This is a genomic window from Streptomyces sp. NRRL S-118 (assembly GCF_000716335.1).
Classification (GTDB): domain Bacteria; phylum Actinomycetota; class Actinomycetes; order Streptomycetales; family Streptomycetaceae; genus Streptomyces.
The window spans coordinates 279,182-327,316 of sequence record NZ_KL591006.1 but is presented as its reverse complement, the minus strand read 5'-3'; the positions used below and the strand labels follow the sequence as shown (position 1 = coordinate 327,316).

Sequence of the window (48,135 nt, the reverse complement as noted above, 5' to 3'; positions counted from 1 at the left end):
GGCCGAGTGCCGTGGGTAAATCCGTTGCCGGGACGCGGCCGGCGCGGCCAGGATCAGGGGGATGGAGCACCTGATACGTCCCGTACGTGCCGACGAGTGGCACAAGGCCCGCGAGATCCGGCTGGCCGCCCTGCAGGATCCTGTCGCGCACCTCGCCTTCCTCGACACCTACGAAGCGGCTGTCGCCCGCCCCGACGAGCACTGGCAGGAACGGACCGCCGGAGCGGCGGAGGACGGCGACAACATCCGGCAGTTCGTGGCCGAGGCCCCGGACGGGGCGTGGGACGGCACGGTCACCGTGCTCGTGGAACACCGCGGTGCGACGAGCCTCATCGGTGACGTGCCGACGGTCCAGCAGACGCAGGTGGTCGGGGTGTACGTACGGCCCGCGGCGCGGGGCGCCGGGCTGGCGGACGCGCTGTTCCGGGCCGCCCTGGAATGGTCGTGGTCGCTGGAGGGCGAGCCGGTCCAGCGCGTACGGCTCCATGTGCACGAGGAGAACACGCGGGCGCGAGCCTTCTACCGGAAGCTCGGATTCGTGCCCACCGGGGCGCACATGCCCGTGCAGGAGGGCCACGACGGGGCGCTGGAGCTGGAGTACGAGGTGCGCCGGCCCGTCACTCGGTGAGCTCGGTGAACGAGGCGAGGGAACGGTCCGGCCAGCGGGCGCGGCCCTGCTCGGCGGAGCGGAGCAGGGCGAGCGTCGGCATGCCGGTGTCCTGACCGGACGTCAGCAGCTCGGGCAGCAGCGGCAGAGGGGCCACGGCCGCCACGTCGTCGAGGACGAGCGTCATTGGTGGGTCGAGCCGACCGTCGGATGACCGTGCGGCCATGCGGCGGCCGTGCTCGACCACGTACGAGGCGAGCGCGGTGAGCAGCGGCATCGCGCCCGGGCGGGTGCGGGGGTCCTCGATGGCTTCCCCCACTACGTAAAGCGTGCCCCCTTCATCGATGAATGATTCCAAGGTCAGGGAATCAGTTCGATTCGGTGTGCAGGCCTCGCGGATGTGGACGGACGAGAGGGACGACAGCGCCCGGACGGTCAGCTCCTGGGCGATCTCGCGGCGTTCCGGGTAGGCGGTGAGCGCCGACTCCAGGAGACCGGCGTGGCTGTTGGTGGCCTTGGGGTGCGTACGGAGGATGCGTACGGGTTCGTGGCTGCCCTGGTTCTGTGCCCAGCGGTGGACCTGCTTGAAGGGGCGCCCGTCCACGGCCGCGGCGTGCAGCCAGCACCGCATGAGGGTTTCGGCGGTGTCCGCCACCGCCGCGTCGATGCGGCCCGGGGGCCGTACGGGCGCCAGGAGCGCGGCGGCGCGCGCGGCGGCGATGCCGGTGTCCTCGCACCCGGCGGTGGGCGACCAGTGGAGCCGCGCGGGGGTCTCGCACAGGTGGCCGGGATCGTAGACCAGGACGGGCCCGAGCTTGGCCCGGGCGTCCTTGGTGTCGGCCCACACGGTGGGGTCGGACGTGAGGACGAGGGCCGGGCCCGCGGCGTCGAGGACGGCCTGGACGGCGGTGGGCCGGCGGGCGGCGGGGTCCGCGCCGTAGAGGACGACGCCTGCGGTACGGGGGGCGGGGACGCGGGCTGTGGTCGCCACGGTCCCCGCGGGCGGGCCCGCCTCGTGGAGGGCCGGAGCGGTGCCGGGGGCGGCGGTGGACCGGCTGTTCGCGGCGGTGTCCGCGAGGGCGGTGGCCGGGCCCTGGGCCGTCGCGGGCGGCGTGTGGGGGTGTTCGGGGCGCGCGGGTGCCCCCAGGGGCGTGCGGCGGTGCGCGTCGGCGCTCTCGGAGTCGTGCGAAGGGTCGTGCGACGGGTCGTGCGAGGAGGGCCGCTGCGGCGCCGGTTCCTTCGCCGCAGCCCCACCGCCGCCTCCGTGACCGTACGCCCTGCCGTTCCGCCGGGCCGCGCGCACGGCGCGCCAGCGGGCGAGGGTGCCGAGGACGAAGACCGCGAGGACCACCAGCACCATCAGCTCGCCGATGAACAGGCCCCAGAACAGGCCGTAGCCGGAAAGCTGTGCCGGCGGGGTCGCCGGCCACGCACCCGCGAGGTCGTGCGGCTGGGAGACCAGGCCGCGCATCGCGGAGGGCGTGCCGCCGAACGTCACGCCTTCCGGCCACGAGCCGTGCGCGAGCAGGCCCGAGAGGCCGGTCGCCGTCCACACCAGGATCGTCACACCGAGCAGGAACCCCAGCAGCCCCACCAGCAGGCCGTCGGGGATACCCCGTTCCGCTCCGCGTTCCCGCTCCATGTCATGCCACCGTCGACTGCGAGGATTCGTTCATCTGCCGCTCGATGAGGGCCGCGCGCTGCTCCGCCTCCCACTCCGCGGCCTGGATGTCGTCCGGGACCGAGGATTCGGTCATCGCGCGGTCCGTGTAGACCAGGGGGCGCTCGGCTTCGGTGACGAGGTGTTTGACCACCTGCACGTTGCCGTTGACGTCCCACACGGCGATGCCGGGGGTGAGGGTCGGGATGATCTCGACCGCCCACCGGGGCAGGCCGAGGACCCGGCCGGTGGCCCGGGCCTCGTCGGCCTTCTGGGCGTAGATCGTGCGGGTGGACGCCATCTTGAGGATCGCGGCCGCCTCGCGCGCCGCCGCCCCGTCGACGACGTCGCTCAAGTGGTGCACCACGGCGACGAAGGACAGGCCGAGGCGCCGGCCGAACTTGAGCAGCCGCTGGAACAGCTGCGCCACGAACGGGCTGTTGATGATGTGCCACGCCTCTTCCACCAGGAAGATGCGCTTCTTGCGGTCCGGCCGGATCCAGGTGTGCTCCAGCCACACCCCGACGATCGCCATCAGGATGGGCATCGCGATGGAGTTGCGGTCGATGTGGGAGAGGTCGAAGACGATCAGGGGCGCGTCGAGGTCGATCCCGACGGTGGTCGGTCCGTCGAACATGCCGCGCAGGTCACCGTCGACGAGCCGGTCCAGGACGAGGGCGACGTCCAGGCCCCAGGCCCGTACGTCGTCGGTGGCGACGTTCATCGCCGCCGCCGACTCGGGCTCCGGATGCCGCAACTGCTCGACGATGTCGGACAGCACGGGCTGGCGGTCGGTGATGGTCTCGTTGACGTACGCGTGGGCGACCTTCAGGGCGAAGCCGGAACGCTCGTCCAGCCCGTGCCCCATCGCGACCTCGATGATCGTGCGGAGCAGGGCGAGCTGTCCGGTGGTGGTGATCGAGGGGTCGAGGGGGTTGAGGCGGATGCCGTCGTCCAGGGCCGCCATCGGGTCGAGCCGGATGGGCGTTATTCCCAGCTCCTGCGCGATCAGGTTCCACTCGCCGACGCCGTCCTCGCCCTGTGCGTCGAGGACGACGACCTGCCGGTCGCGGAAGCGGAGCTGGCGCAGCACGTACGTCTTCTCCAGCGCCGATTTGCCGTTGCCGGACTCGCCGAGGACGAGCCAGTGGGGGGCCGGGAGCTGCTGCCCGTACAGCTGGAAGGGGTCGTAGATGTAGCCCTTGCCGCTGTACACCTCGCGGCCGATGATCACGCCGGAGTCGCCGAGGCCGGGTGCGGCGGTCGGCAGGTAGACGGCCTGGGCCTGGCCCGTAGAGGTGCGGACGGGGAGGCGGGTCGTCTCCACCTTCCCGAAGAGGAAGGAGGTGAACGCCTCGGTGAGGGCTGACAGCGGATCACGCATGTGGATCAGGGCCCCTATCGGCGGATGCCGGTCGCGAACGGCAATGTGTTCACAAAGGCCCGGTGGTGTTCGCGGTCGCACCACTCCAGCTTCAGATACGACTTGCCGGCCGAGGCCCTGATCGTCCGCTTGTCCCTGGCCAGGGCTTCGGGCGTACGAGACGACACAGTGATGTACCCGACGAGGTTCACCCCTGCCGCCCCGCTGGCGAGATCTTCACCCCGCTGGTCGAGCCGGCCGTGGGCGGCGATGTCGCGCGGGTCGATCGTGCGGTTCATCTTGGCGGCGCGGCTGGCTTCGGCCTCGTCGTTCGTCTTCTCCGTCAGCATGCGCTCGATGGCGACCTCGGTCGGCTCGAGGTCCATGCAGACGGCGACGGTGCGGATGACGTCGGGCGTGTGGACCAGGAGCGGGGCGAGGAAGTTCACGCCGACGGGGGTCATCGGCCACTCCTTGACCCAGGCGGTGGCGTGGCACCAGGGCGCGCGGGTGGCCGACTCACGGGTCTTGGCCTGGAGGTACGTCGGCTCGACGGCGTCGAGCTCGGCGGGCCAAGCGTTTCGTTTCGTCATCGCCTGGATGTGGTCGATGGGGTGGTCCGGGTCGTACATGGAGTGCACGAGCGAGGCCAGGCGGGACTGGCCGAGGGGCTGGCGGACGCGGATGTCCGCCTCGGCGAGGCGGGCGCAGATGTCGGTGAGCTCGCGGGCCATGACGACGGCGAGGCCGGCGTCCTTGTCGAGCCTGCCCCGGGTGCCGGACGCCTGGCGGGCGGCACGGGCCATGGCGTGGGCCTCGGCGGCCAGTTCGCGGGTGTAGTGCATGCAGGCGACCAGGTACGCGCGGTGCTGCTCGCTGGAGGTGGAGACCATGGACTGGAGCTGGTCGTACGAGTCCTGGAGCCAGCGGGGTGCGGTGGGGTCGCCGCGCTGGGCGACGTCCTTGGCGTGGGCGTCGGGGTCGGCGGGGAGCGTACGGGCCAGCATCTGCAGGCGGGTGACGAAGCCGTCGCCGTTGGCGACGTGTTTCAGCAGCGTGCCGAAACGGTCCACCAGCGCCTCCTGGTCCTCGCTGTCGCGCAGGCCGACGCCGGGGCCCTCGATCTCGATGGCGGCGGTGACGGTGCGGCGGTCGGCGTGGAGGAGGACGGCGATCTCGTCGGGACCGAAGGGGGCGGCGAGCCAGTTGATGCGGCCGATGCCGGGCGGGGGACCGACCTCGACCTCGCGTCCGTCGAGTCTCGTGCCCGCTTCCATGGCGCGGGAGCGGTAGGTGGTGCCCTGGCGGAGGGTGCGCTTGTAGCTGCGGTTGATCTCGAACCACTTGTAGAACGTGCGGTTCTTGTACGGGACGTACACCGCGGCGAGCGCGAGCATCGGGAAGCCCATGAGCAGCACGATCCGCAGGGACAGGACGGGGACGAGGAGTCCGCTCATCATGCCGAGGAACGCACCGGCGATGATCAGCGCGATCTCGCCGGTCTCGCGGTTCTTGCCGATGATGGCGTTGGGGCGGGCCCTGCCGATGAGGTACGTGCGGCGGGGCGCGATCGCTGGGGACTGGGTCGTCAACGCCCTCCACCTCCTGAACTTCCTGTGCCGGTGCCTGAGCTGTTGCGGTGGCTGTGCGGGGTGCTCGTGGTGGGACTGCTGCTACTGGGGCTGCGGGGCGCGGGTGGCGGGGGCGCGGCGGAGGGGACGGCTCCGCCACCGCCCGCGGACCCGGCGGGCGCGGTGCGGGAGCTGTGGGCGGCCATGCCGCCGCTGACGGCGGCGGGCTGGGGCTGCTCGCCGCCACCGCTGCGCTGGTGGCTGCGGCTGCTGTGCGTCTTGATGCCCTGGGAGACGAGGGCGGCGGGGGAGGAGATGACCGCGGCGGCCTGGGCGCCGTCGGTGGCCTGCTTGCGGTTCGTACGGGCGGAGGCGATCTCGTCGCCGAAGCCGGGCACGAAGCGGTAGATCATCGCGGAGGCGAAGATGGCGAGCAGGATGATGGCGAGGCCCGAGACGACCGCGGAGAAGGCGTTGGGGCCGTCGTCGGCGGACAGGGCGCCGGCCAGGCCGAGGACGATCACGATGACCGGCTTGACCAGGATCACGGCGATCATGATCCCGGCCCAGCGGCGCACGTGGCCCCACATGTTCTTGTCGACGAGGCCGGCGTACACGACCGTGCCGAGGAGGGCTCCGACGTAGAGCAGGGCGGCGCGGATGACGAGCTCGAGCCAGAGGATGCCGGCGGCGAGGATCGACACGAGGGACACGACGATCAGCATGATCGGGCCGCCGCCGATGTCGTCGCCCTTCTTGAGGGCCTCGGAGAAGGACCCGAAGAACACGTCGGTCTGGCCGCCGGTGCCGCCGGCGATGACCTCGGTGACGCCGTCGGTCGCGGAGACGACCGTGTAGAGGATCAGCGGTGTGAAGGCGGAGGCCAGGACCGTCAGCCAGAGGAACCCGATCGCCTCGGAGAGCGCGGTGGCGAGGGGCACGCCGCGGATGGCGCGCTTGGCGACGGCCAGCAGCCACAGGACGAGGGTGAGGACGGTGGAGGCGGCGAAGACGACGGCGTACTGCTTGAGGAAGGTGGGGTTGGTGAAGTCCACCTCGGCGGTGTTCTTCACGGCATCGCTGAGCTTGGTGACGATCCAGGAGGCGGCGTCGGCGCAGCCGCGGGCGAGGGAGGCGAGGGGGTCGAGGGCGGAGGCGGGGTCGGTGGGCGCGGAGCGGCCTGTGCGGCCGGCACCGTCTCCGCTGACGCAGTACTCCTTGGCGGGGCCGATCAGCAGATCGCAAGGGTCATTGCTGGCACTGGGTGACGGTGACGGGGTGGGGACCGGAGTGGGCGCCGCCGCCGCGCGGCCCGCGAAGAGGAACAGGGCCGTCTGAGCGGCCGCCAGTGCGACGACGACCGATCCGGTCCGGCGCCGAGGACTACCGGGCATACGTGAAGCCTCCGTATTCCGCAACGGCCTTACTGATGTCGTCCGCGCTGGAGGCCGCGATGTCCCCAGGCACGGGTGCCGGTCCGTCCTTCTGGGAGTCCGCTGTGACCTTCCAGTCGTTGTCGGTCCACTGCAGATCGAAGGTCCACGTCTTCCAGGTGGTGCTCACGGGGTCGGTCGACTCCGGACCGGACATCCCGATCAGGCCCGTGTACCAGACCGACACCTTGGCGGTGTCCCCACTGAAACTCTCGACCTTGGTGCCGATGGGGATGGTCCGGGAGACGAAGGTGCTGCCCTGGGGAGGGTTGCCGTCGGCGTCCAGGCCCAGCTTCTGCAGGAAGTCGGGTGAGTACGCCTCGTCCTGCGGCCCCTTGAGCTTCGCTGCGGCGGTCGGCGCGTAGACAGTGTCGACGATCGCGTGCCGACTGTCCGTCTTGAACATGCCGTCGGATCCGAGGGCGACGGCGTAGTTGGACGCCGCGCTCTGCGCCCCCTGTTCGTCGTGGGCGTACCCCGTCGGGATCGTGCCGTTCCTGCCCGAGACCGGGCGGACGCCCGTCGCGGACGTGGGGGCCGCGGCGCCCGGGCCCTTCGCGCCGTCGCCGGTGTCGCCGTCGCCGTCGCCGCTCCGGTTCGCGAACGCGATGGCGGCGATCAGCAGCACCACCACACCCACCACGGTGATCAGCGAGCGCGAGTTGCGCGCCGGGCGGCGGGCGCCGCCGTAGACGTCGCCGGCACCGCCCTCGGGCAGGCGGGTACGGGTCTGGCCGCCGTCGTTCTCGTCGCCGAGGCTCATGACGGGTACGCCCCCTCAACCTTTCGCTGTGCTGTGCGGTGACTTGACATCAGGTGACGCAACCTCGGTGGAGCCGGGTTCCGGGCGGGCCCGGGCGGGCAGCTGGCGGAGGGTCAGACGGCCATGCCGTAGACGATGGTGAACAGCGTGCCCAGTGATCCGATGATGAAGACCCCGGTCAGGCCCGCCACGATCAGGCCTTTGCCCTGTTCGGCGCTGAACGTGTCGCGGAGGGCCGTCGCGCCGATGCGCTGCTTCGCCGCGCCCCAGATCGCGATGCCCAGGCACAGCAGGATGGCCACGGCCATCACCACTTCGATCATCACGCGGGCCTCGTTCCCGAGGCTGCCGAAAGGCCCCCAGTTCGGGGCGATTCCGCCGATGATGGTGGTGATGTCGCCTTTTTCAGCCGCCAGGTACATGTAACTCACCGCCCCTGTTGGGTAGTTCGACGCCCCTGCCCCTCGGCACGGGTCATCGCACTATCTTCGCTGATGAAACCGTCCACGTATGCCGACTTGGCTGGTCTCTTTACCCGATCCCCGCACGTTTGACCGACCCGGCCGCCGTGACCTGCGCCGAGCGGTGGACGTGGTCCGTACAAGTACGCGCACGGTCACTCTGTGTATCACGGGGGGTGACTCCGGGCAATGACTGTCGTTGTTGCACTCTTGGGGCAGTCGCGGCGGTGTGCGGGTGCGCCGGGGGCTCGGGTGCGCGCGGAGGAGGTGGGTGCGGCGGTGGGCGTCAGCCGGCGTACGCCGCGACGAGGCGCGCCAGGTGACGGCCCGCCACCAGCAGGGGCTCGGTGTCGCGGTTGATCTGGGCGGTGACCTCGGCGCCCTCGAGGGTGTTGATGACCGTCACGGCCAGCTCGCGGGCGTCGGCAGCCGGCAGGCCGGCCGCCAGCAGCTTGTCGGCGACGATGTCCTGCCAGCCGCGCAGGACGGCGGCGCAGGTCCGCTGGATCTCGGAGTCCGCGTCGCCGAGGGTCTCCAGGGCGGCGGCGGTGACGGGGCAGCCGTCCACCCAGCCGGACGCGCGCAGGGCCTCGGCCAGCAGGCGGGCGCAGGCGTCGACCGCCGCGGCGGGGTCGTCCTCGGCGGCGAGGGCGTCGCGCAGCAGGACGGCGAACTCCTCGCCGCTGTGGGTGAGGGCGGCGACGGCCACGGCTTCCTTGCCGCCGGGGAAGAAGTGGTAGACGGAGCCGAGGGTGGCCGGTGCCTCCTGGGCGATCTGCTTGATGCCGGTCCCGACGTACCCCTGGCGCTGGATGAGGCGGGCCGCGGCGACGACGATCCGTTCGCGGGTGCCGGCCGGAGAGGCGGCCGCGGTGCCGGGGCGGGGGAGGTCGGCGGGGGCCGGGGTCTTCATGGGGCGATCCTACCCGGCGGGTGAGTAGAGCGTTCGTTCCACTGGTCTGTGCTACGGTCCTGCCCATGCTCTGGATAGAGCGTTCGTTCTAGTACGTCGCGAAGGGATTCCCATGAGCAGCACGCGCAGCACGAGCAAGACCTCCGTCACCGTCATCGGCCTCGGCCCGATGGGCCGGGCCATGGCCACCGCGTTCCTCGACCGCGGACACGACGTCACGCTCTGGAACCGCACCGCCTCCCGCGCCGACGACCTCGTCGCGCGCGGGGCCGTGCGCGCCGCATCCGTGTCCGACGCCCTCGCCACCAACGAGCTGGTCGTGCTGAGCCTCACGGACTACGACGCCCTGTACGCGGTCCTGGGCGCCGCCGACCCCGCCGTCCTGTCCGGCCGCGTCCTGGTCAACCTCACCTCCGACACGCCCGCCAAGGCACGGGCCGCGGCCGCCTGGGCCGCCGAGCACGGCGCCACGCAGCTCACCGGCGGCGTGCTGACGCCGCCCTCGGGGATCGGCAGCCCCGCGTCCACCACCCTCTACAGCGGCCCGCGGGAGGTCTTCGACGCCCACCGCGCCACCCTGGAGGTTTTGACCGGCGCCGACCACCGGGGTGAGGACCCCGGCCTGGCCGCGTTCCTGTACCAGCTCAACATGGTCATGTTCTGGACCGCCCTGACCGGTTACTGGCAGGCGGTCGCCATGGCCGGCGCCCACGGCCTGACGGCCGCCGACATCCTGCCGCTCGCCACGGGGGCCCTGGACCTCACCCGGTTCCTCGAGTTCTACACGCCCCGCATCGACGCAGGCGACCACGGCGGTGACGTCGACCGGCTCACCATGGGTGCGGCCAGCGCCGAGCACGTCCTGCACACCGCCCTGGACGCGGGCGTCGACGGGGCCCTCCCGGCCGCGGTCCTCGAGATCTTCCGGCGCGGCGAGGCGGCCGGGCGCGGCGCGGACAGCGCGTCGAGCCTCGTCGAGGTCCTGAAGCGGCCCGCCGCCTGAGGCGTCCGCGGGGTGAGGGGTCCGGCCGACATCCGGCTCGTCCTCACCGTCAACCTCCTGAAGGCGTGGTCCGCCACCTACACTGACGCACGGTGGACGGCCATGTCGTGAGGGGTGGTTGACGGTGCGTAAGGGCTGGCTCGTCGCCGGGGGGGCCGTCGGCCTGTGCATGGGCTTCCTCGCGCTGCTCGTCGTCGGGACGTACTCCGCGGCAGCCGGCCTTCTCGGGGGTGCGGGGGCCGGGGTCAACGGTGCCGTCGGGCTGGCCAAGGGGGCCGTGCCGGCGGCGTACCAGGGGCTCGTGCAGAAGTGGGGGAACCTGTGCCCCGCCATCAACCCCGCGCTGCTCGCCGCGCAGCTGTACCAGGAGAGCGGCTGGAACCCGAAGGTGACCAGCCACGCCAATGCCATGGGCATCGCGCAGTTCATCCCCGGCACCTGGGCCACGCACGGCATCGACGGCGACAAGGACGGCGACCGCGACGTGTGGGACCCGGCGGATGCCATTCCGTCAGCCGCCTCCTACGACTGCGAGTTGGCCGGATACGTCAGGAACGTGCCCGGCGACCGGACGAACAACATGCTCGCCGCCTACAACGCGGGCGCGTACCGGGTGATAAAGGCCGGCGGCGTGCCGCGCATCAGCGAGACGCAGAACTACGTCCGGATCATCCGGTCCCTGGAGAAGAGCTTCGCCCGGCCCGTCGGGCGGGTGGAGCCGTCGCGCCAGGCCGCCGGGGCCATCTACTTCGCGCAGAAGAAGCTGGGGACGCCCTACCTGTGGGGTGGCAACGGCACGCCCGAGCAGCAGGGCCGGTTCGACTGCTCCGGGCTGACGCAGGCCGCCTACCGGACGGTGGGGATCGAGCTGCCGCGCGTGGCGAACGACCAGTACAACGCCGGGCCGCACCCCTCACGGGACGAACTGCTGCCCGGTGATCTGGTGTTCTTCTCCGACGACTTGACCAACTCGCGGGCCATCCGGCACGTGGGTCTCTACGTCGGCGGCGGGTACATGATCAACGCGCCGTACACCGGGGCCGTGATCCGTTTCGACAAGATCGACACCCCCGACTACTTCGGCGCCACCCGCGTCACCGAGGATGGCGCGAAAGCGCTGCCCAACAGAGCGGCCGGAGGGGCCTGAGCTGCGGCGACGCATCTCTCTTCGGTAACGTCATCGTGATCGTTCGGTGGAGAGTGGAACGTACGCTTCCCTCGTGTCGTTCCCTGGACTGACACAGTGACAAGGCAAGGGGCCGCAGCAGATGGCTGAACTCGCATCGGACGGTTCGAACCCCGATGTCAGCCTGCTCTACGACATCAACGGGCTGGCCAAGGACGCCCCGACGTGGCTCGACCGGGTCATGGAGTTCGTGGGCGAGTACGGAATCATGCTCGCGCTGGTCCTTGTCGTGCTCTGGTGCTGGTGGACCGTTCGCCGGCGCGGCACCGTGGAGGACTCCGTCGCGGCGGTCGCCGGGCTGGTCTGGGCGCCGCTCGCCGCGGGGATCGCCCTGCTCGTCAACATCCCCATCCGGGGGTTCGTGGAGAGGCCCAGACCCTTCCTCGAGCATCAGGGCCTGGAGGTCCTGGTCGACGGGAAGACGGACTTCTCGTTCGTGAGCGACCACGCCACCATGGCCATGGGTATCGGCGTCGCGCTCTTCCTCGCCCACCGCTGGTTCGGTCTCGCGGCCATCGGACTCGCCCTCGCCGAGGGCTTCTGCCGCGTCTACATGGGCGTCCACTACCCCACGGACGTGGTCGGCGGGTTCGCCCTCGGCACGGCCGTCGCGCTGCTCCTCGCCCCCGTCGCCCTCGCGCTGCTGACGCCGGTCTTCTCCGCGGTGGCCCGCTCCCGGCGCGCCGGCCGGCTCGTACGGTCGCGCAGGGCGCCCGTGTGGGCCGACCGGCACGAGCCGCTGGACCTGCCCGAGCAGCGCCTCGAAGGCGACGACAACGACCTCGCGGCCTAGGCGGCGTCCCGCCGGTCTCGCCGGTCGGGCCCGGTCTCGCGCTCAGGCCGCGCTCGCGGCGTGAGCGGCGGGGCGCCTTTTGGCGTCTGCCCTCCCCGTCCCGCCGGGACCGCGGATCCACGGAGCCTGGCGCGCCGTCAGGCGCCCTGCCCCGCCCGGTGAATGCGCGGGGGTGCGGCGGGTCGGCGGCGGTTTCCGGCCACGCGCCCCATGCCCGCGCCCACCCGCCCCACGCACGCCGCCCGGTCGCGGCCGGTGTTCAGCCGGCGCCGGGATGCGGTGCGGCGAGGTGAGCCGCCGCGTCCGTACGCGCCCGGTCCCGGGAGCGTCTCGCGGGGCCCGACCATCCACAGCTGCAGCGGGCGAGGCAGAAGGAGCCGCGTTCGACCGTGGTGGCTTCGTGGTCGCTGGTGACGGTGGGCGGCGAGTCATGCGCAGGCACGCCTCCACGGTACCGGCGTGACGGGGAGCCGGGGTGGTCGTTATGCGGATGGGGTACCCCGGGCTCCCGGGACCCGGGTCGAGGGGCGGGGATCTCGTGCAAGCGCAGGCGAAGAGCAGGCAAGCAGGCAACAGGTAAGCAGGCAGGCAGCAGCGTCTAGGCGTTGGGGGTTGCAGGCGATGGTGGTGCAGCAACGGCAGCGGCGCCGCGGACGCAGGAGCGGCGCGGTCGCCCTCGTCGCGGCCGGCGTGGTGGCCGCGACGGTCAGCGGGTGCTCCGGCCCCGCCGACGCGAGCCCCGGCGTGGACGCGGCCGCGGCCGCCGCCGCCGTACGGGGTGCTCCCGACGCGCTGGTGCGCGCGGGCACGTCCAAGGCGCGTACGTCGATGGAGATGGCGACCGGCGGGACGCGCGTGACGATCCGCGGCGAGGGTGCGTACGACTTCTCCCGGTGGCAGGGGCGGCTGAAGGTGGTGCTGCCGAAGGACGCCGCCGGGACCAGCGGGCACCGGCCGATCACGGAACTCCTCGCGCCCGGAGCGCTGTACATGAAGAACCGGGGAGCAGGTGTCCCCGCCGACAAGTGGGTGCGCGTCGACACGACGAGCCTCGCCGACGGCAACCTCGTCACCGGCGGGGCGACCGACCCGGCCGCGGCGGCCGAGCTGCTGCGCGGTGCCCGGCGGGTGAGCTACGTCGGAGAGGAGGAGCTGGCCGGGGTGCCGGTCACGCACTACCGGGGCGTCACCGATCTCGCGCGGGCGGCGCGGGAGGCGTCACCGCAGGTCAGAGGTGCGCTCGCGGCGGCGGCGAAAGGCTTCGCCATGGACGCGGTGCCGTTCGACGTGTACCTGGACCGCGAGGGGCGGCTGCGCAAGGTGCGGCACCGGTTCAGTTTCACCAACCAGGGGCGGACGGTCGCGGTCGCCTCGACGACGCTCCTGTACGGGTTCGGCGTGCCCGTCGTCGTACAGCTGCCGCCCCACCGGGACATCTACGCGGGCAAGGTCGGGGCGTAGGCCTCGCAGTGGGCGGCATGGTCCGGGCGGCATGGTGTGCATGGGCCGGAAGAATGGTCCGGACGTGCCATGCGCGGTGTGTGGTCCGCTCCCTACGCTAAGAGACGCCGGAGAGCCGACCCCGGCGGAACCGGCAGGACCGGCAGGAAGAGGTGATGCGCGTGGCCCCGCCCCCTTCTACGACAGTCCAGGACCACGTGGCCCTCGCCGAGATCGAACTCTGCGGTGAGTTGATGATCGCGGCGTCCGCCACGGACGGGGAGCGGCTCAGCGCGGACCTGATCGACGAGGTACTGAAGGTCACGCCTGCCGCGCCCCGCTCCCCTTGACCCCGTCAGGTGCGCATCATGCGCGCGATGGCCTTCGTGGCCTCCTCGACCTTCGCGTCGATCTCGTCGCCCCCCTTGACCGCCGCGTCGGCGACGCAGTGGCGCAGGTGCTCCTCCAGGAGCTGGAGCGCGAAGGACTGGAGTGCCTTGGTGGACGCGGAGACCTGGGTGAGTATGTCGATGCAGTAGACGTCCTCGTCGACCATGCGCTGCAGGCCGCGGATCTGGCCCTCGATGCGGCGCAGCCGCTTGAGGTGCTCGTCCTTCTGCTTGTGGTAGCCGTGGACGCCGTGGTCGGCGCCGTGCTGCTCGTCCTGCTCCCCGACCGGAAGGCCGGCCGCCTCGGTGGTCGTCATCGCGTCCTCCCGTTGTCCAGAAAGGGTGCCCATACCCCACGTGGGTATATGGTACCGATCCGCGCGCGAAGGTGGCGGGGGCCGGTTCTGTTCACTGTGCCTGATGGGCGACACTGAATGACGCCGGTTAGCCGTGGCCGGATGATGCGCCTAGCATCAGCCTGACCGAAACCCATGCACCCCGAGGACCCCACGTGCGCTTTCGTCTGACCCCCAGGGAGACGAGCTTCTACGACATGTTCTCCGCGTCCGCGGACAACATCGTCACGGGCTCCAAGCTCCTGATGGAACTGCTCGGAGCGGAATCCTCCGCCCGGGCCGAGATCGCGGAGCGGATGCGGGCAGCGGAACACGCGGGCGACGACGCGACCCACGCGATCTTCCACCAGCTCAACTCCTCCTTCATCACGCCGTTCGACCGCGAGGACATCTACTCCCTCGCCTCGTCGCTCGACGACATCATGGACTTCATGGAGGAGGCCGTCGACCTGGTCGTCCTCTACAACGTCGAGGAGCTGCCGAAGGGTGTCGAGCAGCAGATCGAGGTGCTGGCGCGCGCGGCCGAGCTGACCGCCGAGGCGATGCCGCACCTGCGCACGATGGAGAACCTCACCGAGTACTGGATCGAGGTCAACCGGCTCGAGAACCAGGCCGACCAGATCCACCGCAAGTTGCTCGCCCACCTCTTCAACGGCAAGTACGACGCCATCGAGGTGCTGAAGCTGAAGCAGATCGTGGATGTGCTGGAGGAGGCGGCCGACGCCTTCGAGCACGTGGCCAACACGGTGGAGACCATCGCGGTCAAGGAGTCCTGAGGCTTCGTGGACACCTTCGCTCTGGTCGTGACCATCGCGGTCGCGCTCGGATTCACCTATACGAACGGCTTCCACGACTCGGCGAACGCCATCGCCACCTCCGTCTCCACCCGGGCGCTGACGCCGCGCGCGGCGCTGGCGATGGCGGCGGTGATGAACCTCGCCGGTGCCTTCCTGGGCAGCGGGGTGGCCAAGACCGTGAGTGAGGGCCTGATCGCGACGCCCGAGGGCTCGCGGGGCATGGGCATCCTCTTCGCGGCGCTGGTCGGCGCGATCGTCTGGAACCTGATCACCTGGTACTTCGGCCTGCCCTCGTCGTCCTCCCACGCGCTGTTCGGCGGCATGGTGGGCGCGGCGCTGGCCGGCGGTACGGAAGTGATCTGGTCGGGTGTCGTCGACAAGGTCGTCATCCCGATGTTCGTGTCGCCGGTGGTCGGCCTGGTGGTCGGTTACCTGGTGATGTGCGGGATCATGTGGATCTTCCGCAAGGCCAACCCGCACAAGGCGAAGCGCGGCTTCCGTATCGCCCAGACCGTGTCGGCGGCGGGCATGGCGCTCGGCCACGGCCTGCAGGACGCCCAGAAGACGATGGGCATCGTGGTCATGGCGCTCGTGATCGCGGACGTCGAGCAGGCGGGCGACCCGATCCCAGTGTGGGTCAAGGTCGCGTGTGCGGTGATGCTGTCGCTCGGTACGTACGCGGGCGGGTGGCGCATCATGCGGACACTGGGCCGCAAGATCATCGAGCTGGACCCGCCGCAGGGGTTCGCCGCGGAGACGACGGGCGCGTCGATCATGTTCGGGTCGGCGTTCCTGTTCCACGCGCCGATCTCGACGACCCACGTCATCACGTCGGCGATCATGGGCGTCGGTGCGACGAAGCGGGTCAACGCGGTGCGCTGGGGCGTCGCGAAGAACATCATCCTGGGCTGGTTCATCACCATGCCGGCGGCGGCGCTGGTGGCGGCGACGAGTTTCTTCGTGGTGCAGCTGGCGTTCGGCTGAGGCTTTCGGGGCCGGTGCCTGGGGCTCCGCCCCCGACCCTCGCACCTCAAGCGCCGGCCGGGCCGCCGCGCCCCCGAGCCCCGGAGAACGGACGGGCCCGCCCCCTGGGACAGGGGGCGGGCCCTTTGCCTTGCGGTGGCACCGCCATGCAGCACCGCAAGGTGTTCCGGGGCCACGTGGCGATGCCACGCGGCGATACCGCGCGGCGGATCAGCCGAAGCGGCCGGAGATGTAGTCCTCGGTCGCCTGGACGGACGGGTTGGAGAAGATCCGCTCCGTGTCGTCTATCTCGACCAGCTTGCCCGGCTGGCCGACGGCCGCCAGGTTGAAGAAGGCGGTGCGGTCCGAAACGCGGGCCGCCTGCTGCATGTTGTGGGTCACGATGACGATCGTGAACCGCTCCTTCAGCTCGCAGATCAGGTCCTCGATCGCGAGCGTGGAGATCGGGTCGAGCGCCGAGCACGGCTCGTCCATCAGCAGCACGTCCGGCTCGACCGCGATCGCGCGGGCGATGCAGAGGCGCTGCTGCTGGCCGCCGGAGAGGCCGGAGCCCGGCTTGTTGAGGCGGTCCTTGACCTCGTTCCAGAGGTTCGCGCCCTTCAGCGAGCGCTCCACGATGTCGGCGAGCTCGCTCTTCTTGTACGAGCCGTTCAGCCGCAGGCCGGCGGCCACGTTGTCGAAGATCGACATCGTCGGGAAGGGGTTCGGGCGCTGGAAGACCATGCCGACCGTGCGGCGCACGGCGACCGGGTCGACGTCCTTGCCGTACAGGTTCTCGTCGTCCAGCATCACCTTGCCCTCGACGCGGCCACCGGGGGTGACCTCGTGCATGCGGTTCAGGGTGCGCAGGAAGGTGGACTTGCCGCAGCCGGACGGGCCGATGAAGGCCGTGACGGAGCGGGGCTCGACGGTCATCGAGATGTCGTCGATCGCCTTGTGGGAGCCGTAGTAGGCGGTGAGGCCGCCGACGTCGATGCGCTTGGCCATTTCAATCACTTCCAGAGGCCTTAGCGGCCGGTCTTCGGGGCCTTCCAGCGGGCGATGCCGCGGGCCACCAGGTTGAGGATCATGACGAAGACGATCAGGACGAGGGCGGCGGCCCAGGCGCGGTCGTACGACGCCTCGCTGCCGACCTTGTACTGCTCCCAGATGTAGAAGGGGAGGGCGGACTGGGCGCCTTCGAAGGGGTTGGTGTTGATCAGCTGCGTACCGAAGACGAGCAGCATGATCGGCGCGGTCTCACCGGCGATGCGGGCGATGGCGAGCATGACACCGGTCGTGATGCCACCGATCGCGGTGGGGATGACGACCTTGAGGATGACCCGCCACTTCGGCACGCCGAGGGCGAGGGCCGCCTCCCGCAGCTCGTTCGGGACGAGCTTGAGCATCTCCTCGGTGGAGCGGACCACGACCGGGATCATCAGGATCGCCAGGGCCAGCGCGCCCATCAGGCCGGACGGCTGCAGGTCAGCCATCAGCATGATCGAGAGGATGAAGAGGCCGGCGACGATGGAGGGGATGCCCGTCATGACGTCGACGAAGAACGTCACGGCCTTGGCCAGCGCGCCCTTGCCGTACTCGACGAGGTAGACGGCGGTCAGCAGGCCGATCGGCGCGGAGATCACGGTGGCGAGGCCGACCTGCTGCAGCGTGCCGAGAAGTGCGTGGTAGACGCCGCCGCCGACCTCGAAGCCGGGGATGCCGGCCATGGAGTGGGTGAGGAAGTAGGCGTCGAGGACCTTCATGCCCCGGCTGACCGTGACCCAGATGAGCGAGAGCAGCGGGACGACGGCGAGGACGAAGCACACCCACACCACGCTGGTGGCGAGGCGGTCCTTGGCCTGGCGCCGGTTCTCCACGGCCGAGGTCACGGTGTACGAGATGACCACGAAGATCAGCGCGGAGAGCAGGCCCCACTGCACGCGGCTCTCCAGGCCGGCGAGGACGCCGGTGCCGACGCCCAGCGCGACGGCTGCGGCGGCGAAGGCGGCCGTGGCCCAGCGCGGCAGGCTGCGGTGGCTGAGGCTGTCCTTGCGGGGGCGGCGGGCGGCCCGGACGGGCGCGTCCTGGATTGCGTTGCTCATCAGGCGTTCGCCCCCGAGTACTCCTTGCGGCGCGCGATGATCAGGCGGGCCGCGCCGTTGACCAGCAGGGTGAGGACGAAGAGGACCAGGCCCGACGCGATCAGGGCGTCGCGGCCGAGCTGGTCGGCCTCGTCGAACTTCGCGGCGATGTTCTGCGCGAAGGTGCCGCCGCCCGGGTCGAGCAGGTGCAGCGAGATGACGAAGCTCGGGGAGAGGACGGTGGCCACGGCCATCGTCTCGCCGAGCGCGCGGCCGAGGCCGAGCATCGAGGCGGAGATGACGCCGGAGCGGCCGAAGGGCAGGACGGAGAGGCGGATGACCTCCCAGCGGGTGGCGCCGAGGGCCAGGGCGGCCTCCTCGTTCATCCGCGGCACCTGGAGGAAGACCTCGCGGCTGACGCTGGTCACGATCGGCAGGATCATGATCGCGAGGAGGATCCCCACGGTGAACAGCGAGCGGGCGACGCCGACCTCGGTCTTGTCGAAGAGGTACGTCCAGCCGAAGAACTCGTCCAGCCAGGAGTTGAGGCCCTCCAGGTACGGCACGAGGAAGAGGGCGCCCCAGATGCCGTAGATGATCGACGGCACGGCGGCGAGGAGGTCGACGACGTACGCGAGGGGCGCGGCGAGCCTGCGGGGCGCGTAGTGCGAGATGAACAGCGCGATGCCGACGGCGATGGGGACCGCGATCACCATCGCGATGATCGAGCTCACGACCGTGCCGAAGAGGAGGACCGCGATGCCGAAGACCGGCCGGTCGCCGACCGGGTTCCAGTCGAAGGTGGTGAAGAAGTTGCCTTCGTTCTCGGCGAGGGCGAGCGAGGCCCGGTAGCTGAGGAACACGGCGATCGACGCCATGATCACCAGGAGCAGGATGCCCGAGCCGCGGGACAGGCCGAGGAAGACCTTGTCGCCCGCGCGGCCGGTGGAAGTCGCCTGCCTCCTGGCGTCCGGCGGAGCCGGTGCGTGGTTGTCAGTGGTTATAGCCATGATCTTTCCGGTCTGTGTGGGGGAGGCCGGGGTACGGCTCCCCTGGCGGCGGTGCACCGGATGGGGGGTCGGTCCGGAGTCGCTCCGGTCCGGGGGCCGGCCCGGAGGGGCTTCCCGGCTGTCGCCGGGGGATTCCCTCCGGGGCCGGCCGCGGCGCGGTGTCGCGCGTACGTCCTGCCCGTACGGTCTGCTCCGTACGGCCTTCCCCCTGGGTCAGGAGAGGCCGTTGACGGTCTCGCGGACCTTGGCGTTGATCTCGGCGGGGATGGGGGCGTAACCGGCCTCGGTCAGGACCTTCTGACCCTCGTCGGAGGCGGTGTAGGTCAGGAAGGACTTGACCGTGCCGAGGGTCTCGGCCTTGTTGCCGGTGTCGCAGACGACCTCGTAGGTCACGAGGACGATCGGGTACGCGCCCTCGGCCTTGGTCTGGTAGTCCAGGTCGAGGGCCAGGTCCTTGCCGGTGCCCTTGATCTTGGCGGCGGCGATGGCCTTGGAGGCGTTCTCGGAGGTGGCCGGGACCGGGGCGGCGGCGCCCGTGTCGATCTGGACGGCCGGGATGCCCTGGGAGGCGGCGTAGCTCAGCTCGAAGTAGCCGATCGCGCCCTCGACCTGCTTGACCTGGGCGGCGACGCCGGAGGAGCCGGACGCGGCCTGGCCGCCGGGGGCGGGCCACTTCTTCTCGGCCTCGTACGGCCAGTCGGCCTTGGCGGCCTTGCCGAGGTACTTGCCGAGGTTCTGCGTGGTGCCGGAGTCCTCGGAGCGGTGGAAGGCCTGGATCGGCGTGCTCGGGAGCTTGGCCTCGGGGTTGAGCTTGGCGATCGCCGGGTCGTCCCACTTCTTGATCTTCGTGTTGAAGATCTTCGCGAGCGTGGGGGCGTCCAGGACGAGGTCCTTCACGCCGGGGAGGTTGTAACCGATGGCGATCGGGCCGCCGACCATGGGGAGGTTGATGCCCTGGCCGGACTTGCAGATCTTCTTGGACTCGGCGACCTCTTCCGGCTTCAGCGCGGAGTCGGAGCCGGCGAAACCGACACGGCCCTGGTTGAAGCCGATGATGCCCTCACCGGAGGAGGAGGACTTGTAGTTGATCTCCACGCCCGGGCAGGCGGCCATGTAGTTCTTGACCCACAGGTCCATCGCGTTCTTCTGGGCGGAGGAACCGGAGGCGAGCAGCTGGCCCTTGGCGCCGTCGCACTTGATGTTCGACGCGGCGCCGGTCTTCTTGCCGCCGTCCGGGGTGCCCGTGTTGTCGTCCGAACCACACGCCGTGAGTACCAGGGCGCCGGAGACGGCGAGGGCGCCGAGCGCGGTGGCGCGAAGCCCGGTCTTGCGCTGAAGCTTCACTGTTGGGTGTTCCTTCCAGGAGCCGCCGCGAGCGTGTTCCGTACGGTTCTCGGTGGGCGGCGTGTGTCGGTTGGATGGTGGGGCGCGCGGCGCGGAGCCGGTCACCGTGTACGGCCGAAATTAGGCAGAACAGGTGACGTGGCTGGCGGGGGAGAGTGAACGGGAAGTGAACCGTGACGGAAGCCGCGGTGAGGGGGTGTGGGGGCCATTGTCCCGGGGCGCTGCCCCCGGCCGCGGTGCCTCTTGTGCGGGGCGCGGAGGTGTGCTGCGGGGCCGCGGGCGGCGGCGGTCCGGCCGTCCCTCCGGGATGTGGCGGTCGGCCCGTGGTGGCGTGGGGGAGGCCGGGCCGCCGCCGGTACCGGGTGGTGCGCCGGTGCGTGGGCGGGGCGGGGGCGCGCCCGGGCCACTCGCGCGGGTGGCGGGTGCGGGGTGCGGGCGTCGCCCGCAGGTGTGAGACGGGTGCGCGGGTCGCGGGTGCTCCGGGTCAGGTCGGGCGAGCGGGTGCGCGGGTCGCGGGTGCTCCGGGTCAGGTCAGGCGAGCGGGTGGGTGGCGAGGAACCTGCCGAGGAGGGACTTGTCCTTCTCGTACGTCAGGCGGGACCGCGCCGCCGCCGGGGGCAGCCAGAGCAACTCGTCGACCTCGCGGTTGCGGGTGAACGCGCCGCCGGTCGCCTCGGCCGACCAGTAGCGGACCTCCTTGGGGCGGCCGTCGACCTCGTACCGGGCGGTGGGCAGCTCCGGGCCCAGGGCGCAGGTCATGCCGGTCTCCTCCAGGACCTCGCGCACCGCTGCCTCCCGGGCCTTCTCGCCGGGCTCCAGCTTGCCCTTGGGCAGTGACCAGTCCCCGTGCTTGCGGCGGTGGATCACGGCCACTTCCAGCCCGCCGCCGGCCGGGGAGCGCCGCCACAGGACGCATCCCGCGGCGCGGATCACCGGCCCGCGCGGCGTCATGTCGTCACCGTCGTCCGCTGCCAGGCGTGCTGGAAGGCGCGGCGCGCCGCCTCGACCTCGTGGCGCTGGTCCGCGTGGAGGACGCCGAGGACGTACGCGGTCGCGGGCGCGATGCGCGGCGTGCCGGCGGCGCTCGCGGCGGCGGAGGCGGCCTCCGCGGCGTCGCGGTGCCGGTCGAGCGCGCGGCCCGCCTCGTACAGCGGCGGCTCGGTGCCGAGGACCTCCTGGGCGTAGCGGTGGAGGCGCAGCAGGAGCCGTACGTGGTGCCAGGAGGTGTCGTGCTGCTCGCCGCCCACCGCGGGGGCGGTCGGCAGCGCGGTGACCGCGTCGAGGAGGCGCCGTTCCACGGCCTCCGCGGGCGTGCCCAGCACCTCGCAGGCGGGGGAGCCCGCGGCGGCCCCCAGCGGCACCTCCGAGGCGAGCAGCGCCACGGCGTCGGCGACCGCGTGGAAGCGGGACGAGCCGAGGGCCTGGAGAGCGGCGGAGTGGGCGCGGGTCCTGGCCAGCGTCAGGCGCCGCTCCAGCAGCGCGCCGGCCCGTGCCCCGCCGACCGCCAGCGCCTCGGCGCCGCTCGTCAGGCGGGACAGCGCGTCCACCAGCCGGACGAGCCGCGAGGTGCAGGCGTGCTCCTGGGCCAGGATCCCGGAGAGCCAGGCCAGCTCCGTGCGCAGCTGGTCCGCCCAGGCCGCGTCCAGCACGGGGCGGAAGGTGTGCAGCGTGCCGCTGATGCGCCGGGCGGCGGCCCGCAGCCCCCGTGCCGCCGCCTCCGCGCCCGTCGTGTCGGCCCCGCTCTGCGTGTGGAGGCGCAGGTTCCGCAGGAAGTCCCCCGCGCGGGCGTGCAGATAGGGGGCGAGGACCTCGCCCGCGGTGACCTGGTCAGGGTTGTGCACGCCGGCGCCTCCGCGCGTCTATGAGCATCTCCTGGACGTGCCGCAGCGGCTGCCCGTCCCCGTCCGTCGCGTGCCGTGTCCACTCGCCGTCGGCGCCGAGGTGCCACGACGAGGTGGTGTCGGCCATGCCCGCCTCCAGGAGCCGGGTGAGCGAGGCGCGGTGGGCCGGGTCGGAGACCCGTACCAGCGCCTCTATGCGGCGGTCGAGGTTACGGTGCATCATGTCGGCGCTGCCCAGCCACACTTCCGGTTCGCCGCCGTTGCCGAAGGCGAAGACGCGGGAGTGCTCCAGGAACCGTCCGAGGACGGAGCGGACCCGGATGTTCTCCGACAGGCCCTGGACGCCGGGCCGCAGGGCGCAGATGCCGCGCACCCACACGTCGACCGGGACGCCCGCCCGGGAGGCCCGGTAGCAGGCGTCGATGACGGCCTCGTCGACCATCGAGTTGGCCTTGATGCGGACGTAGGCGGGGCGCCCGGCGCGGTGGTGGACGATCTCCTTGTTGATGCGGGAGACCAGGCCGTCGCGCAGCGACTTGGGGGCGACCAGCAGCCGCCGGTAGGTCTCGCGGCGCGAGTAGCCGGAGAGCCGGTTGAACAGGTCGGACAGGTCCGCGCCGACCTGCGGGTCGGCGGTCAGCAGGCCCAGGTCCTCGTACAGGCGGGCCGTCTTGGGGTGGTAGTTGCCGGTGCCGACGTGCGAGTACCGGCGCAGCGTGTCGCCCTCCTGGCGGACGACGAGCGACAGCTTGCAGTGGGTCTTGAGGCCGACCAGGCCGTAGACGACGTGGCAGCCGGCCTCCTCCAGCTTGCGCGCCCACTTGATGTTGGCCTGCTCGTCGAACCGGGCCTTGATCTCGACGAGGACGAGGACCTGCTTGCCGGACTCGGCGGCGTCGATGAGGGCGTCGACTATGGGGGAGTCGCCGGAGGTGCGGTACAGCGTCTGCTTGATGGCGAGGACGTCGGGGTCGGCGGCGGCCTGCTCCAGGAACGCCTGCACGGAGGTGGAGAACGAGTCGTACGGGTGGTGCAGCAGGACGTCGCGCTCGCGCAGGGCGGCGAAGATGTCGGGCGCGGACGCCGACTCGACCTCGGCGAGGTCGCGGTGGGTGCCGGCGACGAACTTGGGGTACTTCAGCTCGGGCCGGTCCAGGGCGGCGATGCCGAACAGGCCGGTCAGGTCCAGCGGCCCGGGCAGCGGGTACACCTCGGCGTCGGAGACCTTCAGCTCGCGTACGAGCAGGTCGAGGACGTAGGGGTCTATCGACTCCTCGACCTCCAGGCGCACCGGCGGCCCGAAGCGGCGGCGCATGAGCTCCTTCTCCAGGGCCTTGAGCAGGTTCTCGGCGTCGTCCTCCTCGACTTCCAGGTCCTCGTTCCGGGTGACGCGGAACATGTGGTGCGCGAGCACCTCCATGCCCGGGAACAGCTCCTCGAGGTGCGCGGCGATGACGTCCTCGATCGGTACGTAGCGCTGCGGGGACGCTTCGAGGAAGCGGGAGAGCAGCGGCGGCACCTTGACGCGGGCGAAGTGGCGGTGGCCGCTGACGGGGTTGCGCACGACGACGGCCAGGTTGAGGGAGAGGCCGGAGATGTACGGGAAGGGGTGCGCGGGGTCGACCGCCAGCGGGGTCAGCACGGGGAAGATCTGCTGGCGGAAGAGGGTGAAGAGGCGGGCCTGTTCCTTCTCGGTCAGATCGGGCCAGCGGATGAGGTGGATGCCCTCGTCGGCCAGCGCCGGCGAGATGTCCTGCTGGAAGCAGGCGGCGTGCCGGGCCATGAGCTCCCGCGACCGGGTCCAGATCAGGTCGAGGACCTCGCGGGGCTGGAGTCCGGACGCGGAGCGGGTGGCCACGCCGGTGGCGATGCGGCGCTTGAGACCGGCCACCCGGACCATGAAGAACTCGTCCAGGTTCGAGGCGAAGATCGCCAGGAAGTTCGCCCGTTCGAGGAGCGGGGTGGCGGGGTCCTCGGCGAGTTCCAGCACCCGCTCGTTGAACGCCAGCCAGCTGCGCTCGCGGTCCAGGAAGCGGCCCGCGGGCAGCTCGGCGGTGCCGCTGCCGTCCTCGTACGCGTCGAGATCGCTGTCGATGTCCGGATCCAGGTCCGGGACCGGGGCACCGGCGACGGTGTGGGGCCGGTGGGCGGCTATGGAGCCGACGGACGGCTGGACGTGCTGCACGGGCGGGACCGACGGGACCTGGACATCGGCGGGCTGCTGGCTCATGGCTCCATTCTTCCGCGCGGAGGGGTGGTCAAGCGCGTCGGAGCGGGCCGCTGACACGGCGGGCTTCATTCGGTGAGCTTCGCAAGCATGTCTGAATGACCGGTAACGGTTACGTGACGTGCCGGGGGCGGACGGCCGGACCCCCGTCCAGGCCGTCCGCCCCCGCCCCTCCCCGCCCGGTCACGGGCAGTGGCGGCGCAGGACGCGGAACGCGGCGTACGTGGCCAGGCACCCGGGGCGAGGACGACCCCGGTCTCCAGGAGCTGGACGGGCCGGAAGGCCGAGGCGGGGTGGTAGTCGGCGTACCGGCCGGTGACGTCCGGGGGGCACGGCGTCGCGGTGCCGGGCCGCAGGCACGCGTCGTACGGGAGGCGGCGCCCGTCCGCGGTGGCGTAGCCGGAGCGGAGCAGGAAGGCGTCGAGGGGCAGGCGCGCCAGGCCGTGCGTCAGGTCCGTGCCGGGGCCGCTCACGTGCACCGTCGGCCGGAGCTCCCAGCGCAGGGTCCCGATGCCCAGCAGCAGCGTGCAGGTGGCGGCCGCCGCCGTGGCCATGGCGGGGACGGTACGGGGACCAGCAGCCCCGCGAGGCGCCGACGGCGACGCCGGGCAGGCAGTAGGCGCCCAGGGCCGGGCCCATCGCTTCGTACGCGCCCCGGTCCGCCCAGCCGAGGTTCTCGTGGAAGAGGACCGGCTTCCGGGCGAAGCGGAACACGGCGGTGAGGACGGCGGCCGTGCCGGCCGCCAGGGCGGCGGCGAGGAGCAGGTTCGCGGCGAGCCGGCGGGCCGGGGTGACCGACTGCGTCCAGGCGACCTGGTGGGTGCCGCTCTCCGGCTCGCGCGCCACCATCGGGCCCGCGACGAAGGCGCCGAGCAGGGGCGGGACCGCCATCAGCGCGAACAGGGACCACTGGAGTACGAGCGCCAGGAAACCCTGCGGGGTGACCCGGTCGCCGAAGAGCTGCGCGCCGCACGCCTCGGGCTCGCCCGCGAGGCAGCGGGCCTCGTCCATGGAGCCGGCCACCCACTCGCGCAGGCCGGCCGTGACCGCCGCGGCCAGGGCGAGGAGCGCCAGGGTGACCCGCGGGGCCCGGCGGTGCTGGCGGACCACCACGCGGCCGGCGCGGGCCGTCGTCGGCGCGCTCATGCCGCACTCACCCCCTTCCGCGCCGGGGGTGAGCAAGGGCGGGGCGCCGGGCCAGCGGAGATGGCCGAACAGCAGTTCCTCCGGCGTGGGTTCCATGGTCCGCCGGGAGCGGTGGTCGAGCGGGCCCTCCCGGCGCACGAGCGCGGTGAGCCGGCGGCCGGTGGTGCGGGCCTCCATGACCGTGTGCGGGGAGAGGTCGGCGACGGGACCGGTGACCAGGGGGCGGGCGCCCAGGATGTCGTCGATGCCGCCGCCGAGGCGGATCCGGCCGCCGTCGAGGAGGAACAGGTGGTCGCAGGCGCCCTCCGGTTCGCCGAGGATGTGCGAGGACATCACGACGGTCGTGCCGTGCTCGGCGGCGTCCGCCATGGGCGTGCCCATCAGCTGGTGGCGGGCGTGGGGGTGCCCCCTGTGGGGGAGGGTCCAGGTCGGCCATCGGCTCGTCCGGGAGGAGGAGTTCGGCGCGCTTGCCGAGCGCGAGGGCGAGCACCGTGTTCGGTTTATGGCGGTGGCCTCGACGACCTCGCGCGCCGTGGGCAGCCTGTCTCCGGGCTCCAGCAGGCCCAGGCGCAGGGCCTGTTTGGTCTGCTGGACGATCTGGAGGTAGGTGGCGACGCCGCTGCGCCGGTCGATGCGGTACTCGACCACGTCTTTGCACACCCCTTTCACTGATCAAGTGGTGAAAGGGGTGTGCAAGAGAGGGCGAGGTGTCAACACCCCGCCCTCTTCCGGTGGTCGTCCCGCTCGCCTCACGTCTCCGAGCGGTACATCAGGTCCACCTCGTGGGTGGTGAACCCCATCCGCTCGTACACCCGGACCGCCGCCGTGTTGTCGGCGTCCACGTACAGCATCGCCGTCGGCAGGCCCTGGGCCGCCAGGTGCCGCAGGCCGATCGCGGTCAGCGCCTTGCCGAGGCCGCCGCCCTGGGCCTGCGGGCTGATGCCGAGCACGTACACCTCACCGAGCTGCTCCTCGGCGTGCACCTTCGTCCAGTGGAAGCCCACGATCTCGCCGTCCGCCTCCCGTACGGCGAGGAAGAAGCCCTTCGGGTCGAACCAGGGCTCCTCCTTGCGGTCGTCCAGGTCGCGCTGGGTCATCGAGCCCTGTTCGGGGTGGTGCGCGAACGCGGCGGCGTTCACAGCGAGCCAGGCCGCGTCGTCCTGCCCCGGCACGAAGGCGCGCACCGAGACGCCGGGCGGCAGCTGCGGCTCCGGGATGTCCAGCGGGGCGAGCGGCCGGCGCATCTGGCGCAGCTCGCGGAAGAGGGTGAGCCCGAGGACCTGGGAGAGGTGGCGGGCGGCCGACTTGCCGCCGTGCGCCCACACGCGCAGCCGCTTGCCGGACGCGGCCAGCAGCGCGCTGCCCAGCGCCCGTCCGTGGCCGCGGCCGCGGTGCGCGGGGTGGACGACCAGCTCGGCGGCCGGTGCCTCGACCGGGTCGGTGTCCTCCAGTTGGGCGTAGCCGACGAGCTCGCCGCGCACGGTGAGCAGCAGGTGCGACACGCCCGCGCGCCGCCCGTGGCGCAGCTGGAGCCGCCCCTGTTCGGAGACGGCCTGCATCCCGTCGGTGCGGGCGGCTTCGTCGAGGAGGGCGAGGACGTCCCGGGCCTGCTCGGGGGTGAGCTCGTCGAGGGTGTCGATGCGTCGGCCGGGCTCGATGCCGGATACGGGGGCGTCAGTCGTCATGCGTACGAGCCTACGGCCGCCTGCGGCCGGGTGATGGCAACCACCTCGTAACCCGCTACCCCCTGTTGCGCTACGCGCGTTGACCCTAGGCTGCGCTGGGCCACCCGCAACTGATCGACCAACGAGGGGACAGATGTCAGCGACACCGAAGAAGAACCGTGCGGCACGGCGGATACTCGCCACCGCCGCCGGACTCGCCACCGCCGGTGCGATGGTGGCGGCCCTGCCGGCCGGCGCCGACGACCGGGGGCGGCCCGCCGCCGGCCACGGGCGCACCGTCGACGTGCAGCTGCTCTCTTTCAACGACCTGCACGGCAACCTGGAGCCGCCGGCCGGTTCCTCCGGACAGGTCACCCGCACCCACCCGGACGGCACGACCACCAAGATCGACGCGGGTGGCGTCGAGTACCTGGCCACGCACCTGCGCGAGGCGCGCAAGGGCAACCGCTACTCGGTGACCGCCGCCGCGGGCGACATGATCGGCGGCTCGCCGCTGCTGTCGGGCCTCTTCCACGACGAGCCGACCGTCGAGGCGCTCAACAAGCTGAAGCTGGACGTCTCCTCCGTCGGCAACCACGAGTTCGACGAGGGCGCCAAGGAGCTGGCGCGCATGCAGGACGGCGGCTGCCACCCGACCGCCGGCTGCTTCGAGGAGGGCAAGACCTTCCGCGGCGCGAAGTTCCCGTACCTGGCGGCCAACGTCACGCACGAGAAGACCGGCAAGCCGATCCTCGACCCGTACTTCGTCTGGGAGCGGGGCGGCGTCAAGATCGGTTTCATCGGGGTGACCCTGGAGGGCACCGCGAACATCGTCACCGCCGAGGGCGTCAAGGGCCTGAAGTTCGGTGACGAGGTCGAGACGATCAACAAGTACACGAAGGTCCTGGAGCGCAAGGGCGTCAAGTCCATCGTCGCCCTGATCCACGAGGGTGGCGCGCCGGCCTCCTCGTCGTACAACTACGACTGCGACAGCCCGGGCGCGGGCGACGGGGTCTCCGGCCCGATCGTCGACATCGCGAAGAACCTGAGCCCGCAGGTCGACGCGCTGGTCACCGGCCACACCCACCAGGCGTACGTGTGCACCATCCCCGACCCGGCCGGCAAGCCGCGCATGGTCACCTCGGCGGCGTCCTTCGGCAAGCTGTACACGGACACCACGCTCACCTACGACCGCCGCACCAAGGACATCGTGCGGACGTCGGTCGAGTCGGCGAACTACGTCGTCAGCCGTGACGTGCCCAAGGCCGCGGACATGACCTCGCTGATCCAGCGCTGGAACACGCTCGCCGCGCCGATCGCGAACAAGCCCCAGGGCTTCATCTCGGCCGACATCAACGGCCGCGGCTCCACCGCGTACGAGAAGCCGCTCGGCGACCTGATCGCGGACGCGCAGCTCGCCGGTCTGGCCCCCGCCGACAAGGGCGGCGCCCGGATCGCGCTGATGAACCCGGGCGGCATCCGTGCCGACCTGGTGTACAAGGCGTCCGGCAGCGAGGGCGACGGCGTGGTGACGTACGGCGAGGCCTTCACGGTGCAGCCGTTCACCAACATGATGAACGTGGTCGACCTGACCGGTGCTCAGCTGATCGCCGCCCTGCAGCAGCAAGTCAGCGGTTCCAACGAGGCCTCCCCGAAGATCCTCCAGGTCTCCAAGGGCTTCACGTACACCCTCGACATGACGAAGACGGGCGCGGCCCGGATCGACGTGGCGTCGGTGAAGCTGGACGGCGAGCCGCTGGACCCGGCCAAGACCTACCGGGTCGCGATGAACGAGTTCCTGGCGGGCGGCGGTGACGGCTTCCCGGCCCTCGCCCAGGGCAGGAACAAGCTGGTGGGCGCGTCCGACCTGGACCTCTTCAACGCCTACCTGTCGGCCAACTCCTCGGCGGCCGCGCCGATCGCGCCGCCGGCGGCGGACCGGATCACGGTCATCAAGTAGGGCAGTGGACCAGGAGCGGGGCAGCCGTTGTGCTGCCCCGCTCCTTCGTCTGGTGGAGTTGACGTGAACCCGTCATACTCCGCGCCATGGACCTGGACCGACGGAGCTTTCTCGCGGGTGCCGCCGCACTGTCCGCCACCGCGTTGCTGGGCGCGGCCCCGCCCCGGCAGCGGGTGCTCGGCACCCAGGACTGGATGGCCGCCTTCAGCGGCGACACACCGCTGCGGACGCTGACCATCCCCGGCACGCACGACTCCGGGGCGCGGTACGGCGGACCGTGGGTGGCCTGCCAGAACACCACCATCGCCCAGCAACTGGACAGCGGCATCCGCTTCCTGGACGTGCGGTGCCGGGTCACCGGTGACGCCTTCGCCATCCACCACGGGGCCTACTACCAGAACCTGATGTTCGGCGACGTCCTCATCGCCTGCCGCGACTTCCTCGCGGCCCATCCGTCCGAGACCGTCCTGATGCGCGTCAAGCAGGAGTACTCCGAGGACTCCGACGCCACCTTCCGGCGGATCTTCGACCTCTACCTGGACGCCAAGGGCTGGCGGCCCCTGTTCCGCATCGGCGACGGGCTGCCCTCGCTCGGTGAGGCACGCGGCCGGGTCGTCCTCCTCGCCGACAACGGCGGCCTGCCGGGCCTCCGGTACGGCGACGGCGCCCTCTTCGACATCCAGGACGACTACATGGCCGAGCCCGGCGCCAAGTACCCGAAGACCGAGGCGCACTTCCGCAAGGCCGCCGCACAACCCGGCAGGCTGTACGTCAACTACGTCTCCACCTCCGCGCTGCTGCCGCCCCGCTGGAACGCCGACCGGCTCAACCCCCGCGTCCACGGTTTCGTGGACGGCGCCGAGGCACGCGACTGGAAGGGCCTCGGCATCGTCCCCATGGACTTCCCCAACACCCGCGCCGGGCTCGTCGACTCACTGATCCGGCACAACTGACGCGGCAGCGGGCGGCGGTGTGGGGGCTCCCGGCAGCCGGATCACCGCGCGGGTGCCGCCCCCCTCGGCCGCCGTCAGCTCCACCTCGCCGCCGGCCTGCCGGACCGTACGGGCCACGATCGACAGACCGAGGCCCGAGCCCGGCAGGCTGCGTGCCGACGGCGAGCGCCAGAACCGCTCGAAGACGTGCGGCAGCTCGTCGGGCGTGATGCCCGGCCCGTGGTCCCGCACCACCAGCTCGCCGCCGGCCAGGGACACCTCGATCGTCCCGCCCGGCGGCGAGAACTTCACCGCGTTGTCGAGGACGTTGACCAGCGCCCGCTCCAGCGCCGCCGGTTCGGCCCGTACGTACCAGGGCCGCACGTCCACCGACGTGATCGTCAGCTCCGGCCCCCGCAGCCGTGCCCGCTGCAGCGCGGTGTCCAGGATGTCGTGCAGCGCCACCACCTCCAGCCGGCCGGGGGCCGCCGCGTCCGGCCGTGCCAGCTCCTGCAGGTCACCGATCAGCGACGCCAGCTCCGTCATCTGCGCCGTGACCGACGCCATCAGGGCCCGCCGGTCCGCGGGCGGGATCGCCCGCCCCGTCTCCTCGCTGCGCGCCAGCAGCTCGACGTTCGTGCGCAGGGAGGTCAGCGGGGTGCGCAGCTCGTGCCCGGCGTCGGCGATCAGCTGCGCCTGCCGGTCGCGGGACGAGGCCAGAGCCGCCGTCATGGCGTTGAACGACCGTGACAGCCGGGCGATCTCGTCCTCGCCCTCCACCGGGATCCGCACCGTCAGGTCCTCCGTACGGGCCACGTGCTCGACCGCCCCGGTCAGCCGGTCGACCGGCTTGAGCCCGGTACGCGCCACCCACAGCCCGGCCGCGCCCGCGCCGACGACGCCGATGCCGGAGACGAGGAGCAGCAGCAGGGCCAGGTCGCCCAGGGTGCGCTCGGTCTCCCGGAGCGGGAAGCCGTACATCACGGCGGTGTCCGCCACGACCCCGCCGCCCGGGCCCTGCGTGACGGCGGCGACCGTCAGGACGCGCACCGCGTTGCCGGCGCTGTCCACGCCGTCGCGGTACGCCTCGGCGTCCGGATCGGCCCGCCGCGCCACGTCCCGGTCGGAGCTCTGGACCCGCACGGACCCGGCGGAGCCGGCGAAGACGCAGGGCTGCGCGGCGGAGGACCGGACGAGCTGGAAGTAGTACACCGGCTTCGGATCGCCGAAATCCGTGCGTGCCGCGGGGCCCGCCGGGCAGCTGCGCAGCGCCTCGACGACGTCGATGGTCCGCAGGGCGGCGCCGGCACTCACGGACCGCAGCTTCGCGTCGACCTCGTCGTACAGCTTGCCGCGCACCACGAACCAGCACGCCACCGACACCGCGGCGACCGCGACCGCGACCGCCGTCGCCGTCAGCAGGGCGAGGCGCGAACGCAGCGGCAGGGCGCGGAAGCGCGCGACCGGTCCGGTCACTCGCTGCCCCCGGTGCGCAGCACGTAGCCGACGCCCCGCACGGTGTGGACCAGCCGCGGCTCGCCCGCCGCCTCCGTCTTGCGCCGCAGGTACATCACGTACACGTCCAGGGAGTTGGAGCTGGGCTCGAAGTCGAAACCCCACACCGACTTGAGGATCTGCTCCCGGGTCAGGACCTGCCGGGGGTGCGACAGGAACATCTCCAGGAGCGTGAACTCGGTGCGGGTCAGCTCCACGCGCCGCCCGCCCCGCGTCACTTCGCGCGTCGCCAGGTCCATCCGCAGGTCCGCGAAGCTCAGGCTCTCGGCCTCCGGCTGCTCGCCCGCGGTCCTGGCGTACGAGCTGCGCCGCAGCAGCGCCCGGATGCGGGCGAACAGCTCGTCCAGCTCGAACGGCTTCACCAGGTAGTCGTCCGCGCCGGCGTCCAGGCCCGTCACGCGGTCGCCGACGGTGTCGCGGGCGGTGAGCATCAGGACCGGGACGGTGGAGCCGGCGGCGCGGATGCGGCGCGCGGCGGTCAGACCGTCCATGCGGGGCATCTGGATGTCGAGGACGACGAGGTCGGGCGCGTACGCGTCGAGCTTGGCGAGGGCGTCGACGCCGTCGACGGCGACCTCGGTGCCGTACCCCTCGAAGGCGAGGCTGCGCTGCAGGGCCTCGCGGACGGCGGGCTCGTCGTCCACGACGAGGATGCGGTCGGCGTCACCGGTGGGATTCATGGGGCCAGCCTTGCACGCGGTCAGCCGGCGGAGCCGGCGCGGAGCTCGTCCAGGTCCGCCTTGACGGTGTCGATCGGGATGGCGAAGCCCAGCCCGACGCTGCCGGCGGTGGAGCCGGTGGCAGCGCTCGGCGCGTACATGGCGGAGTTGATCCCGATGATCCGGCCGTCCATGCCGATCAGCGCACCGCCGGAGTTGCCGGGGTTGAGCGAGGCGTCGGTCTGGATGGCCTTGTACGTGGTCTTCGACTCGCCGGTGTCGCCGTTGAACCGCTGCCCGCCGAACTCGAACGGCCAGCCCTGCCGCGGGTCCCGCGGCTGCTGCCCGCCCTCGTCCTTCGCGACGGTCACGTCCCGGTCGAGCGCGGAGACGATACCGCTGGTGACGGTGCCGGTCAGGCCCTCGGGGGAGCCGATGGCCACCACCTGGTCGCCGACGCGGACCCCGGAGGAGTCGCCGAGGGCGGCGGCCTTCAGGCCGGAGGCGCCCTCCAGCTTGATCAGGGCCAGGTCCTTGCCGGGGTCGGTGCCCACGACCTTCGCGGTGCGCACCTTGCCGTCGCTCAGCCGGACCGTGATCTCCGAGGCGCCGGCGATCACGTGGTGGTTGGTGATGATCTCGCCGTCGGCGGTGATGATCACTCCGGAACCGGTGGACCGCCCGGAGGCGGACGCCGCCCGGATCTCCACGATGCTGGGGGCCGCGGCCTGGGCGACCCCGGCGACGGTGCCCGTGCTGCTCCGGGACACGCTCGTGCCGTTCACCGGGGTGCTGCCGCCGGCCGCGCCGCCGTCCGCCCCGGTCAGCCGCTGGACCAGGACCGAGGCGCCACCGCCGATGGCGGCCGCGGCGATCGCGACGGCGGCGATCAGCGCGACGGGACGCCTGGCGCGCCGGTGACCGGGGGCGGGCACGGGCGGCGCGTACGCCGGGGGCGGCGGATACGCGGGATACGTGTGCGGCTGCTGCTGTTCACCCTGGTGGTCCGTCATGGGGACGACTGTGCGGGCCGTACATGAGAAGAGGCTGAGGACGCCCTGAGAGTCCGGACAGAGTCCTGTATGCCCCGTATAAAGGGGTCTCCCTGGGAGCTCTCCTCCAGGGACCGCCGGCTGGGGCTACTGGCCGTCGCAGCCGCAGGAGCGGCGGACGATCAGCGCCGAGGGGAACTGCTTGACCCGCTCCCGGCGCGACCCCGCGACCCGCAGACCGTCGTCCAGGACCAGGTCCACCGCCGCGCGGGCCATCGCCGGGCGGTCGGAGGAGACCGTCGTGAGCGGCGGGTCCGTCAGCGCGGCTTCCTTCACGTCGTCGAAGCCGGCCACCGCCAGGTCGCCGGGTACGTCCAGGCGCAGCTCGCGCGCGGCGCGCAGCACGCCGATCGCCTGGTCGTCCGTGGAGCAGAAGATCGCCGGCGGCCGGTCCGGGCCGGAGAGGATCTTCAGCGCGACCTGGTAGGCGTCGTAGCGGTTGTACGGGGCCTGGAACAGCCGGCCCTCCACCGAGCGGCCGGACTCCAGCATCGCCCGGCGCCAGCCCTCCTCGTGGTCGGCCACCGGGTCGCCGACCGCAGGGGTGCTTTCCACGCCACCGAGGCAGGCGACGTACGCGTGGCCGTGCTCCAGGAGGTGGCGGGTGGCGAGCTGCGCGCCGCCGATGTCGTCCGTGACGACCGCGACGTCGTCGAGGGCCTCGGGCCGCTCGTGGAGCAGTACCACGCGCGCGTCCCACGCCTCGATCTCCTGGGCGGCGCGGGCGCTCATGCCCTGGCTGACCAGGATGAGTCCGGCGACCCGCATGCCGAGGAAGGCCCGCAGGTAGTGGATCTCGCGCTCGTCGCGGTAGTCGGAGTTGCCGACCAGGACCATCTTCCCGCGGTCGGCGGCGGCCCGTTCGACCGCGTGCGCCATCTCGGCGAAGAACGGCTGCCGGGCGTCGGGGACGATCATGCCTATGAGGTCCGTGCGGCGCGAGGCCATCGCCTGCGCCACCCGGTCGGGCCGGTAGCCCAGCTCCTTGATCGCTGCGAGTACCCGCTCGCGCGTGGCCGGGGCGACCGGCCGGGGTCCGTTGTTGATGACGTAGCTCACGACCGCGGTCGAAGTACCCGCAAGTCGTGCCACGTCGTCCCGCGTCACCTTGGCCACGCGCGGCAGTCTACGCGGGGTGACCTACCTCTGGGCAGGTCGTACGGCGGCTTCCTCGGCCTCTTCGGTGTCCTGCGAACGGGTGACGGCGCCGGCCGTCGCCTTCGCCTCCGTCGTGCGGGCCTCCTCCGCGGCGCGCTCGACCTTCTCCGGCGTCACGAAGCGGTAGCCGACGTTGCGCACGGTGCCGATGAGGGACTCGTGCTCGGGGCCGAGCTTGGCGCGCAGCCGCCGTACGTGCACGTCGACCGTCCGCGTACCGCCGAAGTAGTCGTACCCCCACACCTCCTGGAGGAGCTGGGCGCGGGTGAAGACCCGGCCCGGGTGCTGGGCCAGGTACTTCAGCAGTTCGAACTCCTTGAAGGTCAGGTCGAGGACCCGCCCCTTCAGCTTGGCGCTGTACGTCGCCTCGTCGACCGACAGGTCGCCGTTGCGGATCTCCATGGGGGAGTCGTCGGCGGTGATCTGCTGGCGGCCCATCGCCAGGCGCAGCCGCGCCTCGACCTCGGCCGGGCCGGCCGTGTCGAGCAGGACGTCGTCGATGCCCCAGTCGGCGGTGACGGCGGCCAGGCCGCCCTCCGTGACGACCAGCAGCAGCGGGCAGCCGGGGCCGGTGGAGCGCAGCAGCTGGCACAGCGACCGCACCTGCGGCAGGTCGCGGCGGCCGTCCACCAGGATCACGTCGGCACCGGGGGTGTCGACGAGCGCGGGGCCTTCGGCGGGGGCCACCCGCACGTTGTGCAGCAGCAGTCCGAGGGCGGGGAGCACCTCCGTGGACGGCTGGAGGGCATTGGTCAGGAGCAGCAGAGAGCTCATCGCACCCCACCTGCCCGGGTCGTCGTCCCACGGTCGTGCACGGTTCGCTCGCCCATAACGTCGGTTCCTCCTCGGTCCCTGCCTGCGAGGACGTTGCGGCACTGCTTCCTACGGTCCGTACCGGTCGTACGGCCGGCTCCCGCGCCCTGAGAGCCTTTGTTCACCTGCCTGTAACAACGGCGGGAAAACACAAAAGGACCCGGGGGCTGCTCTGCCCGGATCCTCTGCCCAGCACAATAGCCCACATGAGCTCCGAGCCGGAGGGCGCATTTCACATTGCGGATGTCTCCTCGATCACGCACGGCCTTCTGCATGCAACCCTGCGTGCCTCCGACGGGGTACGCATCGAAGCGGTCCACGAGCCGCACATGCCGCATCCAGTGCATACCGACAGTGTCGCGGACACGGCCATCGTTGTCGCGCACGGCTTCACGGGATCGGTGGACAGACCGGCCGTCCGGCGCGCGGCGCGGGCCTTCCGGCGGTACGCGGGCGTCGTGACCTTCTCCTTCCGCGGGCACGGCGGCTCCGGCGGGCGTTCCACGGTCGGTGACCGCGAGGTGCTCGACCTGGCGGCGGCCGTGGCGTGGGCGCGCGAGCTGGGGTACGCACGCGTGGCGACGGTCGGCTTCTCCATGGGCGGCTCGGTGGTGTTGCGGCACGCGGCCCTCCACAAGGACGGCGCGCGCACCCGCGCGGACGCGGTGGCCGCCGTGAGCGCGCCCGCGCGCTGGTACTACCGGGGGACGGCCCCGATGCGCCGGCTGCACTGGGTGGTCACCCGGCCCGCCGGGCGCCTGGTCGGCCGCTACGGGCTGCGCACCCGCATCCACGGCCGCGCCTGGGACCCGGTGCCGATGTCGCCGGTCGAGGCGGTGCCGCTGATCGCCCCGGTGCCGCTGCTGATCGTGCACGGCGACCGCGACCCGTACTTCCCGGTGGACCACCCGCGGATGCTGGCCGCGGCCGGGCCGTCGGAGCTGTGGCTGGAGCGGGGCATGGGGCACGCGGAGAACGCCGCGGACGACGACCTGCTCGCCCGCATCGGCGACTGGCTGCGGACGGGTTCCCGGCGCGATGGCCCATGATGGATGCCGACGAGGCCGACGAAAGGAGTGCCGCTATGGCAGCGGGGACCATCCGCTACTGGGCCGCGGCCAAGGCCGCCGCCGGGACCGCCGAGGAGCCGTACGCCGCGGAGACCCTGGCCGAGGCGCTGGAGGCCGTGCGCGAGCGGCATCCCGGTGAGCTCGTCCGCGTGCTGCAGCGGTGCTCGTACCTGGTCGACGGCGACCCCGTGGGGACGCGCGGGCATGAGACCGTACGGCTGGCCGAGGGCGGCACGGTCGAGGTGCTCCCGCCGTTCGCAGGAGGGTGAACCGCACAGCATGAGCAGCAGCGATCAGCAGTACCCGCCGTACGGGGACCCCGCGTACGGGGAAGCCGCCTACGCAGACCCCGCCTACGGGTACCAGGACCCCGGCGTCGCGCAGACGTGGGAGGGCCAGACCTGGGACACCTCCTACCAGCCGGCCGTCCGGCCCGGGCCGCAGGCGCCGCCCGCCCCGCAGCAGCCGGACGCGGCCGCGACCGCCTATCTGCCGGTCCAGGGCGCCGCGCCCGGGCAGGGGGCGTACCCGCTGCCGCCCGAGGTCCCGTACGACCCTCCCACCACGACCCTGCGGGCGGTACCGCCCGAGCCCGCCCCGGCGGCGGCCGGCGAGCCGGCGTACAGCGCGCCGGTCACCGCCGGGAACGCCCGGATCACCGACGCCCAGCGCGCCCGCGCCGAAGGGCGCTCGCCGATCATCGAACCCGGCATGCAGTCCGCCGCGCTGACCGCGCTGCTGGGCGTGCTGATGGCGGGGGGCGCCGCCGTCGGCACGTACGGGCTGCTGGTCCCGCTGGTCCTGCTCCAGGCCGTCACCGCCGCCGGCTGGTTCCGGCTCAACGGCATGTGGCCGGCCCGCCAGGGCATCGCGCTCGCCTTCGCGGGCGGCCTCACCGCGGACGTCGCGCTGCTCGCCGCCGGCCGGGAGCACGCGCCGGCCGCGATCCTCGGCACCCTCGGCGTGTGGGTCCTGCTCGTCGTCGTCCTCCAGCTGCGCAGCCACGCGGGCGCCGAGGAGCGCATGTACGGCCTGATGGCCACCGTCGCGTCGGCGGCGCTGGCGATCGTCGCGACCGGACACCTGGCGGCCGCGCCGGACGCCGTGATCGTCGGGGCGCTCGCGGTCGCGGCCGCCGTCCTCGCCCGCGCGCTGCCCCTGCCGGGCGCCGCGTCCCTGGTCGTCGCCCTGCTCGCCGCGGCGGGCGCCGGGGTCGCGGCCGGCGGGATGACCGGCATCGGGGCCCCGGGCGCGCTGCTGGGACTCGGCGCCGGGGTGTGCGCCCTCGCCGGGCACCGGGCGGCGAGCTACGACTACCCGTCGCGCTTCGTCCACATGACGGCCGGTGTGGCGCTGCCGCTCGCCCTGGCCGCGCCCGCGGTGTACCTCCTGGGGCGTGCCCTGGTCTGACCGGGGAACCAAAGGAACAGCCCCGCACGTCGATCATGGCGTGACGGGGGTCCGGGCGCGAACAGGGTGGGGGAACACCGAGTCATGCGTGCACTGCGAATACTGCTGATCACCGCCGTCATCCTGGGCGGCCTCTTCGCCATCGCGGACCGGCTGGCGGTGAACTACGCCGAGTCCGAGGCGGCCGACCGGATCCGGGCCCGCCAGGGCGCGCCGTCCGGCTCCACGGACGTCTCCATCCAGGGCTTCCCCTTCCTCACCCAGGTCATGGGCAAGGAGCTCGACGAGGTCGGCGTCACCCTCACCGGGATCGAGGCGACGGCCGGCGACAGGAAGGTACGCATCGCCGAGCTGACCGCCGACCTCCACGACGTGCGGCTGGAGGACAACTTCTCCAAGGCCACCGCCGCCACCGCCACCGGCACCGCCCGTATCTCGTACGCCGACCTCGGCACGGCGTCCGGCGAGGACGTCACCGTCGGCCACGGCGGCAAGGGCAAGGTCAAGGTGACCGGCTCCATCCAGGTCCCGGTGTTCGGCAGCATCACGCGCAGCGTGCTGTCCACGGTGAGCATCGTCGACGGCGACACCCTCCGCGTCCGCGCCGACGCGGTGCCGGGCGAGGACATCCCGGGCGTGGAGGAGCGCGTCCGGGCGCGTACCGATTTCGACCGGAAGATCGGCGGTCTGCCGGCCGGCCTGAAGCTGCAGAAGGCGGAGGCGACGGCCGAGGGCCTCGTCATCACGCTGACCGGCACGAACGTCGTCGTGGCGGGCTGATTCCGGGCGGAATCGGACGGCGCACCACATGGTGAGACGGCGGCGTCCGCTCCGTAAGCCACCTGCGGCGATGCGCCCGGCCCGGCCCGGGCGGCAGGCGCCCGGATCGATCACCGGTCCCACATGCCGGACGATCGTGTCTCAAAATATGACACACCGGTGACACGGCCGCCGGTCCGTCCCTACGATCGGCGTCATGAAGCGACACGCGGACCTCACGAAGCGGCGGGCAGTAGACCTGTGCCGCGTCGCCGCCATGCTCTGTCGCTCCATCTGAGCGGGAGCCCGCCTCCCGCGTTCCCCGGGCCCTTTCGAGACCTCGGGCCCACCCCTCGTGCCGACGCAGCCACACACGCGCTCGCAGCGCCGTACCCCCGTACGCGACGAGCGACCCGGCACCACCCCGTCACACCCCGCCGCACACTGCCCCGGAGGAGAAACAGCATGAGCCGCAGCGACGTCCTGGTAGACGCCGACTGGGTCGAGGCCCACCTCGACGACCCGAAGGTCGTGATCGTGGAGGTCGACGAGGACACGTCCGCGTACGACAAGAACCACATCAGGAACGCCGTCCGGATCGACTGGAAGCAGGACCTCCAGGACCCGGTCCGCCGCGACTTCGTCGACCAGGAGGGCTTCGAGAAGCTCCTCTCCGCGAAGGGCATCGCCAACGACGACACCGTCGTCCTCTACGGCGGCAACAACAACTGGTTCGCCTCGTACGCCTACTGGTACTTCAAGCTGTACGGCCACGAGAGCGTCAAGCTCCTCGACGGCGGCCGCAAGAAGTGGGAGCTCGACTCCCGCGACCTGGTCGACGGCTCCGAGGTCCCGAACCGCCCGGCCACCGAGTACAAGGCCAAGGCCCAGGACACCTCGATCCGCGCCTTCCGCGACGACGTCGTGGCCGCCATCGGCACCCTGAACCTGGTCGACGTGCGCTCCCCCGACGAGTTCAGCGGCAAGCTGCTCGCCCCGGCGCACCTGCCGCAGGAGCAGTCGCAGCGTCCCGGCCACGTGCCGACCGCCCGCAACATCCCGTGGTCGAAGAACGCCAACGACGACGGCACCTTCAAGTCGGACGAGGAGCTCAAGGAGCTCTACGCCCAGGAGCAGGTCGACCTGGCGAAGGACACCATCGCCTACTGCCGCATCGGTGAGCGCTCGGCCCTGACCTGGTTCGTCCTGCACGAGCTGCTCGGCCAGGAGAACGTCAAGAACTACGACGGCTCGTGGACCGAGTACGGCTCCCTCGTCGGCGTGCCGATCGAGATCGGCGCCAACAAGTAATCCGGACCTCCCGTCCACCCCTCACACCCCTCAGGAGTACCCATGTGTGGAGCACAGGCCGGCGGCCCGGACGCTTCGACGATCAAGCCCGGTGAGACCACCATCCAGGGCCAGGTGACCCGCGACGGCGAGCCGGTGACCGGCTACGTCCGTCTGCTGGACTCGACCGGCGAGTTCACCGCCGAGGTCCCGACCTCCGCGACGGGCCAGTTCCGGTTCTACGCGGCCGAGGGCACCTGGACCGTCCGCGCCCTGGTTCCCGGCGGCACGGCCGACCGCACGGTCGTCGCCCAGAAGGGCGGCCTGGCCGAGGTGGCCATCGCCGTCTGACGGCAACGTCACGCAGACCGGCCGAAGGGCCGCACCTCCTGGGGGTTGGACGCTTACCGGGATACGAGGTGCGGCCCTTCGGTCGTTCCCGTCCTACGCTGGACGTATGTACGCCCGGCGTCGGCACGTCTACTTCGGGATGATGACGGCCTGCCTGGTGCTCTTCGTGGGCGCCTGGGCCGTCGTACGGCTGTGGTCGGTGCCCGCCGCCGTCGCCCTGTGCGTCGTCGCCATGGTCATCCCGCCGGTCGCCGCCGTGGTCGCCAACCGGCGCGGACCCGACGACCGCTGGTGGGACGACCCTTCCGGCGACCCCACGTCCGACGAGTGGTGGGACGAGCTGGACGGCAAGAAGAAGCGTCAGTAGACCAGCGCCTGGGTGCCGTCGGCCATCGACTCGCTGACGAAGACCTGCGCCCCCGCGATCCGCACGCCGTCCAGCACGTCCTTCTCGGTGATCCCGCGCCGGGCGGCGCACTGGGTGCACAGCGTGACCTGCCCGCCCGCCAGGACGGAGTCGATCAGGTCCGGCAGGGGCGCCGCGTGCGGCAGCTCGAACTCGGCGGCCCGGCCGGGCAGCGCGAACCACGAGGACTCACCGGTCAGCCAGAGCGAGACCTCCACCCCGCTGGCCACGGCGACCGCCGCCACCGTGAAGGCCTGCGAACAGCGCTCGGGCGCGTCGGCCCCTGCGGTCACCTTGATCACGAGCTTCTTCGCCATACGCCGAACTGTAATGCGCGGCGGCCCGGCGAACCTCACAGCGAGGGCCCGGGGCCCACCCATTACGCTGGGACTCGGCCCCTTCTTCGCCCACATCGCTCACCGAGGAGCACCCGTGCTTGAGGCTTTCTTCTCCGCCCTGCTGGTCCTGGTCTGCATCGGCGTCATCGCCTTCGCCGCCCTCACCGTGAAGAAGCTGTACCAGGGCCAGCGCTGACCACTCCTACAGATCGACTGAGCTGCTCATGATCGAGATCCCGTCCGACCTGAACCCCGACCTCGTCCCGCTCGCGTTCCTCCTCGGTACGTGGGAGGGCGCGGGCGTGTCCGACTTCCCCGGCGCCGAGAAGTGCAACTTCGGCCAGTCCGTGACCTTCAGCCACGACGGCCGGGACTTCATCGAGTACACCTCCCGCACCTGGGTCCTGGACGCCGAGGGCAACAAGGTGCGGCCGCTGGAGAGCGAGAGCGGCTACTGGCGCATCGACAAGGACCGCAAGGTCGAGATCGTGATGGTGCGCGACCAGGGCATCGTCGAGGTCTGGTACGGCGAGCTCGCCGACCAGAAGCCGCAGATCGACCTGGCGACGGACGCCGTCGCGCGCACCGCGGCCTCCGGCCCGTACAGCGGTGGCAAGCGGCTGTACGGCTACGTGAAGGGCGACCTGATGTGGGTCGGCGAGAAGTCGACGCCCGAGGTGCCGCTGCGGCCGTACATGTCGGCGCACCTGAAGAAGGTCGTCACGCCCGAGCAGGTGGAGGCGTGGGCCAAGGACCTCGGCGACCTGCCGGACGACGGCATCGCCTTCTTCAAGTAGGCCGGGGGCTTTCCGGGTCGGTGCTCCTACACTGGACGGCGTGGTGAGCACCGACTGGAAGAGCGACCTACGGCAGCGCGGTTACCGGCTGACTCCCCAGCGCCAGCTCGTCCTGGAGGCGGTGGACGCGCTGGAGCACGCGACGCCCGACGCCATTCTGAGCGAGGTGCGCAAGACGGCGTCCGGCGTGAACATCTCCACCGTCTACCGGACGCTGGAGCTGCTCGAGGAGCTCGGGCTGGTCAGCCATGCCCACCTCGGGCACGGGGCGCCCACGTACCACCTCGCCGACCGCCACCACCACCTGCACCTGGTGTGCCGGGACTGCACGGACGTCATCGAGGCGGACGTGGAGGTGGCCGCGGAGTTCACCGGCAAGCTGCGCGAGACCTTCGGTTTCGACACCGACCTCAAACACTTCGCGATCTTCGGCCGGTGCCGGGACTGCACAGCGAAAGATACGACCAGCGGGTCGTAGGCTTAAGGCCATGAAGAGCCCTCTCCTGTCCCGGCCCGGCGCGGTGCCCGCCGAGGGACGCGACGAAGGTGTCGCCGCCCACTACGGCGACCTGTTCCGCGAGCAGCGCGCGCTCGCCGACGGCAAGGGCCTGGTCGACCTCGGCCACCGCGGTGTGGTGACCGTCAGCGGCGAGGACCGGCTGAGCTGGCTGCACCTGCTGCTCACGCAGCACGTCAGCGAGCTGCCCGCCGGGCACGCCACCGAGGCGCTGGTCCTCTCCGCCAACGGCCACATCGAGCACGCCCTGTACCTGGTCGACGACGGCGCGACCGTCTGGGCGCACGTCGAGCCGGGGACGCAGGAGGCGCTGATCGGCTACCTGGAGTCGATGAAGTTCTTCTACCGGGTCGAGGTCGCCGACCGCACGGACGACTTCGCCGTCGTCCACCTCCCGGCGGGCTCCATCGCCGAGGTGCCGGAAGGCGTCGCCGTACGGGAGACGCCGCACGGCCGCGACCTGTTCCTGCCGCGTGCCGACCTGGAGGCGTACGCGGAGGCGCACGGCCCGCTCGCCGGGATATGGGCGTACGAGGCGCTGCGGGTCGAGGCGCACCGCCCCCGCCTCGGCTTCGAGACCGACCACCGCACCATCCCGCACGAGATCGGGCTGATCGGCACCGCGGTCCACCTCCAGAAGGGCTGCTACCGCGGCCAGGAGACCGTGGCGCGCGTCCACAACCTGGGGAAGCCGCCGCGCCGGCTGGTCTTCCTGCACCTGGACGGCAGCGAGGTGCACCTCCCGGCTCCCGGTACGCCGGTGCGGCTGAAGGAGGACGGCGAGGAGGGGCGGCAGCTCGGCTTCGTCACCACCGCGGTGCGCCACCACGAACTCGGCCCCATCGCGCTCGCGCTGGTCAAGCGCAACGTGCCGGTGGACGCCGACCTCCTCGCGGGCGGCACGGCCGCCGCCCAGGAGGTCGTCGTCGAGCCCTAGCGGGGTCCAAGGGCCCTCTCGTTCGGATCCTGCCGGGCTCCAGCCCGACCCAAGCGACAGACCCTAGACGTCGATGACGAGGGTGAACGGGCCGTGGTTCGTGAGCGAGACGCGCATGTCCGCTCCGAAGCGGCCCGTCTCCACGTGCGCCCCCAGCTCCCGCAGCCGCGCCACCACCTCGTCCACCAGCGGCTCCGCCACCTCGCCGGGCGCCGCCGCGTTCCAGGTGGGGCGGCGGCCCTTGCGGGCGTCCCCGTAGAGGGTGAACTGCGAGATCACCAGCAAGGGCGCATGCACGTCCGAGCAGGACTTCTCGCCCTCCAGGATCCGCACCGACCACAGTTTGCGGGCCAGCTGCGCCGCCTTCTCCGCGGTGTCCTCGTGGGTGACGCCCACCAGCACACACAGTCCTTCGCCGACGATCTCGCCGACGGTCTCCCCTGCGACGACGACGCTCGCGCCGTCCACCCTCTGCACCACTGCACGCATGCGTACAAACGTAACGGGGCCGAACGGGTGCAGAGCACCTGCACATCGCATGCGGGAGTGGCACCATGCCTGTCAGGCGGTGCGGCTCCGCACCGGTCGAGGGGACGGATCCACCATGAGCACACCTGGCGCCGGGCAGTCGCCGTCGCATGCCGTACATCATGCGCACCTCAGGCCGCCCGGGCAGCGGACGTCGGCCGAATCCGTTCTGCCGGAGGTGCGGCCGCCCGACCTGAAGGCCCTGCGGCTGCCGGAGCTGCGCGCCCTGCGCCGTGACGCGCACGGCGACGAGGCCGACCTGAGCTACGTGCGACGGCTGCTCCAGGGCCGTATCGACATCCTGCGGGCCGAGCTGGGCCGCCGCGGCGGCGCGCAGGTCCCGGTGGTGGACCGGCTCTCCGAGATCCTCGCCGACACCCCCTCCAGCCACCGCTCGTCGGCCCGGCACGTCACCGTTTCGACGCCCCGCGGGGAGGCGTTCCGGAGGCTGGCCGCCGAGATGCTCGGCGAGGTCGAGCTGTCGGACCTGACCGCCCGAACGGACGAAGAGCTGCGCGCCGCGATGGGGCGCCTGGCACGCTATGAACAACAGGTCTCCAGGCGCCGTCAGCAGCTCCAGCGGACGGCCGACGATTGCAGTGCCGAGATCGCCCGCAGGTACCGTGAAGGCGAAGCACAAGTAGACGACCTGCTCACCTGAGTGCTGGACGCGGGTCTCGTCCCGGAAGGCCACCGTCATGACCTCCACCTCCGCCACCGCATCCATACCTCCGGTCCTCGCCGAAGTGGTCCGGTCGGGCTTCGTCGAGGGCCATCACCGGGGATCGCTGGTCGTGCTGGCCGAGGACGGCACGATCGAGTTCACCGCCGGGAACGTGACGGGGCCGGTCTTCCCGCGCTCCTCGAACAAGCCCATGCAGGCGGCCGCGCTGCTGCGCGCGGGGCTCGACCTGTCGGGGGAGCGGCTGGCCCTGGCCGCCGCGAGCCACTCCGGCGAACCGTTCCACCTGGATCTCGTCCGGAAGATGCTCGCCGGGTACGGGCTGTCCGAGACCCAGCTGCTGACTCCGCCCGACCTGCCGCTGGACCCGGCGGAGGCGGAGGCGTACCTGGCCGGCGGGCAGGTGCGGGACCGCGTCACCATGAACTGCTCCGGCAAGCACACCGCGATGCTCGCCGCCTGCGCCCTGAACGGCTGGGACACCGCCGGCTACCTGGACCCGGGCCACCCCCTGCAGCAGCTGGTCCTCTCCGAGGTCGAGGCGGCCTCCGGCGAGCAGGTCCATGCCGTGGGGACGGACGGGTGCGGTGCGCCGCTGATGGCGATCAGCCTGGTGGGCCTCGCCCGGGCGTTCCGCTCCTACGTGCTGGCCGAGCCGGGCACCCCGCAGCGCCGGGTCGCCGACGCGATGCGGGAGCACCCCGAGTATGTGGCGGGCACGCGGCGCCCGGACACCTGGCTGATGCGCGAGGTGCCGGGAACGCTGTCGAAGATGGGCGCGGAAGCCGTGCAGGCGGTGGCCCTGGCGGACGGGCGCGCCCTGGCCTTCAAGATCGACGACGGATCGGCGCGGGCGATGGGCCCGGTCCTGGCACGCGGCCTGGAACTGCTCGGCGTGGACGCCGGGGCGCCGGTGGTGGCGCGGATCGCTGAGGCGCCCCTGCTCGGCGGCGGGGAGCGGGTCGGCGAGGTCCGCGCCGCGTTCTGAGGCCGCCTCCGGAAGGCCGCCTCCCCGAAAATCCGGTGCGCCGGGGGCGAGCGCCCGCTTAGCGTGGCCGTCATGACCGTGGACGTCCGCACCGTGACCGAGTCAGAACTGCCCGACTGGGTGCGTGCCCGGCGTACCGGTTTCCTGGTGCCGCCGGTGGTGATGGACGCCGAGGTCGCGAAGATCCGGCCGCACATGGACCTGGCGCGGGTCCAGGGGGCGTTCGACGGCGGGCGCTGCGTGGCCACGTTCCGGTCGTTCGCGCAGGAGCTCACCGCCGTGGGCGGCGCCGCACTGCCCGCGAGCGCCGTGACCGCCGTGACCGTCTCGCCCACGCACCGGCGCCGCGGGCTGCTGAGCCGGATGATGCGCACCGACCTGGCGGCGGCCAAGGAGCGGGGCGACGTCGTCTCGACGCTGATCGCCGCCGAGTACCCGATCTACGGGCGGTACGGCTTCGGGCCGGCCACCTGGATCACCGAGTGGACCGTCGACGTGCGGCGCGCCGGCCTCGACCCGCGCTGGTCGGGCCCGGACGACGGCGGGCGCATCGACCTGGCCGACGCGCCCGAGCTGCGCACCACGGCCCGGCTGGTGCACGATCGGCTGCGCGCGGTCCGGCCCGGTGTGGTCAGCCGCACCGAGCTGGGCTGGCAGGTGCGCACGGGCGTGGACCCGCTGCCCGACGAGCAGTGGCGCGAGCCGTTCTACGCGACGTACCGCTCGGCGTCCGGCGAGGTCGAGGGGTACGTCGCGTACACCGCGGACGACCGGTGGGACGACGGCAAGCAGCCGATGAACACCGCGACCGTGCGCGAACTGATCGCCCTCACCCCGGCGGCCGAGCGCGCGCTGTGGCGGTTCGTCTGCTCCATCGACTGGATCACCCTCGTCAAGAGCGGGCACCGCGCCCCGGACGAGCTGCTGCCGCTGCTGCTGCCGGACCCGCGGGCGGCGCGCGTCACGACGCACGCGGACTGGCTGTGGGTGCGCATCCTCGACGTCGTACGGGCCCTGGAGTCCCGGACGTACGGCACGTCCGGCACGCTCGTGCTGGAGCTGCGGGACGCGGCGGGCCTGGCGGGCGGGCGGTTCCTGCTGGACGCCTCGCCCGAGGGGGCGAGCTGCGCCCCGACGGGCCGGTCGGCCGACCTGACGATGGACATCGGGGAGCTGGCCGTGCTCTTCCTGGGCGACGAGTCGGCGGTGCGGCTGGCCGCGCTGGGGCGGGTGGAGGAGTCCGTACCGGGTGCGGCCGCGCGGGCCGACCTGCTGCTGCGTACGTCGCGGCGGCCGTGGTGCCCCGACGTCTTCTGACGCGGGGCCGGGCCCGCCGCGGCGGTCTCCCGGCGCGTCAGCGCGTACGGACGCGCAGCAGCGTGCCGGAGACGGCGACGCCCAGCGCCAGCAGCCCTGCGCACCAGGCGAGCGCGATCCAGGGGGCGTCGCCCGCCGGCCGGCCGAGGAGCAGGGCGCGCAGCGACTCGATGACCGGGGTGACCGGCTGGTGGTCGGCGAACCCGTGGAGCCAGCTCGGCATGGTGTCGATCGGGACGAAGGCGCTGCTCGGGTAGGGCAGGAACATCATGAAGAAGGTGAAGCCGCCGGCCGCCTCGGGGGTGCGCGCCACCAGTCCGATCGCCGCGGACAGCCAGGAGATGGCGAGGATGAAGGCGAACAGGAGGCCGAGCGCGGCGAGCCAGCCGGCGGCGGAGGCCGAGGGGCGGAAGCCGATCAGGAAGGCCACGCCGAGGACGAGGCCCGTCGACATGAGGTTGCGGGCCAGGCTGGCGCCCACGTGCCCCGCCAGGATCGGGACGGCCCCGACGTCCATGGAGCGGAGCCGGTCGACGATGCCGCCCTTCATGTCGTCGCTGACGCGCACGGCGGTGCCGGCGGCGCCGAAGCCGGCGCAGAGCAGCAGCACGCCGGGGACGACGTACGTGACGTAGCGCGTGCCGGTCTCGATGGCGCCGCCGAAGAAGTACACGAAGATCAGCATCAGCATGATCGGCAGCGCGAGAGCGGTGATCATGGCGTCGGTGTTGCGGCGGCTGAGGCGGATGCCGCGGCCGATCAGGGTGAGCGCGTCAGACACGGGCCGGCTCCTTGCCGTCGGTGCCGGTCAGGGCGAGGAAGACGTCGTCGAGGGTCGCGGTGCGCAGGGTGAAGCGGGTGATGCCGGTGCCCGTGGGGTCCAGCTCGTCGAGCAGGGCACGGACGTGCGGCGCGCTGCCGTCCGTCGGGATGCCGAGGGTGAGCGCCTCGGGGTCGTGGTGGACCGCGCGGGGCGTCAGGCGCAGGTAGGTCTCCCGGTCGGCGACGACCAGGTCGAGGCGGTGACCCGAGAGACGGGCCTTCAGCTCGGGGGCGGTGCCCTCGGCGACGATGCGGCCGCGGTCCATGACGGCGATGCGGTCCGCGAGCAGGTCGGCCTCCTCCAGGTACTGAGTGGTGAGGAACACCGTCGTGCCGCGGGCCGCCACCTCGCGCACCACCTCCCACAACTGCCGGCGGCTGCGGGGGTCGAGACCGGTCGTCGGCTCGTCCAGGAAGAGCACCTCGGGCTCGCCGAGCAGGCCCGCGGCCAGGTCGAGGCGCCGGCGCATGCCGCCGGAGTACGTGGCGGCGAGACGTCGGCGCGCGTCGGTGAGGCCGAAGCGCTCCAGGAGTTCGCCGGCGCGGCGGGCGGCCGCGGCGCGGGACAGCCCGGTGAGCCGGGCCATCATGCGCAGGTTCTCCTCGCCCGTCTGGTCGTCGTCGACCGCGGCGAACTGCCCGGTCAGGCTGATCGCCCGGCGTACGCGTGAGCGTTCGGCGACCACGTCGTGCCCGGCGACGCGCGCACGGCCGGCGTCCGGGGCGGTCAGGGTGGCCAGGATGCGGACGGTGGTGGTCTTGCCGGCGCCGTTGGGACCGAGCAGGGCGAAGACGGTGCCGCGCTCGACGCGCAGGTCGA

At 72.1% G+C, this 48,135-nt stretch carries 50 protein-coding genes and 1 pseudogene; 24 read left to right on the top strand and 27 right to left on the bottom strand.

Translation table 11 applies throughout. The features are described 5' to 3' along the window. The first annotated feature begins 61 nt into the window (after window positions 1-61). Window positions 62-628 (top strand): GNAT family N-acetyltransferase, encoded by a 567-nt coding sequence (locus IH00_RS0114405; RefSeq protein ID WP_031073449.1) that lies wholly within the window; start codon window positions 62-64, stop codon window positions 626-628. Here the strand turns inward: IH00_RS0114405 and IH00_RS0114400 are convergent. The 7 genes from IH00_RS0114400 to IH00_RS0114370 all read right to left on the bottom strand — a co-directional run bounded on the left by IH00_RS0114400 (window position 618) and on the right by IH00_RS0114370 (window position 8,771). Further along, the gene (locus IH00_RS0114400) at window positions 618-2,249 is read right to left on the bottom strand and encodes a hypothetical protein (protein WP_039946888.1); all 1,632 of its coding nucleotides are present in this window, start codon (window positions 2,247-2,249) and stop codon (window positions 618-620) included. The genes IH00_RS0114405 and IH00_RS0114400 overlap by 11 nt on opposite strands. 1 nt (window position 2,250) lies before the next feature. After that, the gene (locus IH00_RS0114395) at window positions 2,251-3,651 is read right to left on the bottom strand and encodes an ATP-binding protein (RefSeq protein ID WP_031073446.1); all 1,401 of its coding nucleotides are present in this window, start codon (window positions 3,649-3,651) and stop codon (window positions 2,251-2,253) included. Window positions 3,652-3,665: 14 nt separating this feature from the next. Next, on the bottom strand, window positions 3,666-5,222 hold the full coding sequence (locus tag IH00_RS0114390; RefSeq protein ID WP_031073444.1) for an SCO6880 family protein: 1,557 nt from the start codon (window positions 5,220-5,222) through the stop codon (window positions 3,666-3,668). Further along, entirely contained in the window at window positions 5,219-6,595 is a 1,377-nt protein-coding gene (locus tag IH00_RS0114385; protein ID WP_031073442.1) for a hypothetical protein, read from the bottom strand. The genes IH00_RS0114390 and IH00_RS0114385 overlap by 4 nt, the downstream gene beginning before the upstream one ends. Beyond that, complete coding sequence (locus IH00_RS0114380; protein WP_031073440.1) at window positions 6,585-7,397, bottom strand: DUF8175 domain-containg protein; 813 nt, start codon at window positions 7,395-7,397, stop codon at window positions 6,585-6,587. Before IH00_RS0114380 ends, IH00_RS0114385 begins: the two co-directional genes overlap by 11 nt. A gap of 113 nt (window positions 7,398-7,510) precedes the next feature. Further along, the gene (locus IH00_RS0114375) at window positions 7,511-7,819 is read right to left on the bottom strand and encodes a hypothetical protein (RefSeq protein WP_017945892.1); all 309 of its coding nucleotides are present in this window, start codon (window positions 7,817-7,819) and stop codon (window positions 7,511-7,513) included. Between the two features lie 325 nt (window positions 7,820-8,144). Next, a complete protein-coding gene (locus IH00_RS0114370; RefSeq protein ID WP_078887742.1) occupies window positions 8,145-8,771 on the bottom strand; it encodes a TetR/AcrR family transcriptional regulator in 627 nt (208 codons plus the stop codon). 112 nt (window positions 8,772-8,883) lie between these two features. Here IH00_RS0114370 and IH00_RS0114365 point away from each other — a divergent pair, with 112 nt between their 5' ends. The 3 genes from IH00_RS0114365 to IH00_RS0114350 all read left to right on the top strand — a co-directional run bounded on the left by IH00_RS0114365 (window position 8,884) and on the right by IH00_RS0114350 (window position 11,753). Continuing rightward, window positions 8,884-9,774, top strand: coding sequence for an NAD(P)-dependent oxidoreductase (locus tag IH00_RS0114365; RefSeq protein ID WP_031073435.1), 891 nt, complete (start codon window positions 8,884-8,886; stop codon window positions 9,772-9,774). 169 nt (window positions 9,775-9,943) lie between these two features. Then, the gene (locus IH00_RS0114355) at window positions 9,944-10,921 is read left to right on the top strand and encodes a C40 family peptidase (RefSeq protein WP_234334847.1); all 978 of its coding nucleotides are present in this window, start codon (window positions 9,944-9,946) and stop codon (window positions 10,919-10,921) included. 121 nt (window positions 10,922-11,042) lie between these two features. Next, the gene (locus IH00_RS0114350; protein ID WP_031073432.1) at window positions 11,043-11,753 is read left to right on the top strand and encodes a phosphatase PAP2 family protein; all 711 of its coding nucleotides are present in this window, start codon (window positions 11,043-11,045) and stop codon (window positions 11,751-11,753) included. Window positions 11,754-12,012: 259 nt separating this feature from the next. Here the strand turns inward: IH00_RS0114350 and IH00_RS44040 are convergent, their stop codons facing one another. Then, on the bottom strand, window positions 12,013-12,195 hold the full coding sequence (locus IH00_RS44040) for a hypothetical protein (RefSeq protein ID WP_078887741.1): 183 nt from the start codon (window positions 12,193-12,195) through the stop codon (window positions 12,013-12,015). 179 nt (window positions 12,196-12,374) lie between these two features. Here IH00_RS44040 and IH00_RS0114345 point away from each other — a divergent pair, with 179 nt between their 5' ends. Both IH00_RS0114345 and IH00_RS43355 read left to right on the top strand, forming a co-directional pair. After that, a complete protein-coding gene (locus IH00_RS0114345) occupies window positions 12,375-13,214 on the top strand; it encodes an SCO4651 family lipoprotein (RefSeq protein ID WP_031073430.1) in 840 nt (279 codons plus the stop codon). A gap of 155 nt (window positions 13,215-13,369) precedes the next feature. Next, entirely contained in the window at window positions 13,370-13,543 is a 174-nt protein-coding gene (locus IH00_RS43355; protein WP_199819752.1) for a hypothetical protein, read from the top strand. Between the two features lie 5 nt (window positions 13,544-13,548). Here the strand turns inward: IH00_RS43355 and IH00_RS0114335 are convergent, their stop codons facing one another. Continuing rightward, window positions 13,549-13,899, bottom strand: coding sequence for a metal-sensitive transcriptional regulator (locus IH00_RS0114335; RefSeq protein ID WP_031073428.1), 351 nt, complete (start codon window positions 13,897-13,899; stop codon window positions 13,549-13,551). A gap of 194 nt (window positions 13,900-14,093) precedes the next feature. On the opposite strand from IH00_RS0114335, the gene IH00_RS0114330 reads away from it, so the two are divergent. Then, entirely contained in the window at window positions 14,094-14,714 is a 621-nt protein-coding gene (locus tag IH00_RS0114330) for a DUF47 domain-containing protein (protein WP_031073426.1), read from the top strand. Window positions 14,715-14,720: 6 nt separating this feature from the next. After that, window positions 14,721-15,719, top strand: a complete 999-nt coding sequence (locus IH00_RS0114325; RefSeq protein WP_031073424.1) for an inorganic phosphate transporter — start codon at window positions 14,721-14,723, stop codon at window positions 15,717-15,719. Window positions 15,720-15,929: 210 nt separating this feature from the next. Here IH00_RS0114325 and pstB read toward each other — a convergent pair whose 3' ends face one another. From pstB to mshD, 9 genes and pseudogenes are all read right to left on the bottom strand, one after another. Further along, window positions 15,930-16,706, bottom strand: coding sequence for a phosphate ABC transporter ATP-binding protein PstB (pstB, locus tag IH00_RS0114320; protein ID WP_031073422.1), 777 nt, complete (start codon window positions 16,704-16,706; stop codon window positions 15,930-15,932). Between the two features lie 20 nt (window positions 16,707-16,726). Continuing rightward, entirely contained in the window at window positions 16,727-17,803 is a 1,077-nt protein-coding gene (pstA, locus tag IH00_RS0114315; RefSeq protein ID WP_031073420.1) for a phosphate ABC transporter permease PstA, read from the bottom strand. Beyond that, window positions 17,803-18,792 carry a phosphate ABC transporter permease subunit PstC gene (pstC, locus tag IH00_RS0114310; protein ID WP_031073418.1) on the bottom strand — a complete coding sequence of 330 codons (990 nt, stop codon included), beginning with the start codon at window positions 18,790-18,792 and terminating at the stop codon, window positions 17,803-17,805. The genes pstA and pstC overlap by 1 nt, the downstream gene beginning before the upstream one ends. 213 nt (window positions 18,793-19,005) lie before the next feature. Next, window positions 19,006-20,136, bottom strand: a complete 1,131-nt coding sequence (gene pstS, locus IH00_RS0114305) for a phosphate ABC transporter substrate-binding protein PstS (RefSeq protein ID WP_031073416.1) — start codon at window positions 20,134-20,136, stop codon at window positions 19,006-19,008. A 531-nt stretch (window positions 20,137-20,667) separates the two neighbouring features. After that, a complete protein-coding gene (locus IH00_RS0114300) occupies window positions 20,668-21,087 on the bottom strand; it encodes an NUDIX hydrolase (RefSeq protein WP_031073414.1) in 420 nt (139 codons plus the stop codon). After that, a complete protein-coding gene (locus tag IH00_RS0114295; protein ID WP_031073413.1) occupies window positions 21,084-21,977 on the bottom strand; it encodes a CHAD domain-containing protein in 894 nt (297 codons plus the stop codon). The genes IH00_RS0114300 and IH00_RS0114295 overlap by 4 nt, the downstream gene beginning before the upstream one ends. Continuing rightward, the gene (locus IH00_RS0114290) at window positions 21,964-24,207 is read right to left on the bottom strand and encodes an RNA degradosome polyphosphate kinase (RefSeq protein ID WP_031073411.1); all 2,244 of its coding nucleotides are present in this window, start codon (window positions 24,205-24,207) and stop codon (window positions 21,964-21,966) included. Before IH00_RS0114290 ends, IH00_RS0114295 begins: the two co-directional genes overlap by 14 nt. Before the next feature lie 1,161 nt (window positions 24,208-25,368). Then, a pseudogene (locus IH00_RS37300) lies at window positions 25,369-25,948 on the bottom strand (ABC transporter ATP-binding protein); the annotation flags it as partial. 151 nt (window positions 25,949-26,099) lie between these two features. Then, window positions 26,100-27,035 (bottom strand): mycothiol synthase, encoded by a 936-nt coding sequence (mshD, locus tag IH00_RS0114280; protein ID WP_031073409.1) that lies wholly within the window; start codon window positions 27,033-27,035, stop codon window positions 26,100-26,102. 133 nt (window positions 27,036-27,168) lie between these two features. Between mshD and IH00_RS0114275 the strand changes: the two genes are divergently transcribed. Together IH00_RS0114275 and IH00_RS0114270 are read left to right on the top strand one after the other, a co-directional pair. Continuing rightward, window positions 27,169-28,974 (top strand): bifunctional metallophosphatase/5'-nucleotidase, encoded by a 1,806-nt coding sequence (locus IH00_RS0114275; RefSeq protein WP_031073406.1) that lies wholly within the window; start codon window positions 27,169-27,171, stop codon window positions 28,972-28,974. Window positions 28,975-29,060: 86 nt separating this feature from the next. Beyond that, window positions 29,061-29,927 carry a phosphatidylinositol-specific phospholipase C gene (locus IH00_RS0114270; protein WP_031073404.1) on the top strand — a complete coding sequence of 289 codons (867 nt, stop codon included), beginning with the start codon at window positions 29,061-29,063 and terminating at the stop codon, window positions 29,925-29,927. Here the strand turns inward: IH00_RS0114270 and IH00_RS0114265 are convergent. The 5 genes from IH00_RS0114265 to IH00_RS0114245 all read right to left on the bottom strand — a co-directional run bounded on the left by IH00_RS0114265 (window position 29,907) and on the right by IH00_RS0114245 (window position 35,064). Continuing rightward, window positions 29,907-31,382 (bottom strand): HAMP domain-containing sensor histidine kinase, encoded by a 1,476-nt coding sequence (locus IH00_RS0114265; protein WP_031073403.1) that lies wholly within the window; start codon window positions 31,380-31,382, stop codon window positions 29,907-29,909. The two genes, IH00_RS0114270 and IH00_RS0114265, sit on opposite strands and share 21 nt — an antisense overlap. Beyond that, the gene (locus IH00_RS0114260; protein WP_031073401.1) at window positions 31,379-32,101 is read right to left on the bottom strand and encodes a response regulator transcription factor; all 723 of its coding nucleotides are present in this window, start codon (window positions 32,099-32,101) and stop codon (window positions 31,379-31,381) included. The genes IH00_RS0114265 and IH00_RS0114260 overlap by 4 nt, the downstream gene beginning before the upstream one ends. A gap of 20 nt (window positions 32,102-32,121) precedes the next feature. Continuing rightward, window positions 32,122-33,093 (bottom strand): S1C family serine protease, encoded by a 972-nt coding sequence (locus IH00_RS0114255; protein WP_031073398.1) that lies wholly within the window; start codon window positions 33,091-33,093, stop codon window positions 32,122-32,124. A 126-nt stretch (window positions 33,094-33,219) separates the two neighbouring features. Further along, window positions 33,220-34,248, bottom strand: a complete 1,029-nt coding sequence (locus IH00_RS0114250; RefSeq protein WP_031073397.1) for a LacI family DNA-binding transcriptional regulator — start codon at window positions 34,246-34,248, stop codon at window positions 33,220-33,222. A gap of 24 nt (window positions 34,249-34,272) precedes the next feature. Next, window positions 34,273-35,064: a winged helix-turn-helix transcriptional regulator gene (locus IH00_RS0114245; protein ID WP_031073395.1), complete on the bottom strand. Its 792-nt coding sequence runs from the start codon at window positions 35,062-35,064 to the stop codon at window positions 34,273-34,275. Window positions 35,065-35,309: 245 nt separating this feature from the next. On the opposite strand from IH00_RS0114245, the gene IH00_RS0114240 reads away from it, so the two are divergent. The 8 genes from IH00_RS0114240 to IH00_RS0114210 all read left to right on the top strand — a co-directional run bounded on the left by IH00_RS0114240 (window position 35,310) and on the right by IH00_RS0114210 (window position 40,350). Next, window positions 35,310-36,152 carry an alpha/beta hydrolase family protein gene (locus IH00_RS0114240; RefSeq protein ID WP_031073393.1) on the top strand — a complete coding sequence of 281 codons (843 nt, stop codon included), beginning with the start codon at window positions 35,310-35,312 and terminating at the stop codon, window positions 36,150-36,152. A gap of 35 nt (window positions 36,153-36,187) precedes the next feature. Continuing rightward, a complete protein-coding gene (locus IH00_RS0114235; RefSeq protein WP_031073391.1) occupies window positions 36,188-36,442 on the top strand; it encodes a MoaD/ThiS family protein in 255 nt (84 codons plus the stop codon). After that, complete coding sequence (locus IH00_RS0114230) at window positions 36,378-37,583, top strand: hypothetical protein (protein ID WP_420710874.1); 1,206 nt, start codon at window positions 36,378-36,380, stop codon at window positions 37,581-37,583. The genes IH00_RS0114235 and IH00_RS0114230 overlap by 65 nt, the downstream gene beginning before the upstream one ends. Before the next feature lie 84 nt (window positions 37,584-37,667). After that, complete coding sequence (locus tag IH00_RS0114225; protein ID WP_031073387.1) at window positions 37,668-38,363, top strand: LmeA family phospholipid-binding protein; 696 nt, start codon at window positions 37,668-37,670, stop codon at window positions 38,361-38,363. Window positions 38,364-38,559: 196 nt separating this feature from the next. After that, window positions 38,560-38,640, top strand: a complete 81-nt coding sequence (locus IH00_RS45420; protein ID WP_391812463.1) for a putative leader peptide — start codon at window positions 38,560-38,562, stop codon at window positions 38,638-38,640. 167 nt (window positions 38,641-38,807) lie between these two features. Further along, window positions 38,808-39,653: a sulfurtransferase gene (locus IH00_RS0114220; protein ID WP_031073385.1), complete on the top strand. Its 846-nt coding sequence runs from the start codon at window positions 38,808-38,810 to the stop codon at window positions 39,651-39,653. Between the two features lie 42 nt (window positions 39,654-39,695). Further along, window positions 39,696-39,983 (top strand): DUF1416 domain-containing protein, encoded by a 288-nt coding sequence (locus tag IH00_RS0114215; RefSeq protein WP_031073384.1) that lies wholly within the window; start codon window positions 39,696-39,698, stop codon window positions 39,981-39,983. 106 nt (window positions 39,984-40,089) lie between these two features. Beyond that, window positions 40,090-40,350 carry a DUF3099 domain-containing protein gene (locus IH00_RS0114210; RefSeq protein ID WP_031073383.1) on the top strand — a complete coding sequence of 87 codons (261 nt, stop codon included), beginning with the start codon at window positions 40,090-40,092 and terminating at the stop codon, window positions 40,348-40,350. On the opposite strand, the gene IH00_RS0114205 is transcribed toward IH00_RS0114210, so the two are convergent. Beyond that, window positions 40,344-40,706: a DsrE family protein gene (locus IH00_RS0114205; RefSeq protein ID WP_031073381.1), complete on the bottom strand. Its 363-nt coding sequence runs from the start codon at window positions 40,704-40,706 to the stop codon at window positions 40,344-40,346. The genes IH00_RS0114210 and IH00_RS0114205 overlap by 7 nt on opposite strands. A gap of 245 nt (window positions 40,707-40,951) precedes the next feature. Between IH00_RS0114205 and IH00_RS0114195 the strand changes: the two genes are divergently transcribed. From IH00_RS0114195 to IH00_RS0114185, 3 genes are read left to right on the top strand one after another with little or no spacing between them, the layout of a single operon-like run. Then, entirely contained in the window at window positions 40,952-41,524 is a 573-nt protein-coding gene (locus IH00_RS0114195) for a heme-binding beta-barrel domain-containing protein (protein ID WP_031073377.1), read from the top strand. 40 nt (window positions 41,525-41,564) lie between these two features. Further along, a complete protein-coding gene (locus IH00_RS0114190; protein WP_031073376.1) occupies window positions 41,565-42,002 on the top strand; it encodes a Fur family transcriptional regulator in 438 nt (145 codons plus the stop codon). 10 nt (window positions 42,003-42,012) lie between these two features. Next, entirely contained in the window at window positions 42,013-42,978 is a 966-nt protein-coding gene (locus IH00_RS0114185) for a CAF17-like 4Fe-4S cluster assembly/insertion protein YgfZ (protein WP_031073374.1), read from the top strand. A gap of 63 nt (window positions 42,979-43,041) precedes the next feature. On the opposite strand, the gene dtd is transcribed toward IH00_RS0114185, so the two are convergent. Further along, a complete protein-coding gene (gene dtd, locus IH00_RS0114180) occupies window positions 43,042-43,467 on the bottom strand; it encodes a D-aminoacyl-tRNA deacylase (RefSeq protein ID WP_031073372.1) in 426 nt (141 codons plus the stop codon). A 115-nt stretch (window positions 43,468-43,582) separates the two neighbouring features. Between dtd and IH00_RS0114175 the strand changes: the two genes are divergently transcribed. From IH00_RS0114175 to IH00_RS0114165, 3 genes are all read left to right on the top strand, one after another. Next, the gene (locus tag IH00_RS0114175) at window positions 43,583-44,167 is read left to right on the top strand and encodes an RsiG family protein (RefSeq protein WP_031073371.1); all 585 of its coding nucleotides are present in this window, start codon (window positions 43,583-43,585) and stop codon (window positions 44,165-44,167) included. 37 nt (window positions 44,168-44,204) lie between these two features. Continuing rightward, window positions 44,205-45,176 carry an asparaginase gene (locus tag IH00_RS0114170; RefSeq protein WP_031073369.1) on the top strand — a complete coding sequence of 324 codons (972 nt, stop codon included), beginning with the start codon at window positions 44,205-44,207 and terminating at the stop codon, window positions 45,174-45,176. A 72-nt stretch (window positions 45,177-45,248) separates the two neighbouring features. Beyond that, the gene (locus IH00_RS0114165; protein WP_031073368.1) at window positions 45,249-46,493 is read left to right on the top strand and encodes a GNAT family N-acetyltransferase; all 1,245 of its coding nucleotides are present in this window, start codon (window positions 45,249-45,251) and stop codon (window positions 46,491-46,493) included. A gap of 37 nt (window positions 46,494-46,530) precedes the next feature. Here IH00_RS0114165 and IH00_RS0114160 read toward each other — a convergent pair whose 3' ends face one another. Together IH00_RS0114160 and IH00_RS0114155 are read right to left on the bottom strand one after the other, a co-directional pair. After that, on the bottom strand, window positions 46,531-47,274 hold the full coding sequence (locus IH00_RS0114160) for an ABC transporter permease (RefSeq protein ID WP_031073366.1): 744 nt from the start codon (window positions 47,272-47,274) through the stop codon (window positions 46,531-46,533). Further along, on the bottom strand, window positions 47,267-48,135 hold an 869-nt coding region (locus tag IH00_RS0114155; protein WP_031073364.1), incomplete at its 5' end, for a daunorubicin resistance protein DrrA family ABC transporter ATP-binding protein. The genes IH00_RS0114155 and IH00_RS0114160, both read right to left, overlap by 8 nt.

Coding starts and splice junctions, on each gene's coding strand:
- IH00_RS0114230 (WP_420710874.1), top strand. CDS start 36,378: ATGAGACCGTACGGCTGGCCGAGGGCGGCACGGTCGAGGTGCTCCCGC.
- IH00_RS0114210 (WP_031073383.1), top strand. CDS start 40,090: ATGTACGCCCGGCGTCGGCACGTCTACTTCGGGATGATGACGGCCTGC.
- IH00_RS0114300 (WP_031073414.1), bottom strand. CDS start 21,087: ATGACGCCGCGCGGGCCGGTGATCCGCGCCGCGGGATGCGTCCTGTGG.
- pstA (WP_031073420.1), bottom strand. CDS start 17,803: ATGAGCAACGCAATCCAGGACGCGCCCGTCCGGGCCGCCCGCCGCCCC.
- IH00_RS45420 (WP_391812463.1), top strand. CDS start 38,560: ATGAAGCGACACGCGGACCTCACGAAGCGGCGGGCAGTAGACCTGTGC.
- IH00_RS0114205 (WP_031073381.1), bottom strand. CDS start 40,706: ATGGCGAAGAAGCTCGTGATCAAGGTGACCGCAGGGGCCGACGCGCCC.
- IH00_RS0114275 (WP_031073406.1), top strand. CDS start 27,169: ATGTCAGCGACACCGAAGAAGAACCGTGCGGCACGGCGGATACTCGCC.
- IH00_RS0114260 (WP_031073401.1), bottom strand. CDS start 32,101: ATGAATCCCACCGGTGACGCCGACCGCATCCTCGTCGTGGACGACGAG.
- pstB (WP_031073422.1), bottom strand. CDS start 16,706: ATGGCCAAGCGCATCGACGTCGGCGGCCTCACCGCCTACTACGGCTCC.
- IH00_RS0114235 (WP_031073391.1), top strand. CDS start 36,188: ATGGCAGCGGGGACCATCCGCTACTGGGCCGCGGCCAAGGCCGCCGCC.
- IH00_RS0114255 (WP_031073398.1), bottom strand. CDS start 33,093: ATGACGGACCACCAGGGTGAACAGCAGCAGCCGCACACGTATCCCGCG.
- IH00_RS0114215 (WP_031073384.1), top strand. CDS start 39,696: ATGTGTGGAGCACAGGCCGGCGGCCCGGACGCTTCGACGATCAAGCCC.
- IH00_RS0114385 (WP_031073442.1), bottom strand. CDS start 6,595: ATGCCCGGTAGTCCTCGGCGCCGGACCGGATCGGTCGTCGTCGCACTG.
- pstC (WP_031073418.1), bottom strand. CDS start 18,792: ATGGCTATAACCACTGACAACCACGCACCGGCTCCGCCGGACGCCAGG.
- IH00_RS0114170 (WP_031073369.1), top strand. CDS start 44,205: ATGACCTCCACCTCCGCCACCGCATCCATACCTCCGGTCCTCGCCGAA.
- IH00_RS43355 (WP_199819752.1), top strand. CDS start 13,370: ATGCGCGTGGCCCCGCCCCCTTCTACGACAGTCCAGGACCACGTGGCC.
- IH00_RS0114355 (WP_234334847.1), top strand. CDS start 9,944: ATGGGCTTCCTCGCGCTGCTCGTCGTCGGGACGTACTCCGCGGCAGCC.
- IH00_RS0114165 (WP_031073368.1), top strand. CDS start 45,249: ATGACCGTGGACGTCCGCACCGTGACCGAGTCAGAACTGCCCGACTGG.
- IH00_RS0114175 (WP_031073371.1), top strand. CDS start 43,583: ATGAGCACACCTGGCGCCGGGCAGTCGCCGTCGCATGCCGTACATCAT.
- IH00_RS0114335 (WP_031073428.1), bottom strand. CDS start 13,899: ATGACGACCACCGAGGCGGCCGGCCTTCCGGTCGGGGAGCAGGACGAG.
- IH00_RS0114350 (WP_031073432.1), top strand. CDS start 11,043: ATGGCTGAACTCGCATCGGACGGTTCGAACCCCGATGTCAGCCTGCTC.
- IH00_RS0114375 (WP_017945892.1), bottom strand. CDS start 7,819: ATGTACCTGGCGGCTGAAAAAGGCGACATCACCACCATCATCGGCGGA.
- IH00_RS0114405 (WP_031073449.1), top strand. CDS start 62: ATGGAGCACCTGATACGTCCCGTACGTGCCGACGAGTGGCACAAGGCC.
- IH00_RS0114220 (WP_031073385.1), top strand. CDS start 38,808: ATGAGCCGCAGCGACGTCCTGGTAGACGCCGACTGGGTCGAGGCCCAC.
- IH00_RS0114345 (WP_031073430.1), top strand. CDS start 12,375: ATGGTGGTGCAGCAACGGCAGCGGCGCCGCGGACGCAGGAGCGGCGCG.
- IH00_RS0114245 (WP_031073395.1), bottom strand. CDS start 35,064: ATGAGCTCTCTGCTGCTCCTGACCAATGCCCTCCAGCCGTCCACGGAG.
- IH00_RS0114240 (WP_031073393.1), top strand. CDS start 35,310: ATGAGCTCCGAGCCGGAGGGCGCATTTCACATTGCGGATGTCTCCTCG.
- IH00_RS0114370 (WP_078887742.1), bottom strand. CDS start 8,771: ATGAAGACCCCGGCCCCCGCCGACCTCCCCCGCCCCGGCACCGCGGCC.
- IH00_RS0114380 (WP_031073440.1), bottom strand. CDS start 7,397: ATGAGCCTCGGCGACGAGAACGACGGCGGCCAGACCCGTACCCGCCTG.
- IH00_RS0114395 (WP_031073446.1), bottom strand. CDS start 3,651: ATGCGTGATCCGCTGTCAGCCCTCACCGAGGCGTTCACCTCCTTCCTC.
- IH00_RS0114400 (WP_039946888.1), bottom strand. CDS start 2,249: ATGGAGCGGGAACGCGGAGCGGAACGGGGTATCCCCGACGGCCTGCTG.
- IH00_RS0114270 (WP_031073404.1), top strand. CDS start 29,061: ATGGACCTGGACCGACGGAGCTTTCTCGCGGGTGCCGCCGCACTGTCC.
- IH00_RS0114225 (WP_031073387.1), top strand. CDS start 37,668: ATGCGTGCACTGCGAATACTGCTGATCACCGCCGTCATCCTGGGCGGC.
- IH00_RS0114195 (WP_031073377.1), top strand. CDS start 40,952: ATGATCGAGATCCCGTCCGACCTGAACCCCGACCTCGTCCCGCTCGCG.
- IH00_RS0114185 (WP_031073374.1), top strand. CDS start 42,013: ATGAAGAGCCCTCTCCTGTCCCGGCCCGGCGCGGTGCCCGCCGAGGGA.
- dtd (WP_031073372.1), bottom strand. CDS start 43,467: ATGCGTGCAGTGGTGCAGAGGGTGGACGGCGCGAGCGTCGTCGTCGCA.
- IH00_RS0114290 (WP_031073411.1), bottom strand. CDS start 24,207: ATGAGCCAGCAGCCCGCCGATGTCCAGGTCCCGTCGGTCCCGCCCGTG.
- mshD (WP_031073409.1), bottom strand. CDS start 27,035: ATGACGACTGACGCCCCCGTATCCGGCATCGAGCCCGGCCGACGCATC.
- IH00_RS0114365 (WP_031073435.1), top strand. CDS start 8,884: ATGAGCAGCACGCGCAGCACGAGCAAGACCTCCGTCACCGTCATCGGC.